This is a genomic window from Elusimicrobiota bacterium, from assembly GCA_016182905.1.
Classification (GTDB): Bacteria; Elusimicrobiota; Elusimicrobia; order UBA1565; family UBA9628; genus GWA2-66-18.
In genome coordinates, this window is record JACPFR010000021.1 from 56,312 (window position 1) to 113,531 (window position 57,220).

Genomic DNA, 57,220 nt, shown 5'->3' on the forward strand with positions numbered 1-57,220 from the left:
GCCTTGGCGGCCAAGGGCGTGGGCACGCTCGCGCTCGACCTTCGCGGCCACGCCGGAAGCCGCCGCGGGCCCCCGGGCTCGACGGACTTCACCGGCTTCGACGCCCGGCTCTCCTGGCCCGCCGCCGCCGAGGACCTGCGCGCCGCGGCCGCCTGGCTCAAGGCCCGGGGCGTGCCCGACGAGCGCATCGCCTTCGGCGGCGCCTCGATCGGCGCCAACCTCGCCTCGATCGTCGCCGCGGAACGCAAGTCCGCCCCGTTCCTGCTCCTGCTGTCCCCGGCGAGCCAGTATCGCGGGGTGACGCTGAGGACGCGCAAAGGGCTCAAGACCCTTGCCGCCGCGTCTCCGGCCGACGGCTACTCCCTCATCGGCGTCCGGGAGCTCGAGGCGGCCAAGGCCGCGGCCGCGCTCTACCCTCCGGCCGGCCACGGCGTGCAGATGTTCGAGGATCCCGAGACCTTCGAACACGTCGCGGCCTGGACGGCCGCCGCCGCCTCCCCGCGCTAACGGCTCGGGGGAGCAGAGGTCGACAGCAGGACCGCCGTCGTGTCGGCCGTCGGGGGCGGGTAGACGGTCTGCGCCGTGGCTCGTCCGGCGAGCAGCTCCCGGGCCGCGCGCGCGGCCTCCCGGCCGCATTCGCGGAAGGAGACGGTCAGGTCGCCGCGCACCTCGTCCATGACGAGGCCCGCCGCGGGGGCGAAGAACGGCAGCGAGCGCGCCCGGGAGAACTCCCGAACGACGCCGAAGTTCTCCGGGGTCACCGAGCCGGGGTCCGGCGCCAGCCACACCGCGTCCGCGAGCACCCCTTCCTTCCGCAGGAGATGCGGCAGGCCGTCGGGTTCCGCGAGCAGGCCTTCGTCGATGCGGATGCCGGCCCGCGCGCCCGCGGCGGACGCGCGCTGGAGGAACTCCGGCTCCCCGGCGACCGCGCGCACCGCGAGCAGGCGGCGCACGCCGGCCGCCGACAGCGCGCTGATGAAGCGCTCCGGCGAAGGGGTCATCGCCACGCGGACCGTCGCGGCCGCGCGGCCTTCGTCCCGGTAGCCCGGAGCGAGCGCGACGACCATCGGCGCCCCCGTCTTGCGCGCCCGCGACGCGGCGCGCCCGCCGAACGCGATGACCACGCCGGGCTGTCCCGGAGGCAAGGCCCGTCCGGCGGACGCGGTGTCGACCGACTGCCCCCATTCGGCGAGGAAGCCGTCGAGCGCCTCGCGAAAGGACGGCGAGAGCGGCTCGCTGAGCACGACCAGCGCCTCCGCGGCGCGGGCCGCCGCGGGGGCCAGGAGCAGCACGGCGAGCAGCGCGGCGCGCATCAGAACCTCACCGTCGCGCCGCCTTGGATGCGCCGCGGGACGAGCAGGCCGTCGACGTACTCGCGCCGATAGGCCTGCTCCAGGTTCTGCCCGGCGACGAACAGCTCGAGCCAGGACGCCGGGGACCAGGACACGCGCGCGTCCACGCGCCAGAAGGCGTGCACGTACTCCTGCGCCGCTCCCGAGGTCGAGTCGGCCTTGTAGGCGTCCTTCCAGCCGGCGTTCATGGACGCGCGCAGCTGGAACGGGAGAGCCCAGTCGAAGCCCAGGTTCACCTTGTGGCGCGGCGTCGTGTTCAGATAGATCGCGTGCCCGTCCTGGTCGGCGACGGTCTCCTGCGTGTAGTTGGAGTAGAAGGACCGCCCCGGTCCGGGGCGCCAGCGCAGCCCCGCCTCGAGCCCGCGCAGGGCCACCGTGTTGGTGTTGTCGTAGGTGAAGTTGACGGCGGCGGGACCGTTGGCCGCGTCGAGGTTGATGTGGTCCCGGATCTCGGTGTAGAAGCCGGTCAGCTCCAAAGTCAGGGCCCTGTCGAGGAACAGGCCGCGCCAGCCGGCCTCGTAGTTCGTCAGCGGAGACGGCTTCAGGTCCGGGTTGCCCGCGACGTGCACGAACCCGCCGTTCGAGAAGAAATCGGCGTAGCGATGCAGGATCTGCGGCTTGATGTTCGCGCGGGCGTAGGAGGCCCGGAAGGAGTGCTCCTCGACGGGGGCCCAGAGCAGGGCGCCCTGAAAATCCTTGTGGTAGCCGCCGACGTTGGCCGTCTCGTGGTTGAGGCCGCCCATGACGCTGACGGTGGGCAGGACCTGGATCGACTGGTGCAGGAAGCCGCGCATGGTGCGGTTGGCCTGCAGCGGGGTCGCGCCGTAAAGGTAGCTGGATCGCGAGGCGGCGTAGCGCCAGGCGGCGCCGTAGGTCGTGTGCAGGCGCCCGCCGCCCCATGCCACGGTGTGGAAGCCCTCGGCGTCGTACTGCCAGAAGCGCGTGCTCGTGTCGAGGCCGCTCCCGCCCGAGTATTCGCGGGAGATCGACTCGTTGCGGGAGACGCGCAGCTCCAAGGTCGAGTCGGGCCCCGTCGGGCTTTCCAGGCGGACGGTCTGATAATGCGACAGGTCGCCCTGCTGCGGCAGGTTGGCGCTGGTCTTCCCGAAGCTCTGAGCGGCGATGCCCGACAGCAGCTCGAGCCGGCCGTCGCCGAGGCGCGTCCAGCCGCGAAGATCGCCGGAGTGCTTATGGAGGAAGTCGTGGCCCTGCGTGTAGGGGTCCGCCACGGTCGGCGCGCCCCCCTCGGCGCGGGAGGTCGCGCTCAGGCGCAGCCCGCCGCGCTCGCCGGCCGCCTCGCCCGCGGCGGAAAGCTCGCCCGTGCGCTGGGTCCCTCCCTTGACCGTCGCCTGGCCCAGCCGCGGCGCGGCGGGACGGCGCGTGATGATGTTGATGACGCCCAGGCCCGCGTTCGAGCCGTACAGGGCGGCGTTGGGCCCGCGCACGATCTCGATGCGCTCGATGTCCTGGAGCTGCACGGGGATCCGTTCCCATAAGGTCGCGCCCCCCAGCGGGTCGTAGACGCTGCGTCCGTCGAGCAGCACCAGGAGCTCGTGGGTCCCGTCGCGGGGGATGCCGCGCACCGACACCACGGCCCGGTTGGAGCCGGCGCTCGAGCGCCCCTCGATCACGTCGAGCCCCACGCGGAAGCGCAGCAGGTCCCACAGGTGCAAGGCTCCGGAGGCGGCGATCTCCTCGGCCGTGATCACGTCCACCGGCACCGGAGACCCCTGCGTCGGCGAGACGCGCCGCAGCGCGGTCGAAGCGCGGCCTTCCTCGGCGAAGAAGCGGAACGCTTCCTTCGCCTTGTCGCTCTGGGCCGCCGCCGGCGGGGCGAGCAGGGCCAGGAGGAGGGCGAGCGTCGTCGGCGCGGGCCTACGCATGCAGCGCGCCCTCCGCCTCGCGGATGCGTCCCACCTCGTGCTCGGCCTGAGCCAGCAGCGACGCGACCTCGGCGCCCTGCCCCGCTTCCTCCGCGAGCTCGACGCGGCGGCACAGCTCGCGCAAGCCCCGCGCGCCCAGCGACGCCGCCGCGCCCTTGACCGCGTGGACCTGCGCGGACATCGCGGCGCGGTCGCCCGCCTCGGCCGCCGCGCGCGCCTGACGCAGGCGGGCGGAGGAGTCCTCGATGAACTCCCCGAGGAGGCCCCGGAAGGAGGCGTCGTCGGTCGCGGCCAGCGCCGCGTACGCCTTGGCCGCGGTCTCGTCGAACGGCCGGTCCCAGCGATCGAGGACCGCGGACAGGTCGTCGAGCGTCGCCGGCTTGGGCAGGTAATCGTCCATGCCCGCGGCCAGGCAGCGCGCGCGGTCGCTCTCGCCGGCGTGGGCGGTCAGGGCCACGACCGGCACCCGCCGCCGCCCGGACTCCGCCTCGCGCAGGAGGCGCGTCGCTTCGTACCCGTCGACGCCGGGCATCTGGCAGTCCATCAGGATCAGGCCGTACTCGTTCCGGCCGATCGCCTCGAGGGCGTCCTCTCCGTTGGCCGCCGCGTCCGCCGGGCGGCCCAGCTTGCCGATCTGCATGAGGAGCAGGCGGCGGTTGATCGCGTTGTCCTCCACGATCAGCACGCGCTGGCGGTCCCGGCGGGACACGGCGGACGGGCGGACGCCCCGCTCCTCGACGGGAGCGGCGCCCTCCGGGGAGGACGAAGCCCGCTCGAACGGCAGGCGCACCCAGAAGGTCGAGCCCTTGCCCGGCTCGCTGTCGGCCCCGATGGTCCCGCCGAGGAGCTCGACGAGGCTCTTGGAGATGGAAAGGCCGAGGCCCGTGCCGCCGAAGCGGCGCGCCGTCGAGCTGTCGGCCTGGGTGAAGGCGCCGAAGACGCGAGGAAGGACCTCGGGCTCGATCCCGATGCCCGTGTCCGCGATGACGATCTCCAGCGTCACGTCGTCGCCGCCGCGCGGAGTGATCCGGCAGTCCAGCCGCACCGATCCCCTCGGGGTGAACTTCACCGCGTTGTCGAGGAGGTTCAGCAGGATCTGGCGCAGGCGCGTCGGATCGCCGAGCAGGACATCCTCGCACGCCGCGCCGGACTCGCACGCCAGGTCCAGGCCTTTGTCGGCGGCCCGCGGCTGGGCGATCGACAGCGCGTCCTTCAGCACGCCCCCGAGGCGGAAGGGTATCTTCTCCATGGCGAGGCGTCCGGCCTCGATCTTGGAAAAATCGAGCACGTCGTTGACCATGCTCAGCAGCGCGGACGCGGCCTTATCCACGCCCTCCACGAGCGCTTTCTGGTCGGGCTGGAGGACGCCGTCGCGCAGCAGCTCCGCGGAGCCGACGAGGGCGTTGAGCGGAGTCCGCAGCTCGTGGCTCATGTTGGCGAGGAACTCCGACTTGACCCGGGCGGTCTGCACCGCCGTGTCGCGCGCCCGTTCCAGGGCCCGCTCGCTCTCGCGCAGCATCGTCAGGTCCTCGAAGGCGAGCACGCGGGCGAACACCTTCCCGTCGATGAACATGGGCCGCACCGATTTCCGGATGACGCGGCCGTTCTTGAGGCACAGCTCGTCGATCCGTTCGTGCTCGTTGTCGTGAACGGCCTCGTCCGCCTTCTTCTCGAACGAATCGGGGTCTTCCATGACCTGACGGACCCTCTGGACGATCGCCGGGCGGCCGAGGGCGAGGATCTCGGGCGTCAGGTCCCACATCTCCATCAAGCGCCGGTTGCAGGTCAAAACCTTCCCGTCCAGGTCGTAGACGAGGATGCCCTCGGACGAGGCCTCGATGGTCCCGCGGGCGACGACGAGCGCCTTCGCGAGCTCGTCGCGCGAGACCGTCGTGCGCGACAAGGTCGAGCTCATCTCGTTGAAGGCCGCGGCCAGTTCCCCGACCTCGTCCTTCGTCACGACGGGGACCTTGCTCGCGTAGTCTCCGGTCATGATGCGGGCCGTCGCCTCCGACAGCTGGCGCACCGGCCCCAGCAGCCACTGCATCAGGCCCAAGGCGGCCGCGAGGGCGATCAGGCAGAAGACGCCGACCAGGCCGGCGACGAAGTTCGCGATGCGGTTCGCCGACTCGAGGGAGCGCGCGATCGACAGGGAGAGCTGGAGCTCGCCCAGGCGCCGGTTCCCGGACCGGGCCGAGAGCAGGAAATCGGAGATCGGCTCGAACACCGGGATGGACAGGACGAGGAGGTCGCCGCCGGGGGCGGAGACGCGCTCCCAGCCCGGCCTCGTGGCGAGCTCGTGCAGGGAACCGGCCGCCGCGAGCTTGCCGGTCTGCAGCACGTTCGTGTGGGCGACCGTCCGGCCGGAGGCGTCGAACAGCGCGACGTACTCCGCTCCCGTCTGGGCCTGCGCCGCCTGCAGCCGGGGGAGGAGGACGGCCTCGCGTCCCGCGGCGACCAGCGGCGCCAGCCCGGCCGCGAGCTCGACGCCCTGGGGGCGGACTCGGCTGACCGCCTCCTGAAGGACGATCCCCTGGATGCCCCGCCGCGCGGCCAAGCTGACGACCAGGACGAAGACGGTCGCCAATGGCAGGAAAGCCACGGCGGCTTTCGCCCTCAGTCGCACATTTTTCTCCGCATCCGCCTATGATAACATTAGTGACACATCCCCTAAAAATCAGCCGCGGTTAAAAAGAGGGCGCTCGCTCTGCTATCCTATCCCCGGCGGTTTAATCTCGGATCCACGGAGTCCTCGATGGCGAACCTGAACAAAGTCATGCTGATCGGCCGTCTCACCCGCGACCCGGAGGTCAAGACCTTCAGCAACGGCGGCAAGGTCGCCAAGATCGGCTTCGCGGTCAACAACAGGAAGAAGAACGCGTCGACCGGCGCGTGGGAAGACGTCCCCGTCTGGATCGACCTGAAGGTGTTCAACCGCGAGACCGGCCGCAAGATGGCCGACCTCGTCGAGTCGAACCTCAAGAAGGGCCAGCAGATCTTCGTCGAAGGCCACCTCGTCCTCGAGGAGTGGACCGGCAAGGAAGACGGCAAGAAGGCCTCGAAGATGGTCGTCGTCGTCGACAACTTCGAGTTCCTCGACAAGAAGGAAGGCGGCTCCGGCGGCGGCATGGGCCGGCCCGCGGGCGGCGCCTCGAAGTCCTCCGACGTCGGCGACGACTCGATCGAGGAAGTCCCGTTCTAGCCGCAGCGTAAGTTCCGGCGTCCCCCGGGAGTAATCCCGACGGGGGACGCCAAATGGACACGACCGGAGCGCTGCGCCGCTGGTTTCAAGGACCGGGCGGCCAGCTCCGGTCGGCATCCGGGCTCCTCGCGCTGCTGCTGGTCCTCGTCGCGGTCCACGAGTGGGCGTCCTCGCGCCCGAAGCCGCGCCTCCTGTCGTGGAGCGCGTCCGGCCCGGGGCCGACGCCGTTGACGGACGGGGCGCGCCCCGATCCGGTCCGAATCTCGTTCTCCGATTCCGCCGCGAAGCTCGAGGACATCGGCAAGTCCGTGACTCGCGGGATATCCATCGCGCCGCGCGCGCGCGGGACCTGGTCGTGGGCGAGCGACCGCGAGATGATCTTCACCCCGGACGAGGACTGGCCCGCGGGCCAGGGCTACGCGGTCCGCTTCGAGCAGGGGTTCTTCCCGGGGCACGTCCGCCTGGAAAGCCTGGAGGGACGCTTCGTCACGGCGCCGTTCGCCGCGACGCTCGCCTCCTCCGAGTTCCACGTGGACCCGCGGGATCCGGCGCTGAAGCGCGTCGCCGCGACCTTCCGCTTCAGCCATCCCGTCGACACGGACGCGTTCGAGAAGCGCCTGTCCATGGTCATGAGCGGCCAGAAGCAGGGCCTGTTCGACCGGGACCGAGTTCCTCATAAGTTCACCGTCGCCTACGACAAATTCCACGGCGAAGCCTACGTCGCCTCCGAGCCGCTGCCCATACCGATCGAGGCGGCGATGATGGAAGTCGCCGCCGCCGCCGGCGTAGGCCCGGTGCGCGGAGGCCCGAAGACCCCCGCCCCGCTCTCCGCCGCGGTCCGAGTGCCGAGCATGTACGACTATTTCCGGATCGAGAGCGCCCGGGCCGAGCTCGTGCGCAACGACCGGCTCGAGCCCGAGCAGGTGCTCGTCGTCGAGGCCTCGGGCGGCGTGAGCGAGAAGGAATTCGCGGCCCGGATCAAGGCGTGGCTCCTTCCCGCCGACCGGCCCGCGGCGCCCGGACGCCCCGTCGAACGGAACCATCATTGGAGCGATCCGTCCGAGATCGGCCCGGAGACGCTCGCCCGCTCCACCGCCGCGGCTTTGACGCCGGTCGCCGCCGAGAGGGAATACCCGTCCGTCCACAGCTTCAAGCTCAGGGTTCCGCCGGGCGCCGCGGTGTACGTCAAGGCGCCGCGCGGCCTCGTCGCCTACGGGGGCTACGTGCAGGCGAAGGACTTCGACGCAGTCGTCCGCCTGCCGGGATTCCCGCGGGAGATCAAGATCCTCCACGAGGGCGCCCTGCTGCGGCTGTCGGGAGAGAAGAAGCTCTCCCTCTACTCCCTCGGCGAGCGCGCGGTACGCCTCGAGGCGGGCCGCGTGCGCTCGAGCCGGCTCAACGATCTCGCGAGCCAGACCGAAGGGGACTTCGCCAACCCCGCCTTTCGCGGCTGGTCGTTCGGGCAGGACAACATCACCGAGCGTTTCGAGGAGGTGCGGGAGTTCGGCCGCGTCGAGCCCGACCGGCTCCACTTCTTCGCGTTCGACTTCACGCCCCATCTGCAATCTCCGGCCTCCGGCGCCCGCAACGGGCTCTTCTTCCTCCGCGCCGAGGGCTGGGACCCGAGGCTCAATCGCGCGACGGGCCCCGCCGACACGCGCTTCATCCTCGTCACCGACCTCGGCGTGCTCGTCAAGGAGAACGCCGACGCGACCCGGGACGTGTTCGTGCAGTCGCTGGCGACCGGCGAGCCGGCCCCCGGGGCGCGCGTCGAGGTCGTCGGGGTCAACGGCCTCCCGATCGCGAGCGCGGGGACCGACGGGGCGGGGCGCGCGCGCCTTCCCGACCTGTCCGGCTTCAACCGGGAGCGCAAGCCGGCGGCCTTCGTCGTGCGCGCCGGCGAGGACCTCTCCTTCCTCCCGTTCGACCGTCAGGATCGGCGGCTCGACGTCTCGCGCTTCGACGTCGGGGGCGACTCGACGAAGGGCCGGGAGCGGGAGCTGTCCGCCTACCTGTTCAGCGACCGCGGGCTGTACCGTCCGGGTGAGGCGTTCCACGCGGGGGTCATCGTGCGGCCGACCGTGTGGGGCCAGGATCTCGCCGGGATGCCGATCGAGATCTCCGTCCTGGACCCGCGGGGGCTCGAGGTGAAGAAGGTCAAGCTGTCCCTGTCCGCCGCGGGCTTCGAGACGGTCGATTATCAGACGCAGGAGAACGGGCTGACCGGGAGCTTCATGGTCTGCGTCTACATCGTCAAGGACGGACGCCGCGGCGCGCTGCTCGGCTCGACGACGGTGCGCGTCGAGGAGTTCCTGCCGGACCGGCTTCGGATCACGGCGCGTTTCTCCCAAGAGAGGACCGAAGGCTGGGTCTCGCCCAAGGACCTGCGGGCGGAGATCGGCCTGCACAACCTGTTCGGCACGCCCGCGGAGGGGCGGCGCGTCGCCGCCCGCATCCGCCTCTCCCCCGCGGCCCCGTCCTTCAAGGCGTTCGCGGACTACGCGTTCTTCGACCCCTCGGAGGCGAGGAAGAGCTTCACGGAGGGCCTCGACGACGCGAAGACGGACGCCGAGGGCGCCGCGTCCTTCGACATGCCGCTCGAGCGCTTCGCCGAGGGCACCTACCGCCTCGAGCTGACGGCGGAGGGCTTCGAGGCCGAAGGCGGCCGCGGCGTCGCCGCGCAGGCGGCGGTGCTCGTGTCGCCCCGGCCCTACCTGATCGGTCTCAAGGCCGACGGCGACCTGCGCTATGTGCCGCGCGGGAGCACGCGCACGGTGACGGCGGCGGCCGTCGGCCCGGAAGGGCGGGCGGTCGCCGCGTCCTCCATCACGCTCCAGCTCATCGAGGAGCGCTGGGTATCCGCCCTCGTCAAGGGCGGCGACGGCCTCTACCGTTATCAATCGGTCAAGAAGGAGCTGTTCGTCTCGTCCCGGACCCTGCAGCTTCCGGCGGGCCCGCGCTCCCTGCGTCTCGACGCCTCGTCCCCGGGAGACTACGCCCTCGTGCTGCGCGACGCGGGCGGCTCCGAGCTCAATCGCCTGCGCTATTCGGTCGCCGGCCACGGCAACCTGTCGCGCAGCCTCGAGAAGAACGCCGAGCTGCAGCTGCGCCTGGAGAAGGCCGATTACGCGCCGGGCGAGCTCGTCGAGATGCAGATCAAGGCGCCTTACGCCGGAGCCGGCCTGATCTCCATCGAGCGCGACAAGGTGCACGCGCACAAGTGGTTCAGGGCCTCGGCCAGCGCCTCGACCCAGAGCATCCGGCTTCCCGACGGCGTCGAGGGCAACGCCTACATCGCGGTCACCTTCCTGCGCGCGCCGCATGAACGGGAGATCTTCATGAGCCCGCTCTCCCACGGCGTCGCCGCGTTCAGCGTGAGCCGCTCGCGCCGGGAGCTGCCGGTGACGCTCGCCGCTCCGGAGCATCTCAAGCCCGGGCGGAGGTGCTCGCTGCGCGTCAGCACGCCGCGCCGGTCGCGCGTCGCGGTGTTCGCCTCCGACGAGGGCATCCTGCAGGCCGCGGGCTGGAGGACGCCGGATCCGCTCGCGCATTTCCTGCGCAAGCGCGCCTTGGAGGTCCGGACCTATCAGCTGCTCGACCTTCTCCTCCCCGAATACCGCCTGTCCATGTCCGTGATGGCGCCGGGAGGAGACAAGGACGGCTGGGACGCGGCCGGAAAGAACCTCAACCCGTTCAAGCGCCGCCGCGACAAGCCCGCGGTGTTCTGGTCGGGAATCGTCGAGACGGGCCCGGAAGGCACGGAGGTCTCCTTCCTCGTGCCCGACTCGTTCAACGGGACGCTGCGCGTCACCGCCGTCGCGGCCGAGCCGTCGTCGATCGGCGTCGCGCAGAAGAAGGTCCTCGTGCGCCAGGCGATCGTGCTCTCCCCCAACGCTCCCCTCTTCGTCGCCCCCGGCGACGAGTTCGAGGCGAGCGTGGCCGTCGCCAACGGCGTGAAGGGCTCGGGGCCGGGCGCCGTCGGCCGCGTCGCGCTGAAGACCTCCGGGCACCTCGAGGTCGTCGGAGAGAGCGTCAAGCTCGTGCCCGTCGCGGAGGACCGCGAGGCCGTCGCGGTGTTCCGCCTCCGCTCCCGTCCCGCGCTGGGCGCGGCGCGGCTGACCTTCGAGGCGGCCTTCTCGTCGGAGACGGCCCGGCGGGAGCTGTCGCTGAGCGTCCGCCCGTCGATGCCTTATCAGGTGACGGTGGTGACCGGGCACTTGAAGACGGGCCGCCGGGAGTCCCCCGTCCCGCGCAAGCTGTACCCTTCGTACCGCGCCCTCGAGACCTCGGTCTCCCCCGTTCCCCTCGTCCTCGCAAAGGGCCTGCTCCAGTATCTGCAGAACTACCCGTACGGCTGCACCGAGCAGGTGCTCAGCCAGACGTTCCCCGCCTTGATCCTGCGCCGCCGCCCGGAGTTCGGCTACGCCCCGGAGACCGTCGAGACGAACCTCGCCCGGGCGGTCGACATCCTGCGTTCGCGCCAGAACGAGGACGGCGCGTTCGGCATGTGGGCGGCCAACTCGCATGTCTCGCCTTTCCAGGCGGTGTACGCGGCGCACTTCCTGACCGAGGTGAAGGAGAAGGGCTACGCCGCGCCGCCGGAGCTCCTGGAGCGCTCGCTCGTCTACCTGAACGCGGTCGCCGCGGGCGACCCGGGGACCGACGCGCCGCAGCGGGTGCGCGCCTACGCGGCCTACGTGCTGACCCGCAACGGCCGCGTCACCACCCCGCTGATCGACGCCCTGCGCGCCCGGTTCGACAAGGACGGCGACCGGGCCTGGAGGAAGGACCTGACCGCGGCCTATCTCTCCTCGTCCTATGCGATGCTGCATCTCGACGGACCGGCCGAGACCCTCATGAGCGGCGTGGCGACCGGCGAGCCGCGGACGCCGGATTGGGAGTGGTTCTACGACGACTCGATCCACGAGGCGCAGTACCTGTACCTTCTCGCCCGGCATTTCCCGGCGAGGCTGGCGAAGCTCGACGCGGACGCGGTGCTGCGCGTCGTCGCCCCTCTGCAGCGCGGAAGCTACAACTCGCTCTCGGCCGCGTACTCGATCCTGGCCCTCGACGCGTACGCGGCGGCGGCCGGGGAACTCAAGCCCGGCGAGGCCCGCGTCGAGGAGGTCCTCGAGGCCGGCGGCCGGCGCGCGCTCGCGCTGCCTCCGGGGCTGTTCGCGAAAGCGGAGTTCACGCCGGCGGCGAAGGCGATCTCGGTGGAGAACCTCTCGCCGCGCCGCCTGTTCCATCAGACGACGCAGTCGGGCTACGACCTCGCCGTCCCGGCGGAGCCCGTGCGCCGGAAGCTCGAGATCCTCCGCGAGATTCTTAATGACACGAATCACGTTGTGACGACGGCCGAGCTCGGCCGCGACTACACGGTGCGCCTGCGCGTGCGCTCGCTCGACGGCGCCCGCGTCCCGAACCTCGCGGTGGTCGATCTCGTGCCCGGAGGCTTCGAGCCGTCGTGGAAGGAGCGGGCGGACGAGCCCCCGGGCGTCGAGTATCAGGACATCCGCGAGGACCGCGTGCTGTTCTTCGGCTCGGCGGGCTCGAGCGTCCTCGAGTTGTCCTACCGCGTCAAGGCCGCCGGCCGCGGGACCTTCGTCGTGCCTCCCCCGTTCGCCGAATCCATGTACGACCGCTCGGTGTCCGCCCTCGGCTCCGCCGGCTCCATCGAGGTCCGATGAAACGGCGCCTGGCCGCGGGCCTCGTCCTCGCGCTGTCCGCGGCCGCGCTGAAGGCCGCGCTGCCGCGTCCCGCGCCGCTGCGCGAGGGCTTCGTCTTCTCGCGCGCGGTGTACGCGCGCGACGGCCGCCTGCTCCAGCTCACCTTGGCCGCGGACGGGCGCTACCGTCTCTGGGTGCCGCTGCGCGAGATGTCCCCCGTCCTCGTCGAGGCGACCTTGCTCCACGAGGACCGGCGCTTCCGGTACCACCCGGGGGTGGACCCCGCGTCCCTTCTCCGCTCGGCGTGGACGACCTATGGGGCGAAGACGCGCCGCCGCGGAGCCTCGACGATCACCATGCAGCTGGCCCGCCTCAAGTACGGCATCGACTCGAGCCGGCCCGCGGGGAAGGCGCTCCAGATCGCGCGCGCGCTGCAGCTCGAGCTGCTTCATCCGAAGGACCGCATACTCGAGGCCTACCTCAACCTGGTCCCCTACGGAGGGAACATCGAGGGGGCGGGCGCGGCGAGCTTCGCCTATTTCGGCAAGGACGTGTCCCGCCTCGACCTGAGCGAGGCGATCACGCTCGCCGTGATCCCCCAGAACCCGGTCCGCCGCACCATGACCCGGACGCAAAGAGCGGACCGGCGGACCCTGGAGGAGGCCCGCCGCCGCCTGTTCGCGCGCTGGCTCGCCCTGCATCCCGGAGACGCGCGCCGCGGCGCCGCGCTCGAGACGCCGTGGGAGGTGCGCGGGCCGCGGGACCTGCCGTTCGACGCGCCCCATTTCGCGCGCCGCGTACTCTCCCGGACCCGCGAGGAGAGAATCGTGACGACGTTGGACCTCGACGCGCAGAAGCTCCTCGAGAGGCTCATCTCCGGCTACGTCGAACGGCGCCGCGAGCACGGCATCCGCAACGCGGCGGCGCTGCTCGTCGACTTCACCTCGATGGAGGTCGTCGCCGCCGTCGGCTCGGCCGATCACCGGGACGCCTCCATCTCGGGACAGGTCAGCGCGCTGACCGCGCGGCGCTCCCCGGGATCGGCGCTCAAGCCCTTCGCCTACGCGCTGGCCTTCGACCAAGGGCTCATCCACCCGCAAAGCCTGCTCAAGGACGCGCCCGCCGCCTTCGGCGCCTACGACCCCGAGAATTTCGACGGAGATTTCGCGGGCCCCCTGCCCGCGCGGGAAGCGCTGGTGAAGAGCCGGAACATCCCCGCGGTCGCCTTGGCGTCGAGGCTCGCCCCGCCCGGCCTGCACGGGTTCTTGAGAGCCGCGGGCGTCGATCTGCCCCGGCCGGCGGAGCATTACGGCCTGGGCCTCGTCCTCGGCACGGGCGAGACGAGCATGGAGGACCTCGCGCGTCTCTACGCGATGCTCGGCAACGGCGGCGAGCTCAAGCCGCTGCGCCGCGCCGCCGCCGACCCGAAGCCGCCGGGCGCCCGGCTGCTGTCGCAGGACGCGGTATTCCTCACGATGGACGCCCTCCGGTCCAGCCCGCGGCCGCGCCAGGCGTTCCGCGAGGAGTGGCGCGCGGGCGTCCTGCCGGTCTACTGGAAAACCGGCACCTCCTGGGCCTTCCGGGACGCCTGGGCCGCCGGCGTCTTCGGCCGGTACGCGCTCGTCGTCTGGATCGGGGACTTCCGGGGCGAGAGCAACCCCGCCTTCGTCGGCGCGGAGGCCGCGGCGCCGCTGTTCTTCGACGTCTCCGACGCGCTGCAGGCGCGGGGCCCGATGCGCGACGAGTACGCCCTGAGCCGGAACGGCCTGACGGCCGTCTCCCTCGACGTCTGCGCCGTGTCCGGAGCGGCTCCCGGGCCGCATTGCCCGCGCCGGGCGAAGACCTGGTTCATCCCCGGCGTCTCCCCGATCGCGGCGTGCGACGTCCACCGCGAGATCCTCGTCGACGAGCGCTCCGGGCGGCGGGCCTGCGGTCATGCCGGCGCCCGCGCGGAGGTGTTCGAATTCTGGCCGTCCGACCTGCTGCGCATCTTCCGGCAGGCGGGGGTCCCGCGCCGAACGCCCCCCGCCTACGACCCGGCCTGCGGCCTGACCGACCGTTCCGGGCGCGGCACGCCGCCGCGCATCACCTCGCCCTTGTCGGGCGTGACCTACCACGCGGCCGCCGCCGAGCCCGGACCGATCCCGCTGTCCGCCGTGGCCGACGCGGACGCGCGCGAGCTGTACTGGTTCGCCGACGGGGCGCTGGTGGGCCGCGCGATCGCCGGCAAGCCCTTGTTCTGGACGCCCCGTCCGGGACGCAGCACCGTGCGCGTCGTCGACGATCAGGGGCGCGCGGACGCGCGGGAGGTGTCGGTCGCGTTCAGCGAGTAGGCTACGCGGGGACGGAGACGGGCGCCGTCCGGCGCGAGACGATGAGCATGTTGACGCGCACGGCGAAGCCCTCGTCCTGCTGGAGGACGCGGCGGAAGGCTTCTTGGGGTATCATCAGGATGACCGCGCCCTCGTCGGAGGCCTTGATCGTCGCGCCGGCCGTCCCCATCTCGACGACGGACATCTCGCCGAACACCTCGCCGGGGCCGAGCGCGGCGACGCGGACGAGGGCCTTCGTCGAGGCCTTCACGCAGACGTCGGCCTGGCCGGAGACGACGACATGGAGCCCGTCGACGGTCGCGCCCTTGAAGAGGATGGTCTGCCCGGCCTTGAACGACAGCAGCTCCGAGGACTGGGCGAGCGCGGTCAGGTTCTCCTCGTTCACGCCGGCGAACAGCGGCACGTGGCCGCGAAGATACGTCAGGGCATCCATGGTCCTATCATAGCCCGGGCCGCGCCGGCCGTACAGGGTCCTATGACCCGCCTCGGCTAGGCCCCGCTCTTGGGGCTTTCAGCCCTTGCGCCGCGCCGCCGCTCCGGCTAATCTGGGAGCGATGATCCGTTTCGCCTTCCGCATTTGTATTTTTCTGACCGCCTCGCCCTTTGCGCGCGCGGCCGTGCCGCGTCTCTCCGTCGAGGCCATGCCCGTCTCGGTCGTCGCCGCGCCGGCGGCGGTCGCGGCCTTCCCGGCCGCCCCGCTGCCGCTCACCGCCGCCGCGTCGGCGCCGAGCATCCTCGCCGCGCCGTCCCTGGAGGCGGCGCCCGCTCCCGTCACGGCCGCGCCCGCGCCGGCCGGGGCCGGACGTTCCGTCGCTCCGCGCGATCGGGACTTCTCGAGCTGGACCTTGCCGAAAGAGGACTCCGGAAACCTGACCTTCCGCGACTCCTGGTTCCGATCCGCGCGTCTATGGGACGGCGCGGATCCGGCGCGGCTGCTCGGAGAGGGAGCGATGGGCTCGGTCTTCGTTCATCCGTCGCGCCCCGACGCGATCGTGAAGGTCGCGCGCACGGGCTACGCCGAGGCGGCGGGGCAATACATGGCGCCGGACGACGAGGTGATCTTGGCCTACGAAGACTACGATCTGGATCGGCTCGCCGCGCTCGGCGCCGCGCCGCGGCCGCTGTCGCGTCTGACGATCTCCGGCCGCCCGGCAAGCGTCCGAGAGAGGATCTACGGGAGGACGGTGTCCGGACTCGCCCGACGCGGCCTCTTCGGGCCGCGGGAGCTCTCGCTGGTCCACGAACTCATCCGGCGCATCGCCGCCGGAGGCTTGACGGCCCGGGACATGAACCTGGGCAACATCATGATCGGCCGGCGCGGGGGCGACGCGGAGGAACGCGCGTGGCTCGTCGACACGCTGGGAGTGCACGCGCGAGAGGGAACCGACGCCCAGCGCCGCGAGGAGATGCTGGCCGAGCCGGTGCCGTGGCTGGCGATCAACGGTTTCGGCCTCGCGCGCCCGCTCGGACGGATGCTCGACGCGAACGCGGGACGTTAGCCCCCCGCGGCCTTGCGCGAGGCGATCAAGGCCTTCACGCGAGCCACGAACTCGGGGCTTTCGGCCAGCAGGACGCGGAAGGCGTCCTGCGGGATGTTCAGGACGTAGGTGCCGTCCTCGATGCACTTGATCGTGGCACCCGCGGTGCCGTTCTCGATGATCGAGGTCTCGCCGAACACGTCGCCCGACGAGAGCTCGGCGACCTGGACGACCGGCTGCGTCGGAGGCTTGATGAACACCCCGGCCTTGCCCACGGCCATGACGTGCAGCCCGTCGACGGTCGCGCCCTTGAACATGATGGTCTGGCCGTTCTTGTACGCGCTCAGCGTCGAGCCCACCGCCACCGCCGTCAGGTGCTCGTCGGAGACGCCCGCGAACAGCGCGACCCGCTCGCGCAGGAAAGTGAAAGCGTCCATTCTCATAGGTTAACAAAAGCGACGCGCCGCTTTGTTAAACTTCTAAGGTGAGCGATCCGGGACGTTTATTCATGTTCGGAGCGTACGGCCTCAAGCCGACGCGCCAGACGGTGTCCCTGTTCAAGTCCACGGGGGCCACCGGCCTCCTCCTGCTCGCGCGCAACATCGAGACCCCCGCCCAGACGAAGGCCTTCGTCGCCGAGCTCGAGCAGCGCCTCGGCCGGCCTCTGCTCGTGGCCATCGACCACGAGGGCGGCTGGGTCCTCAGGTTCAAGAGCGGGGTCACGCCCTTCCCGGGCAACGCGGCGCTGGGGCGCGCCCGAGACCCCAAGCTCGCCTACGCCGTCGGCCGCCAGATGGCGCGCGAGCTGGCCCCACTCGGGATCCGCATGAACCTGGCGCCCGTCCTCGACGTGGCGACCGAGGCCTACAACCCCGGCATCGGGATCAGGTCCTTCGGATCCGACGCTTCCTTGACCTCGCGGCTCGGCGCCGCGTTCATCAAGGGCATGCAGGACAGCGGCGTCTCCGCCTGTGCGAAGCATTTCCCCGGCAAGGGCGCCGCCACCGTGGACGCCCACGTCGACCTGCCGACGATCGGGCTGCCCCGCGCCGCGTTCTCGCGCACGCATCTGGCGCCCTTCCGCGCGGCCTGCGCGGCGGGCGTGGACGCGGTGATGACCTCCCACGTCCGATTCCCCGCCTTCGACAAGGAGGTCGCGACGTTCTCGACGAGGATCGTCCGGGACGTGCTCCGCGGCGAGCTCGCCTACGACGGCCTCGTCGTCAGCGACGACCTGTGCATGGGCGCGATCACCAAGCGCTGGCCGGTCGCGGAGGCCACGCTCAAGTGCCTCGACGCGGGCCACGACGTGCTGATGATCGCCCACGACCTGCAGGGCATGACCGACGCCGTCGAGCTGCTGCGCGAGGCCGGGGCCCCGGCCGGGCAGCTCGAGGCCGCCGACGCGCGCATCACCCGCCTGCTCCACCGCCGGAAGGCGCCCGCCGCCCGCCTCTCCGACGGCGCGAAGCTGTCCGCCCGGATCGCGGAGCGCGCCGTCATGGTCGTTCGCCGCGGGAAGACCGCCCTGCCCGTGCCCCTGTCCCGGGACACGCTCGTCGTGGTCCCCGATTTCAGGGAGGTGCGGGAGCGCTTCACCTTCGAGGGCGGCCCCGGCGGCCCCGAGGCCCTCGTGCGGCGCTTGGCTCCGGGCTGCGCGTTCGCCCGCGCGCCCGTCGTCGGCAAGGACCTCGGCCGGCTTCCCGAGCTCGCGAATCGGGCGAAGCGCGTGTTGTTCCTGTGTTTCGAGGCCGGCCGCTTTCCGGGCCAGGCCGCCGCCTTGCGGCTGCTCGCCGGGACGGCCGCGGCCAAAACCGCCGCCGTTCTGATCCGTTCCTCCTGGGACCTCGACCTTTGCCCCAAGACGATGACCGTCGTGGACGCCGCCGGCTACCGCCTCGTCAGTCTCGAGGCGGCGCTGTCGCGGACCCTGTCGCGGAGAAACTCATGATGACCTTCCTGCTCGCCGTTTGGATGCCGCTGTCTTCGCCGGCCCTCGCGGCCGAGCCCGCCCCCGCCCCGGCGTCGAGCGTGACCGTGCTGAAGGACCGCTTCATCGAGGCCGGAAGCTCCGAGGAGCGCACCAGGCTCCTCGACCAGATCGCCAAGACCGCGCCCGTGACGGGGCAGGACGTGGCCCATCTGTTCGACCTGTTCTCGCGCTTCACCGACGCCTACACGCGCGATTCGGTGATGGCCTCGCTGGCGCGCATCGCCCCGGGCAGCCCGCAACTCGAACCCCTGTTCATGACCTACCTGCGCCAGCCCGAGCCCGAGGCCCAGCTGTTCGGCGTCAACGGAGCCTTCCGCCTGCGCGCGCGCGCCGCCTTGCCCATCATCCGCTCCATCGCCGGGCGCAAGTTCGCCGCGAGCAGCGTCACCGAGAACAACATGATGACCGAGCGCAACGCCTGGTGGACGCAGTACGAGGCGCTCTCCGCCCTCGCCCAGTGGGAGCCGGAGAAATCGTATTCCCTGCTCGAGAGCAAGGGCCTGGAAAGCGCGAAGGTCGGGACCCTTCTCGGACGCTATTACTGGAAGAAGACCTTGCCCAAGCTGCGCTCCTGGAGCGAATCCGGCGATCTGATCGCCAGCGAACGGGCCGCCCTGGCGGTCTCCGCCCCGATCGACCTCGCCGACGCCCGCGCGACCCGGGACCAGATGTTCAAGCTGCTCCGCGACCCCAAGGTCGACCCCGAGATCCGCCGCCACATGGCCCTCAAGATCGGGGTCTCCTCGACCGACGACGAGGCCGCCGCGCTCGTGGCCGAGCACGACACCGTCAAGGACCCCGGAGAGCGCCTCTATTGGGTCACCGCGGCCTTCAGCACCCGCAGCCCCAAGGTCATCCCCCTGCTCGTCCGCTACGCCCAGACCGGCGACGAGGTGATGCGCAAGGGAGCGACCGCCCAGCTCGTCGACATGGTCGGAGAAGCCGAAGCCAGAAAGCTCATCGACGCCAAATAAGCGGGTGCCAGGCCTCCCATTATCCCATTACTCTGGAAGAGTCTCCCGATCGAGTAATGGGATAATGGGAGGCCTGGCACCAGTTTCCTAGACGCCGAAAAAAAGAAGTAAAATAAGCTTATGGTAGGCTTATTCTGGTGGGCCGCGGGCCTGTGCGTCGTCCTGCTCGCCGCCCTCGCGCTCACCCTTCGCCGGCTCTATTCCTTAGAAGCGTCCCAGCCCGCCCGCCTCCCCGCCCCCCCGCGCGCGCCCGAAGGCTGGAGCAAGCTCGACGAGCTGCTCAACATGCTGCTCGCCCTCCAGGAGAACGGGGTCTCCCACTCGGGCGCCATCTCCCGGGAGGAGTTCGGCCGGGCCGTCCTCGACTGCGCCTGCCAGCTCATGAAGTGCGACCGGGGCTCGGTCATGAACTGGGACGAGAGGGAGGGCTGCCTGAAGATCGTCGCCGCCCGCAGCCTGACGACGGAGAGCTCTCAGAAGCTCTTCCTGCGCCCCGGCGAGGGCGTCGCCGGCAAGGCCTTCGCCTCCGGCCAGCCCATCTTCGTGGCCGACCCGGCCAACGACCCGCGCTACCTCGCCCCCGCGTCCGGCGACGTCGAGCCCTTCGTCTCGATCCCGCTCCTGGTCAAGGGCAAGCCCATCGGCGTGCTCAACCTCCACGCCAAGGTCGGCGCCGAGCCCTTCAGCGACTACAACGTCAAGTTCCTCAGCATACTCGCGGGCGAGGCCGCCGTCATGCTCCACAACATGGACATGTTCGACAACCTCCAGATCTTCTATCTGGAGATGGTCCAGACCTTGGCCCGCGCCGTGGACTCCAAGGACGCCTACACCGCCGAGCACAGCGACCGCGCGCGCGTGAAGGCCCGCCGCGTCGCCCAGGAGATGGGCCTGCCCGACCCGATGGTGCGCCACGTCGAGTACGCCGCGCTCCTCCACGACATCGGCAAGATCGGCATCGACGAGGCCATCCTCCTCAAGCCCGGCAAGCTCACGCCCGAGGAGTACGAGGAGATGAAGAAGCACCCGATCATCGGCCACCAGATCCTCGCCCCCGTCAAATACCTCGGCCCCGTCGCCCAGATGGTCCTCTACCACCAGGAGTGGTTCGACGGGAGAGGCTATCCCGAAGGGCTGAAGGGCGAGCAGATCCCGCTCGGCGCACGGATCGTCGCCTGTCTCGACGCCTGGGACGCCATGATGAGCGACCGCCCCTACCGCAAGGCCCTCGGCCGCGACATCGCGCTGGCCGAGCTCAAGAAGGGCGCCGGCACCCAGTTCGATCCCAAGGTCGTGGAGACCTTCATGCGTCTGGAGCTCACCGAATGGTCGCGCGAGCCGGCGGCGCATTGATGCTTTATGTGGTGCCGACGCCGCTGGGTAATTTAGAGGACATGACGGCGCGAGCGTTGCGTACGCTCAAGGAATCGAAGGTGGTGTTCTGCGAGGACACTCGCCGCACCCGCAATCTGATGAGCCATTTTGGTTTGGGCGTGCCCCTCGAGCGTTATGACGAGAACGACCCCCGTTCTGTCGACAAACTTCTCGAACGAGTCCGCCGAGGCGACGCGGTCAGTCTGGTTTCGGACGGCGGATTGCCCGGCGTGTCGGATCCCGGAAGAAAAGCCGTTGCGGCAGCGCGAAGGGAAGGTTTGCCCGTCATCGCGCTGCCCGGTCCCTGCGCCGTCGCGACAGCGGTCGCCGGCTCGGGTTTGCCCGGCGATTCTTTTATCTTTTTAGGTTTCCTACCACGCACTCCGTCCAAGCGCCGCAAGGCGCTTGAAGCTTCAAAGCCGTTAAACCGCACGATCGTTCTCTATGAGTCCCCGTTTCGAGTCGTTGAACTGCTCGAGGACGTCATAATGTCCGTCGGAGCGAGCGCCCAAGTCGTTGCCGTTCGCGAATTGTCCAAGATCCACGAGGAATGGATCCGTGGAACCGCGACGTCCGTCCGCGACGCCCTCGCCGCGAAGCCCGAGATCCTCGGCGAGTTCGTCATCGTTTTACATCCGGACCCGGAGCCCTCCAATGCCTGATTCGATTTCCCTGACCCCGGACGGGACGCTCTCGCCGGAAAACGCGGCCCGCGCCGGAACCGCCGGCAAGAGCACCAAGCTCGTCGTCTTCCCCACGGAGTCCTCCTACGCCGTCGGCTCCACCGGCTTGATCAAGGCCGCCACGCGCCGGGTGCTCCAGGTCAAAGAACGCTCGACGTTGAAGCCCCTCGCCGTCCTCGTGCACTCGACGGACGCCGCCAAGACCTGGGTGGAGTGGACCCCGCTCGCCGAGTCCCTCGCCGCCAAGTTCTGGCCCGGTCCGTTATTGCTCCTCCTCAAACCCACCGCCCAGGGCCGCCTTCTGACGTTCCCCGAGTACCCGACCGTCGCCATCCGCGTCCCCGCGCACCCGGCCGCCCGCGCGATGATCGCCGCCTCCGGCGTGCCCTGGGTCTACACCAGCGCCAACAAGTCCGGCCGGCCGCCGAGGCTCGACGCCGCCTCCGTCCTCGCCGAGCTGGGCGCGGACATCGACCTCCTCGTCGACGGCGGCTCCGTCCCGGCGGGCGACCCGACCATCGTCGACGCCACCGGAGACAAGCCCCGCGTGACCAAGGTCGGCCTGATCCCCGCCGAGGCGATCATGGGGGCCCCTGCCGCATGATGAATCGCGTTCTGTTCGTTTGCACCGGCAACACGTGCCGTTCGCCGCTGGCCGAACGGCTGTTCCTCGAGCTGTCCCGTGAAGCCGGCCTCTCCATGACCGCCGCCTCCGCCGGCACGCAGGCGGCCTACGGCATGCCGCTGTCGCGCGGCGCCGCCGGCGTCTTAGCCGAGCACGGAATCGGCCCCGTCACGCACCTCGCCCGCCGCGTCGACAAGGCGCTCCTCGACGCCGCCGACGCCGTTTACTGCCTGGAGCGCGATCACCGCGACGAGCTCCTCGTGAAGTTCCCGGACGCCAAGGCCAAGCTCCTCGTCCTGCGCGAGGCCGCCGGCCTCTCGCCCGCGGACGTCGAAGACCCCGTCGGCGCCGACGCCGGGGAATACCGGGCCTGCGCCGCCTCGATCGAGGAGGCCCTCAAAATCATCGTTCGTAGGGAGAGTGAATCTTATGCCCAAAACCCTCGCTGACCTGGACCCCGAGCTGTACGCCGCGATCGCGCGCGAAGCGCGCCGCCAGTCCGACAACCTCGAGCTCATCGCCTCGGAGAACTACACCTCCGAGGCCGTGCTCGAGGCCCAGGGCTCCCTGCTCACGAACAAGTACGCCGAGGGCTACCCGGGCAAGCGCTACTACGGCGGCTGCGAGTTCGTCGACCAGGCCGAGACGCTCGCCATCGAGCGCGCCAAGAAGCTGTTCGGCGCCGAGCACGTCAACGTCCAGCCCCACTCGGGCTCCCAGGCCAACATGGCCATGTATCTCTCCGTCCTCAAGCCCGGCGACGGCGTGATGGGCCTCAACCTCGCCCACGGCGGGCACCTGTCGCACGGCCACCCGATGAACTTCTCCGGCAAGTACTACAAGATCATCCCCATAAACGTCCGCAAAGAAGATGAATTGATCGATTACGATCAGGCCGAGAAGGACGCGCGCGAACAGAAGCCGCGCATCCTCTTCGTGGGCGCCTCGAACTACTCGCGCGTCATCGACTGGGCCCGCCTCAAGAAGATCGCCGACGATGTCGGCGCCCTCTTCTCCGCCGACATCGCCCACTACGCGGGCATGGTCGCCGCCGGCGTCTACCCGTCCCCCGTCGGCCTGGCCGATTTCACGACCACGACCACGCACAAGACTTTGCGCGGCCCCCGCGGCGGCATGGTGATGTGCAAGGCGGTCCACGCCAAGGCCCTCGATTCGAGCGTGTTCCCCGGCGAGCAGGGCGGCCCTTTGATGCACGTGATCGCCGCGAAGGCCGTCTGCTTCGGCGAGGCCCTCAAGCCCGAGTTCAAGGCCTATCAGCTGCAGACCCTCGCCAACGCGCGGCGCCTTTCGAAGGGCCTTCAGGACCGGGGCTTCCGCATCGTGGCCGGCGGCACCGACTGCCACCTGTTCTCCGTGGACCTGCGCCCGAAGAACGCGACGGGCAAGGAGGCCGAGGAGGCGCTCGACAAGGCCGGCATCACGGTCAACAAGAACGCGATCCCCTACGACCCGCAGAAGCCGTTCATCGCCTCCGGAGTGCGTATCGGCACGCCCGCGATCACGACGCGCGGGATGGGCGAGAAGGAGATGGACGAGGTCGCCGAGCTCATCGACTCGGCCCTCAAGGTCCGGACCGACGACGCGGCGCTGGCGCGCGTCAAGCAGGGCGTCACCGCGCTTTGCCGGCGCTTCCCCATCTACCCGTCGATGATGGAAAAGCTCCTCGCCGCCAAATGATCGCGCAGATCCTCGTCGCCGACGACAATCCGGACATCACCGGGCTCCTGGACGACTATCTCTCGAGCAAGGGCAACCGCGTGATCGTCGTCAACGACGGCTATCAGCTCGCGCAGAAAGCCGGCGAGCACCGGCCGCACCTGATCCTCACCGACATCCAGATGCCCGGCGCCTACGGCTCGTCGGCGTACCAGGTCCTGCAGAAGGACGAGGCCACGAAGCACATCCCCGTGATCTTTATGTCGGCGCATCCGCTCGCGAAGCTCGCCAAGCTCCTGCCCAACGACCCGAAGACCCGCTTCGTCCAGAAGCCGGTGAACCTCGAGACGCTTTACGAGCTCATCAAGGAGCTGCTGCCCCTGGGAGGGTATTGCCCGTGAAGAAGACGAAGAACTCCGCGAAAGTCGGCGTCATCGGGGGCAGCGGCCTCTACTCCTCCGACGCCATCAAGAGCCCGCGGGAGCTGCGCCTCAAGACCCCTTTCGGCGCCCACTCCGGACCCATCACCCTGGGCGACCTCGACGGCATACCCTGCGCCTTCCTCCCCCGCCACGGCAAGGGCCACGTCGTCACCCCGACCGAGATCAACCAGCGCGCCAACATGTGGGCGCTGAAATCCCTCGGCGTCGAGCGCGTGCTCGCGTTCAGCGCGGTCGGCTCGCTCAAGGAAGAGCTTCCGCCCCGCACCTTCGTGTTCCCCGACCAGCTGGTGGACCGGACCAAGGACCGGGTCCAGACGTTCTTCGGCAACGGATTGGTCGCCCACATCGCGCTGAACCCGCCCTTCGCGCCCGAGCAGAACCGCATCGTCTTCGACTGCGCCAAGGAGCTCGGCATCAAGTCCGTGCTCGGCGGCACCTACTGCTGCATGGAGGGCCCGGCGTTCTCCACGAAGGCCGAGAGCGAGATGCACCGCTCCTTCGGCTGGTCCCTCATCGGGATGACCGCCGCCACCGAGGCCAAGCTCGCGCGCGAGGCCGAGCTCGTCTACTCTCAGGTCGCGATGGTCACCGATTACGACTGCTGGAAGGAGGGCGAGGAGGTCCACACCGAGATGGTCGTGGCCAACCTCCACGCGAACTCGGCCAACGCCCAGAAGCTGATGCGCCTGGCCGTGCCCCGCATCGCCGCGGCTCCGCTCGAGCCCGCTTTCTCGCAGGCGCTGAAGGGGGCGCTGTTCACCGCCCCCGAGGCGCGGAACAAGGCCACCCTCAAGAAGCTCGACCTCCTGGTCAGGAAGTACCTCTGATGGCGAAGAACCCGAAGCGCTCCGTCGAACGCCTCATCGAGACGGCCGTGCAGGCGCAGAAGCGCGCCTACTGCCCCTACTCGCGCTATCCCGTCGGCGCCGCCGTCATGACCGCCGGCGGCCGGGTGTTCCCCGGCTGCAACGTCGAGAACGCGAGCTACGGCCTGGCCATGTGCGCCGAGCGCGCCGCGATCTACCACGCGGTGGCGAGTGGCTTCGACTCCATCGTCGCCGTGGCCGTCGTCGGCGCCGCCGCCAAGCCCTGCGGCGCCTGCCGCCAGGTCATGCACGAGTTCAGCGACAAGGACACCGCGATCCACCTCGTCGACCTGAACCCCACCACCGGCCGCCGCAAGATCGTCAAGACGACCGTCTACAAGCTGCTGCCGCTCGCCTTCGACCCGCTCGCCTCGGGGCTGCTGCCCAAGAATCCGCGCAACCTGCTGCGGCGCAAGACGGCGAAGACCAAGAAAAGGAAATAACCATGGACGCCTCTCCTATAAAAGTAATTGCTGACTGGATGAAGACCGCCGACCTCGCCGAGGTCGTCTACCGCAAGAACGGGACGGGCTTCTCCCTGACCGCCCTCGGCGCGGGCGATCATCCGGCCATCGCCGCCCCCGCGATGCCCGCCGGCCGCTTCGTCTCCGTCGCGAGCGACGGCGTCGGCGTCTTCCAGTGGAACGAGCCGGGCAAGGCGCGCAAGACCGAGGAAGGGTCCGAGGTCGCCGCCGGCGACGCCGTCGGCGTGATCGTGACCGGCTCCGGCGCGTTCAAGCCCGTCGTCTCCACGCACGCCGGCCGCGTGGCCAAGATCTTCATCGACGCGGGCCAGGCCGTGGAGTACGGCCAGCCGCTGCTCCTCCTCGAGATCCGCTAGATGCCGCAAGCCGCGATCTTGTGCGCTCAGTGCGGGGCCGCCTCGGCGGCCCCGCACTCGCAGTGTGCCAAGTGCGGCGGCAAGAACGTGCGCGTCTGCGGAGGCTGCGGCCTCCAGAACTCGCTCACCAAGAACTACTGCGACAAGTGCGGCAACCCGATCTCGGAGCTCGGTCCGGCCGTGGCACCCCCGCCCCCGACGGCCGTTCCGGGCGCGCCGAAGAGCGACATCCCGGCGACGGTCGTCAAGCACATCGTCCCGAAGGACGCGCCCCCCAAGGAGGCCCCCAAGGGGCCCGCCAAGAAGGAGCCTCCGCCCGCGGCGCTCCCCCCCGCCAAGACGAAGGCGGTCGAGCCCGGCGCCCCGAACGCCGCCCCGGCGAACGCGCCGCTGCCCGTCGCCGGCCGCAAGGTCGCCGACCCCTTCGCCGCGAACGAGGTCTCCAACGATCCCTGGGCCCCCGTCGCCCCGCCGCAGCCGGAGTTCATCCCCGGCCCGCCGCGCTGGATCGGGACGCTGCGCCGCGTCGTCACCACGACCTTCGCCACCTTCGCCGTCGTCGCCGCGCTCGTCGCCGTCTGGTACTGGACCGAGAACAACAAGCCCGAGAACGCCTCGCGCCGGGCCGCCATCCAATACCTCGACGTCCTGAAGGCGAAGGACTACCCCGCGGCGTATTCCATGTTCTCGGACTCCGCCCGCAAATACTGCACGCTCGAGGAGTTCATCGCCTCCCGCGACACCTCGACCTGGACCTGGTCCAACCTGCGCATCGACCACATCGAGCCGGGCGCCGTGCTCTACGCCTACGAGCTCGAGGTCGCGGGCGCGCCCCCGCGCACCGACCGCGTCCTGTTCTTCGAGGAGAACAAGAGGTGGGTGCGCCCCTACAGCTGGGTGCTGATGCAGAAGGTCGAGGAGGCCTTCGAGAAGAACAACGCGGACCTGAGCCTCGTGCTCGCCCAGGCCGCGGCGACGGTCAATCCCCGCGACCCGATGGCCCGCGGCTACCTCTGCGAGGCCGCCTACTACCGCAAGGCGCCGGCGGACACCGAGCGTCAGTGCCTGACGGCCATCGAGCTCTCCCACGTGTATCCCTCGAACCTCTCGCTGAAGAGCCTCTACCACCTGCACGCGATCCTCGCCGACACCTACAAGAACGCGCTCCATAAGCCGGACCTCGCCCTCGACCAGTTCGCGCAGATGCTGGCGTTCCCCAGCATCTCGCCCGCCGACCAGTGCGAGATCCTGCTCGCGCGCTCCGAGGCATACATCACTCTCAGCCGGCCCGGCGAGGCCCTGGCCGACGCCAACCGCGCCGCCCAGCTCTGCGTGCGTCCCCAGGACCTCGCCTACATCGAGGACATCCGCCGCAAGCTCAACGCGCCCAGTCAATGAGGAAGACGACATGTTCAAGAAGATCCTGATCGCCAACCGCTCCGAGATCGCCGTGCGCGTGATCCGCGCCGCGCGAGAGCTCGGGGTCAAGACCGTCGCCGTCTATTCCGAGGCCGACCGCGAGTCGCGCCACATCGCGATGGCCGACGAGGCCGTCTGCATCGGGCCCGGCCCCTCGAAGCTCTCCTACCTCGACCAGGAGGCCGTGCTGTCGGCGGCCAAGAACACCGGCGCCGACGCCATTCATCCGGGGTACGGATTCCTTTCTGAAAACGCCGACTTCTCCGAGCTGTGCGCCAAGCGCGGCATCACCTTCATCGGTCCGCCGCCCTCCGCGAGCCGCAAGCTCGGCTTCAAGAGCGCGGGCAAGGCCGTCGCGGCCCTGGCCAACGTCCCGGTCGTGCCCGGCACCGAGGGCGACATCACCACCGACGTCTCCAAGGAAGTAGAGGCGATCGGCTACCCCGTCCTCATCAAGGCGTCCGCCGGCGGCGGCGGCAAGGGGATGCGCATCGTCCGCTCCGCCGCCGAGCTCAAGCCCCAGCTCGAGGCGGCCGCGACCGAGGCCAAGGCGGCCTTCGGCGACGGCTCGGTGTTCATCGAGAAGCTGCTGGAGCGCCCTCGACACGTCGAGATACAGATCATCGCGGACAACCACGGCAACGTGGTGGCCTTCCCCGAGCGCGACTGCACCGTCCAGCGCCGCCACCAGAAGCTCGTCGAGGAATCCCCCTCCCCCGCGCTGACGCCGGCCGTCCGCAAGGACATGCAGGCGGCGGCCATCCGCCTCGCCAAGGCCGCGGGCTACCAGAACGTCGGCACCGTCGAGTTCCTCTTCCAGGACGGCAAGTTCTACTTCATCGAGGTCAACGCGCGCCTGCAGGTCGAGCACCCGGTGACCGAGGCCGTCGCGGGCGTCGACCTGATGGAGCTGATGATCCGCGTCGCCGCCGGCGAGAAGCTCCCCTTCGGCCAGGAGCGCGCCAGCGAGATCCGCTGCCACGCCATCGAGCACCGCATCAACGCCGAGGATCCCGACAACAACTTCATGCCCTGCCCGGGGAAGATCGAGAGCATCGAATTTCCAGGCGGCGCCGGGGTACGGGTCGACACTTACGTCTACGCCGGCTACACGATCCCGAGCTACTACGACAGCATGATCGCCAAACTCATCATCTCGGCGGGCGACCGGCCCGCCGCGCTGAGGCGCTCCCTGCGGGCGCTCGGCGAGCTCAAGATCACCGGCGTCAAGACGACCGCCGGCATGCACGCGAAGGTCGTCGCCCATCCCGTGTTCATGAGCGGCGACTTCGACACGCACTTCATCGACAAGACCGGCCTGCTCGACACAAAGGAGCCCGCCCATGTCTGAGTTCAAGAAGACCATCGAGTCTCAGCTCAAGGACTCCGCCAAGGTCCTGACAGCGACGAGCAAGCTTTCACCCATCATCAATGCAGCCGCCGAAGATCTTCTCCGCGCCTACCGGAACGGCGGCAAGCTGCTCTCCTTCGGCAACGGCGGCTCCTCGTGCGACGCCATCAATTTCGCCGACGAGCTCACCGGGCGCTACCGGCGCAACCGCCCGGGCCTGCCCGCGGTCGCCCTCTCGGCCAACACGAGCGACCTGACCTCGATCGCCAACGACTTCGGCTTCGAATACGTCTTCGAGCGGCCTCTGCGCGCGCTCGGCCGCCCCGGAGACGTCGCCGTCGCGATCTCGACGTCGGGCAACTCCAAGAACGTGCTGAAGGCCGCCGCCGCCGCGCGCGAGCTCGGAATGACGGTCATCGGCCTCACCGGCCGCTCCGGCGGCAAGCTCAAGGACCTGTGCGACCACTGCGTGCGCGTGCCGTCCGACTCGACGGCTCGCATCCAGGAGGCGCACATCACGGTCATCCAGATCTGGTGCGGGATCCTCGAGGACGAGCTGTTCCCGAACGCTCCCCTCGCCCACGGCTGATGGCCTCCTCCTCGAAGATCATCCCGCTCAAGAAGCTCGCGACCTTGCGCGAGCTTTGGCGCTGGGAAGGCCGCGCCGTCGTCTTCACCAACGGGGTCTTCGACATCCTGCACGCCGGCCACGTGAAGGTCCTCGAGAAGGCGAAGGCGCAGGGCGACCTGCTCGTCGTCGGCGTCAACTCCGACTCCTCCGTACGGCGGCTGGAAAAAGCCCCGGGGCGTCCCTTCAATAAATGGCGCGACCGCGCCGAGGTCATCGCCGCCCTCGGCTGCGTCGACGCCGTCGTCAAGTTCGACGAGCCGACCCCCGAGAAGCTCATGGCCCGCCTCAAGCCCGACGTCCAGGTGAAGGGCGGCGACTACAAGCCCTCCGACCTGCCCGAGGCCAGACACGCCGGCAAGGTCGTGATCGTGGCCCTGAAGAGGGGCTACTCGACCACGGGCCTCATCAAGCGGCTTCAAGGCAGGCGCTAGCTCCCCCTCCGAGAATATCCCAGCCGCGCTGGAGCAGGGCGTCGTCCGGATGCAGCCCGCGCGCCTTGCGAACGACCTCGGCGGCGGTCCGCCGCATGCCTTTGAGGTCCAGGGTCATGGCCAGGTTGTAGTACGCGAGCGGGTTGCGCGGATTGAGGCGCAGCGCGGCCATGAAGCGGGCGACGGCCTCGTCCAGGCGTCCCGCCCCGCACAGCGCGGTACCGAGGTCGTTCTCGAGCGCGAAGGAGCGTCCGAGCTCCATGGCCCGCCGCAGCGAGTCGTCGGCCAAGTCGTAGCCGGCGGCGCGCCAGGCCTGATGCCACGCCTCGCCGTCCTTCGGATCGATGGCGACGGCGAGGAACGCCTCCCGCTTCGCCCGTTCGCGGTCGGGCTCGGCGCCGCGCCCGATCGCGAGCGACATCGCGCGATGTCCGTCGGCGCGCTCCGGCCCGTAGCGCAGCGCCGAGGCCGCGGACGCGCGGGCCAGATCGTAATAGCTCCGGCATTCCAGCCCGGCGGCCTCGCGGCGGAAGCCCCAATAGGCGTAGGTCTCCGACAGACCGGCGAGAGCGGGGGCCGAGCGCGGCTCGGCCTTCAGGATGACCCGGTAGCGCGCGGCGGCGCCCGCGTAGCCTTCGACGTCGAAACGCCGCATGAGCCGGCCGGCATGGCGGAGAGATTCGTCGAGGCGGAGCGGCGGGGCGCCCGGGGCCGCTCTCGGCGGGAGGACGGTCGGCATGGTCATTCCGATAGGACGATCTTGAGGGCTTCGCTCAGGGAGGTCTCCCCGGAGGCGGCCATCTTCAGCGCGGATCGGCGCAGGCTCGACATCCCTTCCTGCGCGGCGAGCTCGGCCATCGCCTCGCCGTCGTTCGACGACAGGATCAGGTGGCGCATGGCGGAGGTGCCGATGGGCATGACCTCGAAGATGGGCCGGCGTCCCGCGTAGCCGGTCTGCCCGCAGTCGGCGCAGCCGACGCCGCGGTAGATCTCCGTCATGGACGCGAGCTCCGCCTCGGCGAGGATCCGTTTCTCCGCGTCGGAGAGAGGCACCTGGAGCTTGCATCTCGGGCACAGCAGCTTGAGCAGCCGAAGGGCGATCACCATCCGGAGGCTCGCCGCCGCCAGATACGGCTTGATCCCCATCTGCGTCAGGCGCATGATGGCCGAGGGGGCGCTGTTGGTGTGCAGGGTGGAGAGGACGAGGTGCCCCGTGATCGAGGCCTTCACGGCGATCTCCGCGGTCTCCAGGTCCCGGATCTCCCCGATGAGCATGATGTCGGGATCCTGGCGGAGGAGGGAGCGCAGCACCGCCTCGAAGGTCAGCCCGATCGCCGGCTTGACGTGGACCTGGGTGATCCCCGGAACCAGATACTCGACCGGGTCCTCGGCGGTCATGATGTTGACGTCCGGCTTGTTCAGCATGGCGATCATGGAGTAGAGCGTGGTCGTCTTACCGCTGCCCGTCGGTCCGGTGACCAGGATCAGGCCGTTCTGGGACTGGACGGCCTTCTCGACGCACTCCAAGTCCCGTGGATTGAAGCCGATCTCCGACAGGGCGGTCTTCTGGCCGGTGCCCAGGACGCGCATCACGATCTTCTCGCCGTGCATGCTGGGCAGGATGCTGACCCGGAACTCGATCTTCCGTCCCTGCGCCGTCATCCGGAACTGGCCGTCCTGCGGCCGGCGCCGCTCCGTGATGACCAGATTCGAGATGATCTTGATGCGCGCGGTCAGCCGCGCGCCGAGCGAAGAGGGAAAAGAGCAGAGGGGGTTGAGCGAGCCGTTGAGGCGCACGCGCACGGCGATCTCGTTCTCCTGCGGCTCGATGTGGATGTCGCTGGCGCCGAGATCGACGGCCCGCAGCAGGAGCCGGTTCACGTGATCGATCAACGACGAGTCCTGGGCCTGGATCTCCGGGCTGGACTCAGGATCCGCGTCGTCCGCATTCGCATCCTCGACGAGGACGCCTCCCGCCGCCTCCGGCTCTTCCTGGGCATCCCCGGCCGGACGGACCGCGGCCCCCGGTCTCGGGCCCAGGACGATCTCGTGCCGGCCGGCCTCCCCGGCGGGGGAGCGGCCCAGCAATCCCTGGACGGCCTCGAGCAGGCGATGGCTGGACACCGGCTTCTCCAGGAAGGCGGAGACGTACAGCGGAAGCTCCTTCATGAGGCCCCGTCTGCCCTTTCCAGCGAGCATGACGACCGGCACCTTCCTCAGATCGAAATCGCCGCGCAGCTGCAGAAGGAGCTCGTAGCCGTTCAACAAGGGCAGGTCGAAGTCGAGCACCACGAGGTCGGGCTGCTCCGCGAGCGCCAGCCGCAGGCCCTCGGCGCCGTCGAGGGCTTCGATGACCTCGTGGCCGTTCTTCTCGAGCAGACGGCACACGACGCCCCGGTAATCCTTGTTGTCGTCGACCACCAGCACCTTCGGGAGTCTCGTCGCGGCGCCCTCGATGACGGGCGGAGCGTCCTCGGCGATCATGGAGTCGAGCTCCGCGAGCAGGAATTCCGCGCGGACCGGGCGGGCGCTGGGCATCGGGGGTTGAGGGGGCATATGTTCGTGGCGGCGCGACGGATCCGCGACGACAGTATAACCTCGGGCCTGCCGGCGTCAAATAGAGGGGCCGCAACTGATTTATGGCGGTACCGTGACGGAAAGGAAAAAGGGCCCCCGCCTCTCGGCGGGGGCCCTCCGTCGGACGGCGGAGCGTCTACTGCTGCGCGGCCGGCGCCGCGGCCTGCTCGGCGATCATGGCCTTCGCGCCCTCGATGGCCTTGTCCACGTCCGCGGCCCGGTGCTTCGGATGCGAGGCCTTGAACTTCTCGAGCGCCTTGAGGCCGTCCTCGGCCTTGCCGCCGGCGACCTGGTCGACGGCGGCCTCGAGCTCAAGGTCGTAGGCCATCTCCTTCTTGACCTTGGCGCTCTTCGCGTCGCCCATCAGGCCGGGCTCGTTCGGGTCGGCGATGTTCTTCTTGCCCTGGCCCGCGCCGCGGACGGCGGCCACGCCCCGGGCGCCCCGACCCCTCTTGCGCTCCCCGCCGACGGCCGACTCGGCGAGGGTGCTCTTGAGGTTCTTGAAGAAGTCCGCCCAGCCCGACTTGGCGGGCGCCGGCGCGGCCTTCTCGTCGGCGCGCGCGGGGATCACGAGCATCGCGGCGATGACGGCGGTGATGATCGTCTTCATGTCGTCCTCCTTAGATCAGCTTCCCTTGATGAGACTGTCCACGGCCGGCTTGTAGGCCGGGGCGAGAGCCACGGCCTTCTCGCCCATCGCCTTCGCCTTGTCCGCCTTGTTCAGGCGCAGCGAGGTCTTGACGAGGTTGAGCCAGATCGTCGGATCGTTCGGCTCGGCGTCCGCCGCCTGCGTGAAGCGCCGCTCCGCCTCGACGTTGTCGCCCTCGAGGAAGGCCACGCTGCCGAGGTTGTTGAGCGCCGCCGCGTTCGCCGGATCGAGCGCGAGCACCTTGTTGAACTCCGTCAGCGCCGCCTCGCGGTTGCCGAACTGGTACTCGATGATCCCGAGCTGGAGCTGGGCGTCGACGTCCTTGCCGTTGCGGCGGATGTCCTCCTCGTACAGCTTCTTGAGGAACGCGTAGCGGTCCTTGGCGAGAACGTTGACCTGGTCGTCGTAGCGGCGCTCGAGCCCGGAGGACTCCGGGAACTTCGGGGAGAAGTCGGTCGGCGGCATCGTCACCGGCTCGTACGTGCCCCAGGCCGCGTGCAGGGAGTAGACCTTCACCCGGCCCTTCTCCGCCTCGGTCTTGTACGCGTACGCGGCCTTGGAGACCGCGTCGATGAACGGCTTGCCGATATAGGTGACCTCGACCGGGACCCACATCGTGCCCTCGTGCTCGACGAGCAGGTCGGCGGGCATGCCCGCCTCCGCGGCGTCCTCGGCCTCGGCGTCGAACATCATCGTCATGTGGCCGGGGTAGTCGAGGACGGCCACGCGGACCTCGCTGTCCTCGAGCATGGCCCCGTACAGGGACGTCAGGTCGGAGCACTGCCCGGCCTTGCTGCGCAGGGTCTCGCGCGGGAACTGCGTGTAGTCCACCGGGAAGTTCGGGTCGTCGTGGGCGGTCTCGAACGGGTTCGCCGCGTTCGCGACGAACTTGATCCCGAACTCCGACAGGGCGTTCCACAGGCGCATCGCCTTGACGACGGGCTCGTTGAGCGCGGCCGCCTTGCGGTTCTTGAACTCGAGGGTGGAGACGCCGCGCACGAAGTCGCGCACCGGCGGGTCCTTGCGCGTCACGAAGTTCGCGATGCGCTGCGGGTCCTGCCAGGTGATCGCGTTGCGCGAGTACAGGCGCAGGGGCTTCGTGATCGACACCGTCTGCTGCTTGCCGCTCTCGAAGTACGTCATCGTGAACTCCGCCTGGATCGGCGTGTCCTCGCTGACGTCGAGCACCTTGTTGTTGAGCGTCGCGATCAGGGGAATCTCGACGGTCTGCTTCGGCTCGAGCTTCTTGATCTCGGTGTCGAAGCCGAAGTCCATGTAGTCCTTGAGCTTGAAGGTCAGCTTGACGTTCTGGAAGGCCACGTTCACGTTGTTCGTGAGCACGGCCGAGCCCATCGGGTTGCGCAGGTACCACTTGTAGTTCGCCGCGAAGATGTCGCCGAGGGTGATCGTCGAGATCTCGACGGGCGACCGGTTGAAGGAACCCGCGACGAACACCTCGACGGGACGGCCGGCCGGGCCCACGTCCGAGGTCTTGGACTTGGTCGCGACGCGGTACCAGTACTTCTCGTACGGGGTGACCTCCGAGTCCTCGAATTTCTCGGCCTTGGTCTCCCCCGCCCGCGCCCACGGGCCGAACGCCCCGGTCGAACGCGTGACGACGTAGCCGCCCGTCCACGGGTCGGCGACGGGCTCCCAGGAGATCGAGACGATTCCGTCCCTGGTCGACGTGGAGAGCGCCGCGGGCGCGGTGAGCATCGGGTGCAGGTCGTAGCTGACGAGGCGGCTCTTGCCCTTGTCGGCGATGACGAGCTTGTCGCCCTGGACGGAGACGGCGATCGGCTCGAGCAGCTCGCGCTCCTGCTTGCCGCCCGCGAAGAAGTCGGCGAGCCACTTGCCGTCCTTGGTGTGGACGCTGACGCGGCGCAGCGCCGAGTCGAGAGTGTAGAGGTAGTTCTGGCCGTCGAAGGCGATCGAGACGGGCGACTTGAACTCGCCGGGCCCGTCGCCGTCCTCGCCCCAGGAGTTGATGTAGGCGCCGGACGGCTCGCACTTGAAGACGCGCTTGAGGCCCTTGTCCACGAAGTAGATGAAGCCGGCCTTGTCCCAGGCGACCGCGACCGGCTCGAGCAGCATGTAGGATCCGACCTTCGGTCCGAAGCCGAACAGGAAGACGCCCTCGGGGCTGAAGGCGTCGATGCGCTGGTTGCCGGTGTCGGCCACGTACACGACGCCCTCGCCGTTGATCGCCACGCCGTTGGGGTTCTTCATGCGGCCCTCGCGGCGCTTGCTGTCGAAGAAGCCCTGGGCCTCGCCGACGTTGGACTTCCATTTCCCGTCGAGAGCGAACTGCTGGAGGCGGTGGTTGGGGTTGTCCGTGACGTAGAGGCCCTCGACCTTCGCCGACTTCACGGCGGCCATGCCGCCGACGCCGCGGGTGACCTCGCCGCCCTTGCCCTTCGAGACGCCGAAGCGCTGCTTCTCCTTGCCCTTCTCGTCGATGAGGACGAACTGCATCTCCTTCGGCAGCCAGGCGTACAGGTCGTCGCCGTACGGCGCGAGGATCGAGGCCGAGTAGGGCCAGGTCCGGGAAGGTCCGGACACCGACATCTTGGTCTGCAGATTGACCGGCAGCGGCTTGACCTTCAGCTTGTTGGTCAGCTCCACGCGGTGGATGCGGTTGTTGCCGGTGTCGAGCACGATCAGGATCCCGTCGGGCGTGATCGCGATGCCCTCGGCCTTGCGCATCTGGCCGACGCCGGAGCCGAGGGAGCCGAACTTGCCCATGATGAAGCCCTCGCCGGACTGCTCGATGACCTTGCCGTTCTTGCCGTCGACGACGTACAGGAAGCCGTACTGGTCCGCCGTGAAGTCGTTGCCGAGGAGCGCGTACTCCTTGACGAACTTCGCGGAGGAGTCGAACTTCTGCACGCGCTCGTTGTTGCGGTCGAGGACGAAGACATTGTCGGAGGGGTCCACCGCGATGCGCGTCGGGTTGTTGAGCAGACCCGGCTCCTTCCCATAGCGCCCAAAAAGGAAAAGCAGGATGCCCTCCTCGGTGAAGACCTGCACGCGGTTGTTGCCCGTGTCGGAGACGTAGATGCGCCCGTCGGCGCCGACGGCCACGGACTCCGGGTTCTTGAGCTTGCCCGGCTCGGACCCTTTCTCCCCGAACGCGTAGACGAAGTTGCCGTCCCGGTCGAATATCTCGACGCGGCTGTTGCCGGTGTCGGCGACGTAGACGCTGCCCTTCGGCCCGACCGCGACGCCGCGCGGCCCGCTGAAGGCGCCCTGCTGGCTGCCGGAGCGGCCGACGGTCTTGATCAGCTTGCCCGCCAGGTCGTAGAGGAAAAGGGAGTTCTTCTTCTCGTCGACGACGTAGAGGCGGTCGGCCGAGGCCGCCGCCGCGACGGGCTTGGCCATCTCGTCGCCCTTGATGGGCTCGAGGAAGCGGATCGTGTCGTAGGCGCGCGCGGGGGCGGACAGCAGCAGCGCGAGAGCGAGAAGCGGGATGCTGTTCATGCTTTGACGGCCTCCTTGATGAGCTTGTTGACGAGGGCTGGGTTCGCCTTCCCCTTGGAGAGCTTCATGACGCCGCCGACGATCGAGCCGATGGCGGCGTCCTTGCCCCCCTTCAGGTCGGCGGCGGCCTTGGGATTGGCCGCGAGCGCCTGAAGCACCCACTCCATGACCTGCTTGTCGTCGGACACTTGAGAAAGACCGAGCTCGTCCACGAGCGCCTTCGGCCCCTTGCCGGTCTCCCACATCTTCGCGAACACGTCCTTGGCCCCCTTGGAGGACAAGGTCCCGCCGGCGACGAGGCCGGCCAGCTCGCCCAGGTGCGCGGCCGCGACCGGCGACTGCGGCGCGGCCTTGCCTTCGGCGTTGAGGCGGCCGAGCATCTCGGTGGTCAATAGGTTGGACACGGTTTTAGCGGACCCGGAGGGAGCGGCCGCGACGGCCTTCTCGAAGTACTCGGAGAGGACCCTGTCGCCCGTCAGAACCTCGGCGTCGTACGAGGATAGCCCCAATTGCCCGGTAAAGCGAGCCCTTTTTTTCGCGGGAAGCTCGGGTAATTCCGACCGCAGTTTTTCGACCCATTTCGGGTCCGCGACGAGGGGCACGAGGTCGGGGTCGGGGAAATAGCGGTAGTCGTGAGCGTCTTCCTTCGTGCGCATCGAGCGCCCGGCCTGCAGGGCGGCGTCCCAGAGGCGGGTCTCCTGGACGATCTTCCCCCCGCTCTCGATGACCGACACCTGGCGCCGGAACTCGGCGTCGATCGCGTCCTTCACGTTCTTGAACGAGTTGAGGTTCTTCGTCTCCGTGCGGGTGCCGAACTCCTTCTGCCCGACGGGGCGCACGGACACGTTCGCGTCGCAGCGCATCTCGCCTTTCTCCATGTCGCAGCGCGAGGAGCCCGTGAACTGGATGACCTCCTTGAGGGCGGTCAGGTAGGCGTAGGCCTCCTCCGAGGTGCGCATGTCGGGCTCGCTGACGATCTCGATGAGGGGCACGCCCGAGCGGTTGAGGTCCACGAGCGAGCCGTCGAGCTTGGAGCCGGCCAGGTCGTGGACGAGCTTGCCCGCGTCCTCCTCGAGGTGGATGCGGGTGATGCCGATCGTCTTGACCGCGCCGCCGACCGTGATCGCGAGCTTCCCGTGCTGGGAGAAGGGCTGGTCGTACTGGGAGATCTGGTAGGCCTTCGGCAGGTCGGGGTAGAAGTAGTTCTTGCGGGCGAAGATGGACTGCGGCGCCAGCTCGCACTCGAGCGCCATGGCCGCCTGAAAGGCAAGCTCGACCGCGCGCCGGTTGAGGACGGGCAGGACGCCCGGCTGGGCGGTGCACAGGGGGCAGACGCGGCTGTTCGGCGCCTGGCCGAAGCCGTCGGTGCCGCAGCCGCAGAACAGCTTGGTCTTCGTGGCCAGCTGGCAGTGGACTTCGAGTCCGATGATCAGTTCGTATTCTTTCACGCGGTTCCCATTGTGAGTGGATTATCCCAAAATTGCCAGGCCGGAGCGGTCCCGGACCATGGGACTACGGTCACGAAGCTATTAGACGAAATTCATCCATTCGAGCGAATATTGGTCTTTGCGCCGCCGTTCATCGCCTATTTCTCGGGGTTCTCATATCGGATCGTGCTCAAATCGGGGATGCCAAGCCAGATCTGGTCAAAAGTCAGCGTCCCGCGCACCTCGAAATCGCCAGGTGTGTACAGGATAACTTCCATACCCTCTTTCAGCTTGGAGCGATGTCTTTCGATATCTTTACGAGACCCCACAGTGCTGAGCCGCACGCGGCCCTGTTCATCTTGGCTGTTGAAGTCGGCGTATATTCGGATCATCTTATATCGAAATCTGTCGATCATTCTAAGCTGGAATTGACACCAGCCTTGGGACTACAGTCACGCTCGATCCTCAACGGATGCCTAAGATTTCCGTTTCTGGGCGCGCGCTCTTTTGGGAGACCGCGGAGGTGTTACGTACTTCGATTCGACACGGATGTCATTAAATTTACTTCCCAGCACAGTGTCGACATCCGAGCTGACATCCAAAACAAGCAACCCATTTGGGTCAATTTCGACGATTGAATACGCTTTATATAGGCACACTTTGAAAGCGAGCCGGCTTTCAGCCGGGAGAGTCTGAACCCACTCCGGAATTTTCGCCAACACAACTCTGTCGCCAATTTTGTATTTCATGATTTCCCGCAATCGCAACGACAGTGTCTGGGGTAGCATCCTCGCGGCGTCGATTGAGTCGCGTTTCTCTTCGCTTCACGGCATGCGGATTCTTCGGAACTACTCCCCCCACGGCCATACACCCTTTCGGGACACTTTGTTTTTCCTATCACCTGCACATTGCAGATTGCTTTGCATTGCCATTTGCCAGAGGTAATTACTGGTGAATCGGGTTCGGGAATCCCTTCACCATGTGACTCCGGCTCTAAAATGCTCGCCTTGGAATCCTGGTCGTACTGTTTCAATCCTCTTTGTATCTCGGAGATTTTCCCTTCGGCGACGGTGCCGATGGCCCACCCAATCTCGAACGTCTGCTTGACCGTGATCACCACTATGGCCGCGCCGACGACGGTGGCCGCGGTACCCGAAAGGGTGAAGGTCGCAATCACGCGCAAGACCTTGCCGTTCCCGCCGAGCTTAAAAATTCCTCCAGCCCGTACCGCGTTCGCGATCCGCGCCGTCCTCGCGGCCGCCATCGACGCGGCGATAGCCTCTTCGGCCTCGGCAGCCGCGGTCGCCGCCGTCGTGGTCTTCGCGATCGTCACGGTGTCCGAGGCCGTGATCAGGCCGTTATCTTGGCTCGTCACGGACGGGGCCGGAGCGGATTCGTCCTCCTTCGGCTCCGCGGGCTCCTCCGGATCCCTCTGTTCGGGATCGTAATGGTCCAATTCGTCGTGGCTCCGCTGGGACACATTGCGGACCTTCTCGACCTTGGTCTCGTCATTCGATACCTGCATGACGAGGGGCGCGAGACCGCTCTCGTCGGTGATTACCGTCACCGTTTGCGTGGACAGATTCCCGTCCCATTCGAACGTAAACTTCACCGAGTGTCCGGACAACGGGACCTTGCCGCCCTTACAAGAAACCGCGACCGCCACCTCGAACGGCTCCACGCCCGCCTTCTTAGGGGCGCCGATCTTCATTAGCTCGCAGGTCGGCTTCGGCGGCGGCGGCGGGGGCGGGGGAGACGTGGATTCTGTTTTGGGGGCCGGAGCGGCCTTGGCGATCGCCGGAGCCTTGGGGGTCGATACCCCGTTCTTCTTGAACAGCTTCCCGATCCCCCGGAAAAGCGCGGGAATGCCTTTGAGGATAAGGACCGCGCCCAACTCTCCAAGGGCCTTGCCCAACTCCGCGCTGCCGTTGTCCGCGTAACTCCCTGAATAGGACGACCCCGAAGAACTCCCCCCGCCGCAATTTTGCACGCACACGCCCCTGGGCACCGACGGTGGAGGCGGAAGGTTCGGGATATTCCACGCGCCAAGTCCGGCCTCGGTCAGAGGGCTGGAGAGCGCGCGGGTCAGGATGGCGGCGGTACCGGCGTCCTCGATGACTTCGGGAGTCGTGGCCGATGATAACGAGGACGCGGGATCATCGAGCCAGCGGACGAGGATGGGCGCCGGGATGGCGACGGGCCAGCGGCCTTCTTCCGTATCGGCGGGTCGCTGCACGAGAAGGCCCGCGACCTCCCCCGCCTCGTTGAGAACGGGGCCGCCGCTCAACTCGGGCGAAATGGCGGCGTCGGTCTGGAAACTCGCTTCCCCGATCTTGGTCACGAGACCGGAGGTCTTCGTCCACAGACCCGAGACCGAGGTGTGCCCGACGGCGGCGACAAGATCGTCTTTCGCGGGAGTCTCGCCCGATAGGGCGAGCGCGGGCCGGGCAAGGTCCTCGGCATAGGAGAGCACGGCCACGCCGAGCTCGGGATGGCGGCGAACGACCGTTGCCGTAAGGGATAGCGGCTTCGCGTTCCCCGCATAGGCGAAAAGATAGGGATGGTCGGTGTCGGCGACGACGGCGGCGTCAGTGACGAGCACTGCGCCGCTCTTCGTCCTTAATAGGGTGGCGGCGGCGCGCTGATCCTTCCACACGACGACGAACACGGATTCCTCCGGATTATGGGAGACGGCACGGCCCGCCGAGATGAGCGTCGCGTCCTTCGCGCGGTGAGCGGCGGCGAGGCCCTCAAAGGCCGCGGCACGGGAGCAGTAGAGCTTGGAGCGGGCGGCGCCGACGGCTTTGTCGGAGGCGAGCGCCATGGTCAGCTTCCGGACCCTGGCGCGAAGCTTCTCGTAATCAGCGCCGGTCAACTTCGCCTGGGACGAGGCCTGATCGAGGGCCTGTTCCGCGGATTTCCCCTCCGCTTGGGGACCGAGCAGCGCCACGAGCCACGGCGACGCTTCGCCTTTCTCGTTTTGGAATAGGCCGTCGCGGGCGGCCAGGAGTTTGCGGCGGGCGGCGAGAGGATCGCAGGGCGGTTCGGGAAAGCGTTGGGCCCAGGTGTAGTCGGTAACGGCGAGCGTGCGATAGATCACGTCGAGGCTCGAGCCGCGGTTCTCGAAGAACGGCCTGAGTTCGGGAGACATTCGCGGCTTGAGCCGCTCAAGCGCTTCCTTGACCTGCGCCTCGTTGCGGAATCCCTCGAAGCCGTCGGTCAAAACCGAAAGGTCGGCCTGGAGGGCGGCCAATCCCTTTTCGTCGGCGGGGCCGTCGTTCGGGGCCTCGACGGCCCGAGCGTCCGGGGCCAACACATAAGTCGAGAGCAGGTACCAAAGAGGGTCGGTCGTGGTCTCGGCACGAACGGGGATGGCGACAGCAAGAAGAAGCGCGAGCGCCGCCCTGGCTCTTTTCACGGCCGGCTGGAGCGCTTCTTCAGGATCTTCAAATCACTCGGGTACGAGAGGATTTTGGCCGCTTTGGCGGGCGAAACCCACTTCGTCTTCATGATCTCGACTTCGTCCGGACGCCCGGTCTTCTCGACCGGCTCCATCCGGTACCAGCGCACCTTCTTCGCCACGGGACGCCCGTTGCGGTTGAAGCGATAGCGGACGAGGGCCAGCGGCCCGACGCTGCGGCACTTCCAGCCCGTCTCTTCCTCGACCTCGCGCAAGGCGGCCTTGAGCGGAGTCTCCTTCTTCTCGAGATGGCCTTTCGGGAAGGTCCACACGACCTTCCCCTCGAGATTGGCCACCTTCACGAGCAGGACCTTCCCGTTCCTCTCGACGATCCCGCCGGCCGCGTACTCCTTGGCTTCCTTCATCCCTTCAAAACCGCGAACGGCTTGACGGCCTCGAGGGCCTTCGCCGCGGAGAGAAGCTTCTTTTCCTGGAAAACGTCGCCGATGAGCTGGAGCCCGATCGGCAGGCCTTTCGACGAGAGCCCGCACGGGACCGAGACGCTGGCGTTGCCGGCCATGTTCGACGGGATGGTGAAGATGTCCGACAGGTACATCGCGATCGGGTCGTTCGTCTTCTCGCCGAAGCGGAAGGGCGGCGTCGGCGTCGTGGGACCGGCGATGAGGTCCACCTGCTTGAACGCCTCCTTGAAATCGTTGGCCATCAAGGTGCGCACCTTCTGGGCCTTCGCGTAGTAGGCGTCGTAGTAGCCGGAGGAGAGCGCGTAGGTGCCGAGCATGATGCGGCGCTTGACCTCGGAGCCGAAGCCGGCGCCGCGGGTCATCTCGTAGACCTCCTGCAAGCTGGTCGCGCCCTTGTCGATGAAGCCGTAGCGGATGCCGTCGAAGCGCGCGAGGTTCGAGGACGCCTCGGACGGGGCGATGATGTAGTAGGCCGCGACCGCGTACTTCGTGTGCGGAAGGCTGACCTCCTTGATCTCGGCGCCGAGGGACTCCAGCGCAGCGACGGCGGCGCGCACCGACTTCTCGATCTCGGGGTCGAGGCCCTCGATGAGGTACTCCTTGGGCAGGCCGACGCGAAGGCCCTTCAGGTCCTTGGGCGCGGGCGACGGCGCGGCGGGCGCGTTGGGCGCGGAGGTCGTGTCCTTCGGGTCGTGGCCGCCGATCACGGACAGCGCGAGCTCCGCGTCGCCGACGGTGCGGGCGAAGGGGCCGATCTGATCGAGGGAGGAGGCGAAGGCGACGAGGCCGAAGCGCGAGACGAGGCCGTAGGTGGGCTTGAGCCCCACGACGCCGCAGAACGCCGCGGGCTGACGGATCGAGCCGCCGGTGTCGGAGCCCAGCGAGAAGGCGCACATCCGCGCCGCCGCGGCCGCCGCGGACCCGCCCGAGGAGCCGCCGGGGACGCAGGCGTGATCCCACGGGTTCGCGGTCTTCTGGAAGGCCGAGTTCTCGGTGGACGAGCCCATGGCGAACTCGTCGAGATTCGTCTTACCGACGATCACCGCGTCCGCGTGCAGCAGCCGTTCGGTGACCGTCGCGTCGTAAGCGGCGATGTGACCCTTCAATATCTTCGATGCGCACGTGGTCTCGACGCCCTTGAGCTGGATGTTGTCCTTCAACGCCACGGGGACTCCCGCCAGGACGCCGAGCTTCTCCCCCTTCTTGCGCTTCAGGTCGACGGCGCGCGCCTGCTCGAGCGCCCGGTCCTTCGTCACCGCGAGGAACGCCTTGATCGAGCCGTCGAGCTTGGAGATGCGCTCGAAGTGCGCGGCGGCGACGGCCTCGGCCGAGACCTCCCCGCCGCGGACGGCGTCGGAGATCTGGGCGGCTGTTTTTTCAGTGATATCCATTTTTTCGATTACTTATCGATGAACAACGACTCTTCTTCGCCGTTGTGACGCTCTTCGGCCGTCCCTTTGCGCGGGCGGCGGGCGGGCGGCGGGTCGGCCTTTTCCGGCTTGGCGGCAGGAAGATCGTCGAGGTCGGACTCCGGCGCCTTGATCCTTTTGGGCGCGACATCCTTGCCCGACTTCTCGATGCTCACGGCGGGGCCGTCGTCGCCGAAGGACGGGGCGTCGCGGTCCTCGGCCCGGGGACGGCGAGGCGCGGCCTTCTCCGGAGCGGGGGCCGCGGGCTCAGGCTCGGGCTCGGGTTCGGGCGCGGCGTCGGATTCGATGGCGGCGATGGCGGCGGTGATCTTGTCGCGGCGCTGCGGGTCGAGCTCGAGGGCCTTGCGCAGGTCGGCGACGGCGCCGGGCTTGTCGCCGAGCAAGGCGCGGGTCTGGCCGCGGTTGGAGTAGGCGAGGCCTTTGCGCGGGTTGAGGGCGATCACCTTGGTCAGGTCGGCGACGGCGCCGCGGTAGTCGCCGAGGAGAAAGCGCACGTTCGAGCGCAGGTAGAAGGAATCCTCGTGCTCCTCGTTCGTCTCGAGGAACGCGGAGAATTCGGCGTCGGCGCCGCGGTAATCCTTGAGCTCGCGCAGGGCCTTGCCCCGGTAGTAGCGGGCCCAGGCGAACCTCGGGTTGATCTCGAGGATGGCGCCGTAGTCGTCGGCGGCGCCGCGGTAATCGCGCAGGCGGTCCTTGACGGAGCCGCGCATCAGCAGGGCGGCCGCGGAGCCGGGGTCGCGCTTGAGCGCGGCGTTGAGGGCGGCCAGGGCCTCGCGGGACTTGCCGAGTGCCGACAAAGTGCTGCCCTCGCCGAGCGGGCCCTCGACCGAGCGGCCGTCGGCGGCGGAAGAGGCGCGGAAGTCGGACAGCGCGCCGGCGTAGTCCTTGAGCACGAGCCGGGCCTTGCCGCGCGCGGCGTGGGACTGCGCGTCGTTGGGCTTGAGCTTCGCCGCGAGCTTGGCGTCCTCGGCCGCCCCGGAGAGGTCGCCGAGCGTCCAGCGGCACGAGGCGCGGAAGCCCGCCGCCGTCTTCCAGCCCGGCACGGACTCGAGCGTCTCGTCGAAGCGCGCGGAGGCCTCGGCGAGGTCGAGCTTGTGGTAAAGGCGGTTGGCCGCCGACAGGGCGCGCTTGGCCTTCGCGTCGGGCGAGGCGGCCGAAACGAGACCGGGGACGACGAGGATGACGGCCGCCAGCAGGGCCTTCATTCGATCACCTTCCGCACCTTGAAGTAGGGGCCGTCGCGCTCCGGCGCGTTGGCGAGAAGCGTCTCCGTGTCCTCGAACGGCGACGGCGCGTCGTCGCGCATCACGTTGACGGCGCCGAGGACCGAGGTCGTGGGCGCCACGCCGCCGGTGTCGGCCTTGGAGAGCTCCGCCATCGAGTCGAGGATCTTCGACAGCTGGCCGCCGTACAGCGCGACTTCGGCGTCGGTCAGGCGCAGGCGCGCGAGCTTGGCGATCTTCCTCACTTCGTCGTCGGACACGCTCATTTAAGCGGGCTCCAGAGGCGCGTAGCGGGTGAGCAGCTTGGCCACGCGTCCGTCGTCGAATCGCACGGTCACCTTCATCGTGTCGCCGGCGCCGGAGATCTCGGCGACGATCCCGCGCCCGAACTGCGGGTGCTTCACGCGCTGGCCGTTCTTGAAGCCGGCGGCGCGCGCGGACGTCGGCGCCGCCGCAGCGGGACGGACAAACGCCGGAGCGCCCCCGGGGGCTGCTTCGCGGGCCGCCGAACCGAACAATTTCGCCTCGATGATGAAGCGCGAGGGCAGGCTCGCGTAGACCTGGCCGAACAGGCGGCGCGTGGCGGCGTAGGTCATGTACAGGCGCTCGCGCGCCCGAGTGATGCCGACGTAGCACAGCCGGCGCTCTTCTTCCAGGTCTTCCGGGGTCGCGTTGCCGCCACCGATCGGGAACAGCCCCTCCTCGAGCCCGGTCAGGAACACGACGGGGTACTCGAGCCCCTTGGCGAGGTGGATCGTCATCAAGGTCACCGCGGGCGTGTTCTCGTCGTAGTCGTCGAGGCCGGTCTGCAGGGCGACCTCCTCGAGGTAGGTGGCCAAGGTGCTGGTCCGGCCGGCCTGCTTCTCCTTGTCGTCGTACTCCTTGACGGCGTTGAGGAGCTCCTGGAGGTTGGCCAGGCGCCCCGCGGCCTCGGGGTCGGTGTCCATCTCGGACTCGATCCAGGCCCAGTAGCCGGTCGCCTCGAAGATGAGCGCCATGGCGCCGCCGGCGGGCAGCTTCTCCGTCGTCTCGCGCAGCTTCTCGAGGGTCTGCGTGAAGTCGCTGAAGGCGGAGTGGGCCTTCGCGCCGAGGCCGTCGATCTGGCCGTGAGCCCAGAATGCGTCCCAGAGAGAGAGATTGTGCGCGGCGGCGTAGTTCTCGGCGAGCTCGAGGCTCTTCGCGCCGAGGCCGCGCGGCGGGCAGTTGACGACCCGGTCGAGGGACACCGAATCGCGCTTGTTGACCACGATGCGCGCGTAGGCCATCGCGTCCTTGATCTCCTTGCGCTCGTAGAAGCGCATCGCGCCGACGATCTTGTAGGGCATGCGCGCGCGGCGCATCGCCTCCTCGAAGGAGCGCGACTGGGCGTTCGTGCGGTAGAACACGGCGACTTCCTTGAGAGAGCGCCCCGCCGAGACCTCGTCCTGGATCCGGCGCACGACGTAGGTCGCCTCCTCGTGCTCGTTGGGCAGCTCCTGCACGCGGACCTCGTCGCCGGCAGGCGCCTGCGTCCACAGTTTCTTCGGCTTGCGCGTTTTATTATGGTGGATGACGAGCGCTGCGGCGTCCAGGATGCGGCTCGTCGATCGGTAGTTCTGCTCGAGCGTGACGACCATCGTGTTCGGGAAATCCCGCTCGAACTCGAGGATGTTCCGGATGTTGGCGCCGCGCCAGGAGTAGATGGACTGGTCGTCGTCGCCGACGACGCAGACGTTCTTGTGCTTCGCCGCGAGGGTTTTGGTGAGGATGTACTGGGCGTGGTTGGTGTCCTGGTACTCGTCGACCAGAAGATGAGTGAAGTGCTCCTGCCACTTGGCCCGGACCTCGGGGTGGTCGCGCAGCAGCTGGCAGGTCTTGAGCAGCAGGTCGCCGAAGTCGAGCGCCCCCGCCTTGCTGAGCTTGTTCTCGTAGACCTTGTAGATCTTCGCCGCCGTCTGCCGACTCTGATCGATCGAGGACATCGCGTGGATCTCGTAGGAGCCCGCGTCGAGCAGGTCGTCCTTGGCGCGCGAGATGATGTTGACGAACAGGCCCGCCTTCGACTTCTGGTCCTCGAGGCCGAGCTCCTTCATCGACTCGGTCACGAGCTTCTTCTGGTCGCCCTGGTCGTAGATCGTGAAGTGACGCGGCAGTCCCAGCTCCTGGTGATGCATGCGCACCAGCTTCGCGCAGAAGGAGTGGAAGGTGAAGGCCCAGACGAGCGCGCCCTTGCCGGGCGCCAGCTCCTCGAGGCGCTTGCGCATCTCGCCGGCCGCCTTGTTCGTGAAGGTGACGGCGAGGATGCGGTCCGGGGGCGTGCCCGTCTCGATCAGGCGCGCGATGCGGTAGGTGATGACGCGGGTCTTGCCCGTGCCCGCGCCGGCGAGCACGAGCAAGGCGCCGTCCAGGTGCGTCGCCCCGGCCCTTTGCTCAGGGTTGAGCTTGTCGAGATCGACGCCCATGGGTACGCTCAATGAGAGCCGACGGCCTCCCGCTTCGGGGCGTACAGCATGTTGCAGTAATCCTTGACCATGCGGTCGGCCCCGTACTCGGAGGCGACCGAGCGGATGGACTCCTTCATGACCTTGACCCAGCCGCGGGGGATGCCGTGCTCGTCGCGGTCATAGTACAGGGGCACGATCTTCTCCTCGAGCGTGCGGTAGATGTCCTCGGCGTCGGCCTTGTCGGCCTCGGGCCCGGCGCCGCGGCCGCCGGCCTGGCCGATGGGCCAGCCGTTGCCGTTGTTGAAGCCCTCTTCCCACCAGCCGTCGAGCACCGAGAAGTTGGGCACGCCGTTGGCCCCGGCCTTCTCTCCGGAGGTGCCGCAGGCCTCGAGGGGCGCCAGCGGGTTGTTGAGCCACATGTCGACGCCCTGGACCAGGTAGCGGGCGACGTGCATGTCGTAGTCCTCGATGAAGGCGATGCGGCCGCCGAACTCGGGGTTCTTGGCCAGTTGATAGACCTGCTGGATCAGCGCCTTGCCGCCGTCGTCGGCCGGGTGAGCCTTGCCGGCGAACACGAGCTGGACGGGACGCCACGGGTCGAACAGCATCTTCTTGAGGCGCGGCAGGTCGCTCAGGATCAAGGTCGCGCGCTTATAGCTCGCGAAGCGCCGGGCGAAGCCGATGACGAGCGCGGGATGGTCGAGCAGCGCGCCGCTGGCCAGCACCTGGGCCGGGTCGTGCTTCTCCTTCATCCAGCGGGCTCGCGCCCTCGCGCGGGCCAACTGCAGCAGAGCGCTCTTGTTGCGGTTGTGCTGGAGCCAGAGCACCTCGTCGGGGATCGACGCGACCTTGGACCAGACCGCCTGGTCGTCCTGGCGCACGCGCCAGTCGGCTCCGAGGTAGCGGTCGTAGAGCTCGCCGAGCTCCTGGTTGACCCAGGTCGGCAGGTGCACGCCGTTGGTGACGTGCGCGATCGGGACCTCGTTCTCCGGCAGGGAGGGCCACAGGATCTTCCACATCTCGCGGGAGACCTGTCCGTGGCGGCGGCTGACGGCGTTGCGCCGTCCCGCGATCTTCAGCGACAGCGCGGTCATGTTCCAGCCGGTGTGGCCGGGGACGCGCGCGAAGTCCATGAAGCGCTCGCGGTCCACGCCGAGCTGGGGCCAATACGACGAGAAGTACTCCGCGATCATCTCCTCGGCGAACACGTCGTGGCCGGCCTCGACGGGGGTGTGCGTCGTGAACACGGCGTTCTCGCCGACCTGGCGCAGGGCCTCGTCGAGGGAGGTCCCGCCGGCGACCTTCTCCCGGGCGAGCTCGAGGAACAAGAAAGAGGAATGGCCCTCGTTGGCGTGGAACACCGCCGGGTGCACGCCGAGCGCGCGCAGCACGCGCACGCCGCCGATGCCCAGGATGATCTCCTGGCGCAGGCGCATCGTCCGGTCGCCGCCGTACAGGCGGCCGGAGATCTCGCGGTCGAGCGGCGAGTTGCCGTCGACGTTGGTGTCCATCAGGAACAGGGGCACGCGGCCGACCTGCACCTTCCACACGGCGACCTTGATGGTCCCGCGGCCAAGGGGAATATCGAGCAGCATGCGCCCGCCCGAGGGGCCGAACACGGGGCGGACCGGGGAGACGTCCCAGTTGACCGACTCATACACGTTCTGCTGCCAGCCGTCGGAGGACATCTTCTGGACGACGTAGCCTTCGGGGTACATGAAGCCGACGCCGACGAGGGGCACGCCCAGGTCCGAGGCGGACTTGCAGTGGTCGCCGGCGAGGATGCCGAGGCCGCCGGAGTAGATCTTCAGCGAGTTGTGGACGCCGAACTCGGCCGAGAAATAGCCGATGTTCTTGCCCTTCATCTCGGGGTGGTTCTTGGCGAACCAGGTCTGGTCCGTGGTCATGTAGCGGTCGAAGGCGGCGATGACCGCGTCGAGGCGGGACAGGAACCCGGGATCAGCCGCCAGCTGCTCCAAGCGGGTCGGGGGGACGCTGCGCATCAGGGAGACGGGGTTATGGTGCGTCTCCGCCCAAAGAGTGAGGTCGATCTCTTTGAACAGGGCGCGGGCTTCGGGGTGCCAGCTCCACCAGAGGTTGTACGCCAGGTCCTTGAGGCGGGAGAGCCGGGGAGGGAGCTGCCAGTCGTTGTAGGAGTCGGTGATAACCATAACAAGGATTCTACACTTTATCGACGGGGCGTCCAAGGCCTTGACGCCGCCCGCGGGGACGACTATCCTGTCGTCGTGCTCCCCTTCGCTTTGGCCCTGCTGCTCGCCTCCCCCGCCCCTGCCCAGGACGCGGAGGCCGGCCTGCGCGCCCAGCAGGCCCGGGAGCTGGTGGACGCCCTGCCGGCCGAGGCGCGCGTGGAGCTCAAGAAGATGTACCGCCGCTACCGGGACGTCGTCGCCCGCAAGCTCGAGGCGGGCTGGCGCACGGGGGTGCTGAGCGAGGCCGTCATCGAGGACGTCGACGAGCCCTTCCAGCCCGCCCGCCTCGTGGAAGGCATGATCGCGCTGCGCAAGAAGGAGATCGCCGGCCTCCAGGAGTCGCTGGCCGCCCTCGCCGGGGACGACCCCTACAAGGACAAGCGCCTGCGCTCCGCCCTCGAGGCCAAGCGGGACGAGCTCTCCCGCCTCGTCTCCAAGAACAAGCGGGAGAAAGGCCTGTGCCGGGACTGGTCGGACCTGATCTGGTCGGAGTTGACGGCCATGGACCTCGAGCATTGGGGCGCCCGGGACGAGCGCCGCGCGACCCGGCCGTACCACACCGCCGCCGTCGTCTGCTCCCCGTCGGACTCGCCCGCGGTCTGCCTCGCCTTCGACCCCTGGGAGGACGGGCGCCCGAACGTGTACGCCTACGGGGCCTGGGACGAGTCGGCGCCCGGAGGCCGCTTCCCGGCCGAGTACTTCCTCCACGGCCTGCCGGACCGGGTCGAGAGGAAGCCGTGACCGCCACCGCGCTGCCCCTCCTCGCCCGCCTGGGAGAGGCCGCCAGCTTCCCCCAAGCCGTGCGCCATTACGAGACCGACCCCTGGAGCTACCTGCGCCGCAAGCTGCAGGAGTGCGCGGGGCCGCTGCGCGAGTACAAGCGGACCCTCTACGAGGAAGCCTGCGCCCGCCTCTACGCGGATATGCGCGACTCCTTCCTCAAGCCGGGCGCGCTGCTGGACCACAAGGAGACCTTCGAGAAGCTCCTGGCGCCCGGCGATTACGCCGACCTCTCGTTCAACCTCGAGCCCGGCGCCGAGCCGGCGGCCCGCCGCGAGGCGGTCAAGCAGGTCCTGTCCCAGGCGGCGATCAGGACGCTCTTCGAGACCGAGGCCCTTCCCCCCGAGCGCCGGGGCAAGCCGTGGCAGGCCCTGGTCGCCGAGGCCGGCAGCCGGCTGGAGCTCGACTCGCTCAAGGAGCTGCTCGACCGCGCCCCCCGGACCGAGCGGCGCCGCGCGTACATCGTCCGCCGCGCGCGGCGCAACCTCGCCGAGTTCCTCACGGTCACGCGGGGCGAGGCCGGGATGCGCGACGAGATCACCTTGTTCGTCCTGACCCGGGTCGAGGCCGCGATCGCGGCCATGCTGCGCTTCCTGAACGCCCCTTAGAGCCTAATCGACGGCGTACGGCGAGCGGGCCTTGCAGACAAGGGCGTCGACGAGGCCCGACGCGGCCATCACGCCCATCTTCTTGCGGGTCTCGAGCGTCGCCGAGGCCAGGTGCGGCGCCAGCACCGCGTTCCGGCAGGACGCGAGGCCGGGCGCCGTCTTCGGCTCCCGTTCGTACACGTCGAGCCCCGCGCCGCGGATCCGGCCCGACTTCAGCGCGCGCACCAGCGCATCCTCGTCGACGATCGGGCCGCGGGCCGCGTTGATGAGGTACGCGGACCTCTTCATCAGGCGGAACGCCTTATCGTCGAGGAGATGCCGCGTGCTCTCGTCGAGGACGGTGTGGACCGAGACGAAATCGGACTCGCGCAGCAGCTCCTTGATCGGGACGAACTTCGCGCCGAGCGCCTTCTCCGCCTCCGGCGCGGCGCGGCGCGTGTCGTAGTAGAGCACGCGCATGGAGAAGCCCCCCGCCCGCTTGGCCACGGCCTGCCCGATGCGCCCGAAGCCGATCACGCCCAAGGTCTTGCCGAACACGTCGGTACCGAGGAGCATCAGCGGGTCCCAGCCCTTGAACCGGCCGCCGCGCACGCAGGCGTCGCCCTCGACGACGCGGCGCGCCGCGGCCATCAGGAGCGCCCAGGTGAAGTCCGCCGTGGACTCGGTCAGCACGCCGGGAGTGTTGGTCACGGCGACGCCGCGGGCCTTGCAGGCGGGCACGTCGATGTGGTCGTAGCCGACGGAGAACGTCGACACCGCCCTCAGCTTCGGCCCGGCCGCGAGCAGCTCCGCGTCGATCCGGTCGGTGAGCAGGCACAGCAGGCCGTCCTTGTCCCTCACGCTCTTGAGCAGGCGCCCGCGCGGGATCGCCGTCCCATGGTCGTAGTGCTCGACGTCGAAATGCTTCCTCAGGAGGTCGAGGCACTCGCGGGGGACGCGGCGCGTGACGAGGACTTTGGGTTTGGCCATTCCGTTGATTATAGCTTAGACCGGGCTTTTCACGGTTTTTCCCCGGGTAACGGAATGAATAACTCCGCATGGACGACGGATGAACCGTTTCCCTCGACGGGGAAGTGCTAAAATCTCCTCATGTCCTTGCGGATAGGCGGCCTCGAGCTCGCCTCGAATATCATCCAATCCCCCCTCGCCGCCTGCTCCGACCTCCCGTTCCGGCTGATCGCGCGCGAGAAGGGGCTGGGCTTCTGCTACCTGGAGATGGTCTCGGCCCAGTCGCTGACGCGCGAGAACGCCAAGACGCGGCGCATGCTCGACACCACGCCCGAGGACAAGCCGCTCGGCGCGCAGCTTCTCGGCTGCGATCCGGGGATGATGGCCGAAGCCGCGTCGATACTCGAGGAGATGGGCTTCGACCTCATCGACATGAACCTCGGCTGCCCGGTCAAGAAGGTCGTCGGCAACGGCGAGGGCTCCGCGCTGCTGACGAACCCGGCCGGCGCCGAAAAGGTGTTCCGCGCCGTGCGCGGCGCGGTCAAGATCCCGGTCACGATGAAGACCCGCAAGGGCTTCAAGGACCCCTCCGGCGACGAGGCCGTCGAGCTCGCCAAGCGCGCCGAGGGCGCCGGCCTCTGCGCCGTCACCGTCCACGGCCGCACCCAGGCCCAGGGCTACGCCGGCAAGTCGGACTGGGAGGCCATCGGCAAGGTCAAGCGCGCCGTGAAGATCCCCGTCATCGGCAACGGCGACGTGCTGACGCCCGAGGACGCCCGGCGCCTGCTGGAGGTCTCCGGCTGCGACGGCATCATGATCGGCCGCGGCGGCATCGGCAACCCCTGGATCTACCGCAACCTCGACGACGTGATGAACGGCCGCCGGGAGTCGGCCTACGTGCCGGGCGTGCCGGAAAGGAAGGAGACCTTGCTCAAGCATTTCGCGCTCCAGCGTCGGCTCCTCGGCGACCGGCAGGCCGCGCTGAACATGCGCCGCATCACGGTCTGGTATTCGCAGGGCCTGCCGCACAACAAGGTCATGCGCGTCGGCGTCTGCTCGACGATGGACTGCGACGAGATCGCCCGCCTGATCTCGGAGTTCTTCGACCGGCTCCCGGCGGACGCTCCGCCCCCGACGGTGCCGCTGCTTCTCGCCGAGTAGCGTCTAGAGGTTCGGCGCGGCGGCGAAGAGCTCCTCGGGGGTGTCGCCCATCTTGTAGCGCGTCTCGAGCCAGACCCGGCGGGCGATGTAGGCGAGCGGCCCGATCGAGTGGACGTGGCGGGCGGCGGGGCGCAGGCGCTCGGGCAGCAGCGCGATGCGGCCGCGCGCGGCCAGGCGCCGGGAGAACTCCAGGTCCTCGAGGACCGGGAACGCGGGGAAGCCGCCGACGGCCTTATAGATCTCCGGCGTCGTGCACAGGCCGTGGTCGGAGGAGGCCAGGCCCGAGCGCACGCGCGCGTTGGACCACATCGACAGGAGGGAGAGGCCCATCCCCGCCCCGTAGGAGACGGAGAACGCCGTGGCGGCCAGGCCGCCCGTCGGAGTGGCCAGCCAGAAATGCTCGAGCGCCTGCTGCCAACTCCCCGGCGGCTGGGCGTCGGCGCGCAGGAAGAAGAGCAGGTCGCCCGTCGCCTTCTCCGCGCCCGCGTGCCACTGCGCGCCGCGGTTCGGCTTGTCGAGCTCGAGGACCTCGTCGGCCCACTCGCGCGCGGCGGCCACCGTGCCGTCGTCGGAGCCGCCGTCGACGACGATGACCTCCATCGGGCTGGTGTGGGAGATCTGGCGCAGGCGCTTGAGCGAGGAGCCGATCTGCGGGCCCTCGTTGTAGGCCGCGACGATGACGGAGAACTTCATTCGGCGTCCAGCGGACGGAAGGCGAGGCCGGTCGCGATCTTCGGGAAGAAGTAGGTGGATTTCTGGGGCAGGAGGCCGACGGCCTTGGCGGCGCGCCGCACCTGCGCCACGGAGAACGGCTTGACGAGCACCGCGGCGCCGCCGATCGCCTTCGCCTTCTTGGCGGCGAGCGCGGCGTCGGGGGTGTAGCTCATCTCGTCGGGCTTGACGCCCGCGAGGAGCCGGGAGCCGAGCCACTCGACCGCGAGTCCGCTGCGGCAGCCGTACGGCTTCGGCTCGCCGAAATGGAAGCCGTCCTCGACGAGGCCGAACGCGTACGGGTTCCGGGACGCGGCGACGAGCTTCTCGAGCTCCTTCAAGTTCCGGGCTCTTTTAAGGGAAGAGAGGGCGGCGGCGCGCTCGAGCAGGCTCTTCTTGGCGATCCGGTGGGTGGGCAGGACGACCAGCCCCGCGTCCTCGTCGGGCACCAGGTAGGTCAGCACCGCGTCGGTGCCCGGGCCCCTCGTCCTCGCGTGGTGGTCGCGGCTCACGGAGTAGCGATGATGGCCGTCGGCGATGAGGATGGGGCGCGGCGCCAGCGCCTTGCGGATCGCGGAAACGATCTTCGGCTCGTCGACGACCCACAGCTTGTAGTCGACGCCCGCGTGCGAGCGGCCCGCCGCGTCGGGGCGGCCCTTCATGCCGGCGCGGATCGACCGGCGCGCGGCGCCGGAGGGATCGGCGAAGACGCCGAAGATCGGGGAGATGTTGACGCCGACGGCGTCGAGCATCTTAAGACGATCGACCTTCGGTTTGGCCAAGGTGCGCTCGTGCGGGATGATCGCCTTCGCGGCTTTCGGGGTCGCGCCAAGGGCGGCAAGGATCCCTCGCCGCGTATATTTCCGGCCGTTGAGCGCGTAGCGCTCTTCGATGGCGTAGAACGCGGCCTTCGGGTCCCTGGAGAGGGTCCCATCCACGGTCCACCGGCGCCAAAGAGCCGCCGCCCGGCCGTACTTCGCGGGCGGCTCACCCTGCGGCAATTCCAGATGTACGGCATTCGCCGTACGCCGCCGCAAAGCGGCGGCAAGCTCCGGTCCTATCACATCGTACGGAGGACACAGCGCGGAGTCCAGCGAAGGGGCGGAATAACGAACTCCTCGAAAAGGTCGGACATCAGCCATGAATCATCATCCCGTTTACACGCGCTCATTGTCAAGCCGCTCCGAGGACGGTAGAATGACGGTTCCCATGAGAGTCCTCGTCTACGGCGGCAGCTTCGATCCTCCGCATCTCGGCCATGCCGCGCTCCTTCTCGCCGCCGCGAAAAAAATAAATCCGGATCGGATCGTCGTCGTTCCCGCCTTCAAGGCTCCTTTGAAGGACGCGCCGCAGGCAAGCTCCAAAGACCGTCTCGTCATGGCCCGTCTGGGCATCCTCGATCCGCTGCCGTTGAAATATCGCCGCGTCTGCCGTATCGACGCGCGCGAAGCGCGCGCGCGCCGTCAGGTCTTCACCGTCGAGACGCTCGGCGCGCTCAAAGACGCCGAGCTCCATTTCCTCTGCGGCCAGGACTCCGCCGCTTCTTTCCCTAGGTGGAAAAACCCCTCCCGCCTGAAGTCGTTGGCGACGTGGTGGTACGGCGCCCGACCCGGCGCCGAGGACCGTCCTCCCGCGCACTTCCGTCAGGTCCCTGGAAGGTTCCCCTCCATTTCTTCGTCGGAGATCCGCTCCCGTCTGGCCCTCGACCAGGACTGCTCGCAGGATCTCCTCCCCGCCGTCCGATCGTACATCGAGAAACGGAATTTGTACGGCAAAAGGATGGCGACTCGACTCAGAACGACCCTGTCCCCCAGCCGTTACGCCCACACCCTCAACGTCGCCTCCTTGGCCGAAGCCCTGGCCCGGCGCTGGGGAGCCGACCCCGTCAAAGCTCGATCGGCCGGACTCCTCCACGACGCCGGACGGAGATATCCCCCGCACGAATTGGCGCGCTACGCGCGCCAACGGCGTCTGGCGGTCCCTGAACGGGCCATCATCCTTGACCTGGCACCGATGCTATTGCACGCTTACGTTTCGGCCGACTTGGCGCGGCGCGAATTCGGCGTGACCGACCCCGAGACCCTGAACGCCATTCGCCGCCACACCCTCGGCGACCGCCGCCTGGGCCTTCTCGACAAGATCCTCTACGTCGCCGACGCCTGTGCGATCGACCGCACCCACGCGACCTCGGCCGCGACCCGGTCCCTCGCCTTCGACGACCTCGACGCGGCCCTCAAGCGCTGCATCGCGGAGAAGATCGCCCACGCCGTCTCGCGCGAAGCCTGGCTCCACCCGCTCACCGTCGACCTATGGAACTCCCTCGCGCTGCCCTGAACGCCCAGAGAGCCCTCGCCCTCGTCCTGCTCGCCGCCGTCCTCGGCGTCGCGGCGGTCGAGAGCCGCTCGCCCTTCGCCGCGCGGCTCCGGGCCGACGCCCCCTGGCCGTTCTGGCTCGCCGTCCGCGAGCCGGGGCGGACCTCCCCGCCGGCCCTGCATCTCGGGGTCTTCCACCCCGTCCGCGGCGTGCTCGTGCTGATCCACGTGCCGGAAGCGACCCGGCTGCAGGGCAAGCTCACCGCCGCCCGCGCCTACCTGGACGCGCTGCGCGCCACCGGCGACGCGGCGGCGGCGGCGCGCGCCGTCGAGGACCTGGCGCAGATCCGGTTCTCCGAGCTGTCGCTCGAGCCCGTCCGGTGGGACGGGGCCGGCCGCCTGAGCCTGGAGCTCGCGCCCGGCGACGAGGAGGAGGAGCCCGCCGTCGCCGCCGCCCGCGCCCTCAAGGCCCGCGGGCGCTCGCCGCGCGCCCTGTGGCCGCTGGCGCGCCGGGCCCTGGACGGCCTCCTGAAGGGGGACAAGGCCGCGGCCGACGCCCTTCTCCTGACCCTCGAGCTTCGCCGCGTCCCGCTCGAGAGGCTGCAGCCCGCCTCGCTCCCGGACGACGCCGCCGCCCCCGGCTTCCTGGCCCGCGCCTTCGCCTCCCGGCTCGAGCCGCGCGACGAGGAGAAGACGGTCGTCGTCGAGGTGCTCAACGGCACCGACGTGCCGGGCCTGGCGGCTCAGGCGGCTAAAGTTCTAAGATTAAGCGAGATGGACGCGATGGTCATGGGACAGACCCCGCGTCCGCGTTCTCGGACGGTCGTCTATGACCGGATCGGCGATTTTGAGCGCGCCGCGCGGGTTCGCGCGGCGCTCGGCTGTCCGACGGCGATCGCGGCGACCCGCATCGACCCGCTGCGCGGGGTCGATGCCAGCGTCGAGCTCGGCGGAGACTGCAGTTACTAGGAGAGACCATGGAACTCGTCGAAGTGCTGAAAACCGCCGTGCAGATGGGCTCCAGCGACATCCACCTCGTCATCGGCAAGCCGCCGCTGATGCGCGTCAACGGCGAGATGGCCGAGATCCCGGGCTTCACGAAGATCACCGCCGACGAGTCCAAGCGCCTCATTTACTCTATTTTGTACGAGGAGCAGCGCGCCAAGTTCGAGGAGACCTGGGAGCTCGACTGCTCCTTCGCGGTGACCGGGCTCTCCCGCTTCCGCGTCAACGTGTTCCTGCAGAAGAACGGCGTCGAGGCCGTCATGCGCGTCATCAGCTCCAAGATCCCGACCGCCGAGCAGCTGCGCCTGCCCAAGTCCATCACCGACCTCGCCGACCTCCCGCGCGGCCTCGTGCTCGTCACCGGCCCCACGGGCTCGGGGAAGTCGACGACGCTGGCCGTGATCATGGAGATGATCAACAACAAGTACTCCGACAACATCCTGACGGTGGAAGACCCCATCGAGTTCGTCTATGAGTCGAAAAAGTCGGTGTTCCGCCAGCGCGAGATCGGCCAGAACACGAAGTCCTTCGGCGCCGCGCTGAAGTCGGCCCTGCGCCAGGACCCCGACGTCATCCTCATCGGCGAGCTCCGCGACCTCGAGACGATGCAGCTCGCGATCACCGCCGCCGAGACGGGCCACCTGTGCTTCGGCACGCTCCACACGCAGGACGCCCCGTCGACGATCGACCGCATCATCGACGTGTTCCCGCCGCACCAGCAGGCCCAGATCCGCGTCCAGCTCGCCGTCGTGCTCGCGGCCGTCGTCTGCCAGCAGCTGGTGGCGAAGAAGGACGGCGAGGGCCGCGTCGCCGCGCGCGAGATCATGATCATGACGCCCGCGATCTCCAACATGATCCGCGAGGGCAAGACGCACATGATCTACGGCGCGCTCGACACCGGGGCCAAGCACGGCATGATCCCGATGGACAAGTCTCTCGCCGAGCTGGTGCGCACCGGCCTCGTCGCCCCCGACGAGGCCCTCCAGCGCGCCAACAACCAGGACACGTTCAAGCAGCTCGCCGGCATCACGGGCCGCTCCGGCGCGTCGCTGATGTAAGGATGGCGGAAACCGACCGCGTCGCCCTGCTCCGTTCCCTGGAGCTCTTCGATCAGTATCCCGAGGAGCGCCTGCGCGCGCTGTCCGCCTACCTGGAGCCGCTCTCGTTCC

Annotated in this window: 48 protein-coding genes (2 of these 48 cut by a window edge); 27 read left to right on the plus strand and 21 right to left on the minus strand. The window is 68.9% G+C overall.

Features of this window, described 5'->3' with window-relative positions; translation table 11 throughout:
* On the plus strand, positions 1-507 hold the 3' portion of the coding sequence (locus HYV14_08455) for an alpha/beta fold hydrolase (protein ID MBI2386031.1). 177 nt of this gene lie to the left of the window's left edge; 507 of the gene's 684 nt are visible here — the last part of the coding sequence; its start codon lies beyond the left edge, outside the window; its stop codon occupies positions 505-507.
* On the opposite strand, the gene HYV14_08460 is transcribed toward HYV14_08455, so the two are convergent.
* The 3 genes from HYV14_08460 to HYV14_08470 are packed head-to-tail and all read right to left on the minus strand — an operon-like array spanning position 504 to position 5,837.
* Positions 504-1,313: a hypothetical protein gene (locus HYV14_08460; GenBank protein ID MBI2386032.1), complete on the minus strand. Its 810-nt coding sequence runs from the start codon at positions 1,311-1,313 to the stop codon at positions 504-506. The two genes, HYV14_08455 and HYV14_08460, sit on opposite strands and share 4 nt — an antisense overlap.
* The gene (locus HYV14_08465) at positions 1,313-3,235 is read right to left on the minus strand and encodes a TonB-dependent receptor (GenBank protein ID MBI2386033.1); all 1,923 of its coding nucleotides are present in this window, start codon (positions 3,233-3,235) and stop codon (positions 1,313-1,315) included. The genes HYV14_08460 and HYV14_08465 overlap by 1 nt, the downstream gene beginning before the upstream one ends.
* Complete coding sequence (locus HYV14_08470; GenBank protein ID MBI2386034.1) at positions 3,228-5,837, minus strand: response regulator; 2,610 nt, start codon at positions 5,835-5,837, stop codon at positions 3,228-3,230. The genes HYV14_08465 and HYV14_08470 overlap by 8 nt, the downstream gene beginning before the upstream one ends.
* 153 nt (positions 5,838-5,990) lie before the next feature.
* Between HYV14_08470 and ssb the strand changes: the two genes are divergently transcribed.
* Genes ssb through pbpC form a run of 3 tightly spaced genes read left to right on the plus strand, consistent with a single transcriptional unit; the run spans position 5,991 to position 14,439 of the window.
* Positions 5,991-6,437, plus strand: a complete 447-nt coding sequence (gene ssb / locus HYV14_08475) for a single-stranded DNA-binding protein (protein ID MBI2386035.1) — start codon at positions 5,991-5,993, stop codon at positions 6,435-6,437.
* A gap of 53 nt (positions 6,438-6,490) precedes the next feature.
* The gene (locus HYV14_08480; protein MBI2386036.1) at positions 6,491-12,127 is read left to right on the plus strand and encodes an alpha-2-macroglobulin family protein; all 5,637 of its coding nucleotides are present in this window, start codon (positions 6,491-6,493) and stop codon (positions 12,125-12,127) included.
* Positions 12,124-14,439, plus strand: a complete 2,316-nt coding sequence (pbpC, locus tag HYV14_08485; protein ID MBI2386037.1) for a penicillin-binding protein 1C — start codon at positions 12,124-12,126, stop codon at positions 14,437-14,439. Before HYV14_08480 ends, pbpC begins: the two co-directional genes overlap by 4 nt.
* Before the next feature lies 1 nt (position 14,440).
* Here the strand turns inward: pbpC and HYV14_08490 are convergent, their stop codons facing one another.
* Positions 14,441-14,872 carry a cyclic nucleotide-binding domain-containing protein gene (locus tag HYV14_08490; protein MBI2386038.1) on the minus strand — a complete coding sequence of 144 codons (432 nt, stop codon included), beginning with the start codon at positions 14,870-14,872 and terminating at the stop codon, positions 14,441-14,443.
* Positions 14,873-14,993: 121 nt separating this feature from the next.
* Here HYV14_08490 and HYV14_08495 point away from each other — a divergent pair, with 121 nt between their 5' ends.
* Positions 14,994-15,938, plus strand: coding sequence for a hypothetical protein (locus tag HYV14_08495; protein MBI2386039.1), 945 nt, complete (start codon positions 14,994-14,996; stop codon positions 15,936-15,938).
* Here the strand turns inward: HYV14_08495 and HYV14_08500 are convergent.
* Positions 15,935-16,354 carry a cyclic nucleotide-binding domain-containing protein gene (locus HYV14_08500; GenBank protein ID MBI2386040.1) on the minus strand — a complete coding sequence of 140 codons (420 nt, stop codon included), beginning with the start codon at positions 16,352-16,354 and terminating at the stop codon, positions 15,935-15,937. The genes HYV14_08495 and HYV14_08500 overlap by 4 nt on opposite strands.
* Before the next feature lie 47 nt (positions 16,355-16,401).
* Between HYV14_08500 and nagZ the strand changes: the two genes are divergently transcribed.
* From nagZ to HYV14_08575, 15 genes are all read left to right on the plus strand, one after another.
* The gene (gene nagZ / locus HYV14_08505) at positions 16,402-17,868 is read left to right on the plus strand and encodes a beta-N-acetylhexosaminidase (protein ID MBI2386041.1); all 1,467 of its coding nucleotides are present in this window, start codon (positions 16,402-16,404) and stop codon (positions 17,866-17,868) included.
* Positions 17,865-18,884, plus strand: coding sequence for a hypothetical protein (locus tag HYV14_08510; GenBank protein MBI2386042.1), 1,020 nt, complete (start codon positions 17,865-17,867; stop codon positions 18,882-18,884). Before nagZ ends, HYV14_08510 begins: the two co-directional genes overlap by 4 nt.
* Positions 18,885-19,004: 120 nt before the next feature.
* Entirely contained in the window at positions 19,005-20,237 is a 1,233-nt protein-coding gene (locus HYV14_08515) for a GAF domain-containing protein (GenBank protein ID MBI2386043.1), read from the plus strand.
* The gene (rsmI, locus tag HYV14_08520) at positions 20,210-20,920 is read left to right on the plus strand and encodes a 16S rRNA (cytidine(1402)-2'-O)-methyltransferase (GenBank protein MBI2386044.1); all 711 of its coding nucleotides are present in this window, start codon (positions 20,210-20,212) and stop codon (positions 20,918-20,920) included. The genes HYV14_08515 and rsmI overlap by 28 nt, the downstream gene beginning before the upstream one ends.
* Positions 20,913-21,545 (plus strand): threonylcarbamoyl-AMP synthase, encoded by a 633-nt coding sequence (locus tag HYV14_08525; protein ID MBI2386045.1) that lies wholly within the window; start codon positions 20,913-20,915, stop codon positions 21,543-21,545. Before rsmI ends, HYV14_08525 begins: the two co-directional genes overlap by 8 nt.
* Positions 21,542-22,015 carry a low molecular weight protein arginine phosphatase gene (locus HYV14_08530; protein MBI2386046.1) on the plus strand — a complete coding sequence of 158 codons (474 nt, stop codon included), beginning with the start codon at positions 21,542-21,544 and terminating at the stop codon, positions 22,013-22,015. The genes HYV14_08525 and HYV14_08530 overlap by 4 nt, the downstream gene beginning before the upstream one ends.
* Positions 21,996-23,264, plus strand: coding sequence for a serine hydroxymethyltransferase (locus HYV14_08535; GenBank protein MBI2386047.1), 1,269 nt, complete (start codon positions 21,996-21,998; stop codon positions 23,262-23,264). The genes HYV14_08530 and HYV14_08535 overlap by 20 nt, the downstream gene beginning before the upstream one ends.
* Positions 23,261-23,644, plus strand: coding sequence for a response regulator (locus tag HYV14_08540; GenBank protein MBI2386048.1), 384 nt, complete (start codon positions 23,261-23,263; stop codon positions 23,642-23,644). The genes HYV14_08535 and HYV14_08540 overlap by 4 nt, the downstream gene beginning before the upstream one ends.
* Positions 23,641-24,513: an S-methyl-5'-thioadenosine phosphorylase gene (gene mtnP / locus HYV14_08545; GenBank protein MBI2386049.1), complete on the plus strand. Its 873-nt coding sequence runs from the start codon at positions 23,641-23,643 to the stop codon at positions 24,511-24,513. The genes HYV14_08540 and mtnP overlap by 4 nt, the downstream gene beginning before the upstream one ends.
* Entirely contained in the window at positions 24,513-24,995 is a 483-nt protein-coding gene (locus HYV14_08550; GenBank protein MBI2386050.1) for a cytidine deaminase, read from the plus strand. The genes mtnP and HYV14_08550 overlap by 1 nt, the downstream gene beginning before the upstream one ends.
* Before the next feature lie 38 nt (positions 24,996-25,033).
* Positions 25,034-25,393, plus strand: coding sequence for a hypothetical protein (locus HYV14_08555; protein MBI2386051.1), 360 nt, complete (start codon positions 25,034-25,036; stop codon positions 25,391-25,393).
* Complete coding sequence (locus tag HYV14_08560) at positions 25,394-26,791, plus strand: zinc ribbon domain-containing protein (GenBank protein ID MBI2386052.1); 1,398 nt, start codon at positions 25,394-25,396, stop codon at positions 26,789-26,791.
* A gap of 10 nt (positions 26,792-26,801) precedes the next feature.
* Positions 26,802-28,163 (plus strand): acetyl-CoA carboxylase biotin carboxylase subunit, encoded by a 1,362-nt coding sequence (locus HYV14_08565; GenBank protein ID MBI2386053.1) that lies wholly within the window; start codon positions 26,802-26,804, stop codon positions 28,161-28,163.
* On the plus strand, positions 28,156-28,752 hold the full coding sequence (locus HYV14_08570) for a D-sedoheptulose 7-phosphate isomerase (GenBank protein ID MBI2386054.1): 597 nt from the start codon (positions 28,156-28,158) through the stop codon (positions 28,750-28,752). The genes HYV14_08565 and HYV14_08570 overlap by 8 nt, the downstream gene beginning before the upstream one ends.
* The gene (locus HYV14_08575) at positions 28,752-29,225 is read left to right on the plus strand and encodes an adenylyltransferase/cytidyltransferase family protein (GenBank protein ID MBI2386055.1); all 474 of its coding nucleotides are present in this window, start codon (positions 28,752-28,754) and stop codon (positions 29,223-29,225) included. The genes HYV14_08570 and HYV14_08575 overlap by 1 nt, the downstream gene beginning before the upstream one ends.
* On the opposite strand, the gene HYV14_08580 is transcribed toward HYV14_08575, so the two are convergent.
* The 13 genes from HYV14_08580 to glgP form a co-directional block, all read right to left on the minus strand.
* A complete protein-coding gene (locus HYV14_08580; protein ID MBI2386056.1) occupies positions 29,200-29,964 on the minus strand; it encodes a tetratricopeptide repeat protein in 765 nt (254 codons plus the stop codon). The genes HYV14_08575 and HYV14_08580 overlap by 26 nt on opposite strands.
* 2 nt (positions 29,965-29,966) lie before the next feature.
* Entirely contained in the window at positions 29,967-31,763 is a 1,797-nt protein-coding gene (tadA, locus tag HYV14_08585) for a Flp pilus assembly complex ATPase component TadA (GenBank protein MBI2386057.1), read from the minus strand.
* A 175-nt stretch (positions 31,764-31,938) separates the two neighbouring features.
* Positions 31,939-32,412, minus strand: a complete 474-nt coding sequence (locus tag HYV14_08590) for a hypothetical protein (protein MBI2386058.1) — start codon at positions 32,410-32,412, stop codon at positions 31,939-31,941.
* 15 nt (positions 32,413-32,427) lie between these two features.
* On the minus strand, positions 32,428-35,931 hold the full coding sequence (locus tag HYV14_08595) for a tetratricopeptide repeat protein (GenBank protein MBI2386059.1): 3,504 nt from the start codon (positions 35,929-35,931) through the stop codon (positions 32,428-32,430).
* Positions 35,928-37,379, minus strand: coding sequence for an Asp-tRNA(Asn)/Glu-tRNA(Gln) amidotransferase subunit GatB (gene gatB / locus HYV14_08600; protein ID MBI2386060.1), 1,452 nt, complete (start codon positions 37,377-37,379; stop codon positions 35,928-35,930). Before gatB ends, HYV14_08595 begins: the two co-directional genes overlap by 4 nt.
* 137 nt (positions 37,380-37,516) lie before the next feature.
* A complete protein-coding gene (locus HYV14_08605) occupies positions 37,517-37,750 on the minus strand; it encodes a hypothetical protein (GenBank protein MBI2386061.1) in 234 nt (77 codons plus the stop codon).
* Between the two features lie 353 nt (positions 37,751-38,103).
* Positions 38,104-40,776 (minus strand): trypsin-like peptidase domain-containing protein, encoded by a 2,673-nt coding sequence (locus tag HYV14_08610; GenBank protein MBI2386062.1) that lies wholly within the window; start codon positions 40,774-40,776, stop codon positions 38,104-38,106.
* A complete protein-coding gene (locus tag HYV14_08615; protein ID MBI2386063.1) occupies positions 40,773-41,183 on the minus strand; it encodes an NUDIX domain-containing protein in 411 nt (136 codons plus the stop codon). Before HYV14_08615 ends, HYV14_08610 begins: the two co-directional genes overlap by 4 nt.
* Entirely contained in the window at positions 41,180-42,631 is a 1,452-nt protein-coding gene (gene gatA / locus HYV14_08620; protein MBI2386064.1) for an Asp-tRNA(Asn)/Glu-tRNA(Gln) amidotransferase subunit GatA, read from the minus strand. Before gatA ends, HYV14_08615 begins: the two co-directional genes overlap by 4 nt.
* An 8-nt stretch (positions 42,632-42,639) precedes the next feature.
* The gene (locus tag HYV14_08625) at positions 42,640-43,875 is read right to left on the minus strand and encodes a tetratricopeptide repeat protein (protein MBI2386065.1); all 1,236 of its coding nucleotides are present in this window, start codon (positions 43,873-43,875) and stop codon (positions 42,640-42,642) included.
* Positions 43,872-44,159 (minus strand): Asp-tRNA(Asn)/Glu-tRNA(Gln) amidotransferase subunit GatC, encoded by a 288-nt coding sequence (gatC, locus tag HYV14_08630; protein MBI2386066.1) that lies wholly within the window; start codon positions 44,157-44,159, stop codon positions 43,872-43,874. Before gatC ends, HYV14_08625 begins: the two co-directional genes overlap by 4 nt.
* Positions 44,160-46,334: a UvrD-helicase domain-containing protein gene (locus HYV14_08635; GenBank protein MBI2386067.1), complete on the minus strand. Its 2,175-nt coding sequence runs from the start codon at positions 46,332-46,334 to the stop codon at positions 44,160-44,162.
* Between the two features lie 8 nt (positions 46,335-46,342).
* The gene (gene glgP, locus HYV14_08640) at positions 46,343-48,487 is read right to left on the minus strand and encodes an alpha-glucan family phosphorylase (protein ID MBI2386068.1); all 2,145 of its coding nucleotides are present in this window, start codon (positions 48,485-48,487) and stop codon (positions 46,343-46,345) included.
* A 75-nt stretch (positions 48,488-48,562) separates the two neighbouring features.
* Here glgP and HYV14_08645 point away from each other — a divergent pair, with 75 nt between their 5' ends.
* Together HYV14_08645 and HYV14_08650 are read left to right on the plus strand one after the other, a co-directional pair.
* On the plus strand, positions 48,563-49,267 hold the full coding sequence (locus HYV14_08645) for a hypothetical protein (GenBank protein ID MBI2386069.1): 705 nt from the start codon (positions 48,563-48,565) through the stop codon (positions 49,265-49,267).
* A complete protein-coding gene (locus HYV14_08650) occupies positions 49,264-49,914 on the plus strand; it encodes a hypothetical protein (GenBank protein MBI2386070.1) in 651 nt (216 codons plus the stop codon). The genes HYV14_08645 and HYV14_08650 overlap by 4 nt, the downstream gene beginning before the upstream one ends.
* Positions 49,915-49,917: 3 nt before the next feature.
* On the opposite strand, the gene HYV14_08655 is transcribed toward HYV14_08650, so the two are convergent.
* The gene (locus HYV14_08655) at positions 49,918-50,883 is read right to left on the minus strand and encodes a D-glycerate dehydrogenase (GenBank protein ID MBI2386071.1); all 966 of its coding nucleotides are present in this window, start codon (positions 50,881-50,883) and stop codon (positions 49,918-49,920) included.
* A gap of 120 nt (positions 50,884-51,003) precedes the next feature.
* Between HYV14_08655 and dusB the strand changes: the two genes are divergently transcribed.
* On the plus strand, positions 51,004-52,023 hold the full coding sequence (dusB, locus tag HYV14_08660; GenBank protein MBI2386072.1) for a tRNA dihydrouridine synthase DusB: 1,020 nt from the start codon (positions 51,004-51,006) through the stop codon (positions 52,021-52,023).
* Between the two features lie 3 nt (positions 52,024-52,026).
* On the opposite strand, the gene HYV14_08665 is transcribed toward dusB, so the two are convergent.
* Both HYV14_08665 and HYV14_08670 read right to left on the minus strand, forming a co-directional pair.
* Positions 52,027-52,716 (minus strand): glycosyltransferase, encoded by a 690-nt coding sequence (locus HYV14_08665; GenBank protein ID MBI2386073.1) that lies wholly within the window; start codon positions 52,714-52,716, stop codon positions 52,027-52,029.
* Positions 52,713-53,876, minus strand: coding sequence for a DUF1015 domain-containing protein (locus HYV14_08670; GenBank protein ID MBI2386074.1), 1,164 nt, complete (start codon positions 53,874-53,876; stop codon positions 52,713-52,715). The genes HYV14_08665 and HYV14_08670 overlap by 4 nt, the downstream gene beginning before the upstream one ends.
* Before the next feature lie 67 nt (positions 53,877-53,943).
* Between HYV14_08670 and yqeK the strand changes: the two genes are divergently transcribed.
* The 4 genes in view from yqeK to HYV14_08690 are tightly spaced (at most 8 nt apart) and all read left to right on the plus strand, a layout consistent with a single transcriptional unit that may run on beyond the window.
* Entirely contained in the window at positions 53,944-55,068 is a 1,125-nt protein-coding gene (gene yqeK / locus HYV14_08675; GenBank protein ID MBI2386075.1) for a bis(5'-nucleosyl)-tetraphosphatase (symmetrical) YqeK, read from the plus strand.
* Positions 55,044-56,015 (plus strand): LytR C-terminal domain-containing protein, encoded by a 972-nt coding sequence (locus tag HYV14_08680; protein MBI2386076.1) that lies wholly within the window; start codon positions 55,044-55,046, stop codon positions 56,013-56,015. Before yqeK ends, HYV14_08680 begins: the two co-directional genes overlap by 25 nt.
* Positions 56,016-56,023: 8 nt before the next feature.
* On the plus strand, positions 56,024-57,109 hold the full coding sequence (locus tag HYV14_08685; GenBank protein ID MBI2386077.1) for a type IV pilus twitching motility protein PilT: 1,086 nt from the start codon (positions 56,024-56,026) through the stop codon (positions 57,107-57,109).
* 2 nt (positions 57,110-57,111) lie between these two features.
* Positions 57,112-57,220, plus strand: partial view of a cyclic nucleotide-binding domain-containing protein gene (locus tag HYV14_08690; protein MBI2386078.1) — the 5' end (the start) only. It continues 794 nt past the right edge of the window; the window shows 109 of its 903 coding nt (coding positions 1-109); its start codon is at positions 57,112-57,114; its stop codon lies off the right edge, out of view.

Excerpts from the sequence above, each read along its gene's own strand:
- HYV14_08460 (MBI2386032.1), bottom strand. The coding sequence starts at position 1,313 with ATGCGCGCCGCGCTGCTCGCCGTGCTGCTCCTGGCCCCCGCGGCGGCC.
- HYV14_08465 (MBI2386033.1), bottom strand. The coding sequence starts at position 3,235 with ATGCGTAGGCCCGCGCCGACGACGCTCGCCCTCCTCCTGGCCCTGCTC.
- ssb (MBI2386035.1), top strand. The coding sequence starts at position 5,991 with ATGGCGAACCTGAACAAAGTCATGCTGATCGGCCGTCTCACCCGCGAC.
- HYV14_08480 (MBI2386036.1), top strand. The coding sequence starts at position 6,491 with ATGGACACGACCGGAGCGCTGCGCCGCTGGTTTCAAGGACCGGGCGGC.
- pbpC (MBI2386037.1), top strand. The coding sequence starts at position 12,124 with ATGAAACGGCGCCTGGCCGCGGGCCTCGTCCTCGCGCTGTCCGCGGCC.
- HYV14_08490 (MBI2386038.1), bottom strand. The coding sequence starts at position 14,872 with ATGGATGCCCTGACGTATCTTCGCGGCCACGTGCCGCTGTTCGCCGGC.
- HYV14_08495 (MBI2386039.1), top strand. The coding sequence starts at position 14,994 with ATGATCCGTTTCGCCTTCCGCATTTGTATTTTTCTGACCGCCTCGCCC.
- HYV14_08500 (MBI2386040.1), bottom strand. The coding sequence starts at position 16,354 with ATGGACGCTTTCACTTTCCTGCGCGAGCGGGTCGCGCTGTTCGCGGGC.
- HYV14_08510 (MBI2386042.1), top strand. The coding sequence starts at position 17,865 with ATGATGACCTTCCTGCTCGCCGTTTGGATGCCGCTGTCTTCGCCGGCC.
- HYV14_08515 (MBI2386043.1), top strand. The coding sequence starts at position 19,005 with ATGGTAGGCTTATTCTGGTGGGCCGCGGGCCTGTGCGTCGTCCTGCTC.
- rsmI (MBI2386044.1), top strand. The coding sequence starts at position 20,210 with ATGGTCGCGCGAGCCGGCGGCGCATTGATGCTTTATGTGGTGCCGACG.
- HYV14_08525 (MBI2386045.1), top strand. The coding sequence starts at position 20,913 with ATGCCTGATTCGATTTCCCTGACCCCGGACGGGACGCTCTCGCCGGAA.
- HYV14_08530 (MBI2386046.1), top strand. The coding sequence starts at position 21,542 with ATGATGAATCGCGTTCTGTTCGTTTGCACCGGCAACACGTGCCGTTCG.
- HYV14_08535 (MBI2386047.1), top strand. The coding sequence starts at position 21,996 with ATGCCCAAAACCCTCGCTGACCTGGACCCCGAGCTGTACGCCGCGATC.
- HYV14_08540 (MBI2386048.1), top strand. The coding sequence starts at position 23,261 with ATGATCGCGCAGATCCTCGTCGCCGACGACAATCCGGACATCACCGGG.
- HYV14_08550 (MBI2386050.1), top strand. The coding sequence starts at position 24,513 with ATGGCGAAGAACCCGAAGCGCTCCGTCGAACGCCTCATCGAGACGGCC.
- HYV14_08555 (MBI2386051.1), top strand. The coding sequence starts at position 25,034 with ATGAAGACCGCCGACCTCGCCGAGGTCGTCTACCGCAAGAACGGGACG.
- HYV14_08560 (MBI2386052.1), top strand. The coding sequence starts at position 25,394 with ATGCCGCAAGCCGCGATCTTGTGCGCTCAGTGCGGGGCCGCCTCGGCG.
- HYV14_08565 (MBI2386053.1), top strand. The coding sequence starts at position 26,802 with ATGTTCAAGAAGATCCTGATCGCCAACCGCTCCGAGATCGCCGTGCGC.
- HYV14_08570 (MBI2386054.1), top strand. The coding sequence starts at position 28,156 with ATGTCTGAGTTCAAGAAGACCATCGAGTCTCAGCTCAAGGACTCCGCC.
- HYV14_08575 (MBI2386055.1), top strand. The coding sequence starts at position 28,752 with ATGGCCTCCTCCTCGAAGATCATCCCGCTCAAGAAGCTCGCGACCTTG.
- HYV14_08580 (MBI2386056.1), bottom strand. The coding sequence starts at position 29,964 with ATGCCGACCGTCCTCCCGCCGAGAGCGGCCCCGGGCGCCCCGCCGCTC.
- tadA (MBI2386057.1), bottom strand. The coding sequence starts at position 31,763 with ATGCCCAGCGCCCGCCCGGTCCGCGCGGAATTCCTGCTCGCGGAGCTC.
- HYV14_08590 (MBI2386058.1), bottom strand. The coding sequence starts at position 32,412 with ATGAAGACGATCATCACCGCCGTCATCGCCGCGATGCTCGTGATCCCC.
- HYV14_08595 (MBI2386059.1), bottom strand. The coding sequence starts at position 35,931 with ATGAACAGCATCCCGCTTCTCGCTCTCGCGCTGCTGCTGTCCGCCCCC.
- HYV14_08605 (MBI2386061.1), bottom strand. The coding sequence starts at position 37,750 with ATGATCCGAATATACGCCGACTTCAACAGCCAAGATGAACAGGGCCGC.
- HYV14_08615 (MBI2386063.1), bottom strand. The coding sequence starts at position 41,183 with ATGAAGGAAGCCAAGGAGTACGCGGCCGGCGGGATCGTCGAGAGGAAC.
- gatA (MBI2386064.1), bottom strand. The coding sequence starts at position 42,631 with ATGGATATCACTGAAAAAACAGCCGCCCAGATCTCCGACGCCGTCCGC.
- HYV14_08625 (MBI2386065.1), bottom strand. The coding sequence starts at position 43,875 with ATGAAGGCCCTGCTGGCGGCCGTCATCCTCGTCGTCCCCGGTCTCGTT.
- gatC (MBI2386066.1), bottom strand. The coding sequence starts at position 44,159 with ATGAGCGTGTCCGACGACGAAGTGAGGAAGATCGCCAAGCTCGCGCGC.
- HYV14_08635 (MBI2386067.1), bottom strand. The coding sequence starts at position 46,334 with ATGGGCGTCGATCTCGACAAGCTCAACCCTGAGCAAAGGGCCGGGGCG.
- glgP (MBI2386068.1), bottom strand. The coding sequence starts at position 48,487 with ATGGTTATCACCGACTCCTACAACGACTGGCAGCTCCCTCCCCGGCTC.
- HYV14_08655 (MBI2386071.1), bottom strand. The coding sequence starts at position 50,883 with ATGGCCAAACCCAAAGTCCTCGTCACGCGCCGCGTCCCCCGCGAGTGC.
- dusB (MBI2386072.1), top strand. The coding sequence starts at position 51,004 with ATGTCCTTGCGGATAGGCGGCCTCGAGCTCGCCTCGAATATCATCCAA.
- HYV14_08665 (MBI2386073.1), bottom strand. The coding sequence starts at position 52,716 with ATGAAGTTCTCCGTCATCGTCGCGGCCTACAACGAGGGCCCGCAGATC.
- HYV14_08670 (MBI2386074.1), bottom strand. The coding sequence starts at position 53,876 with ATGGCTGATGTCCGACCTTTTCGAGGAGTTCGTTATTCCGCCCCTTCG.
- yqeK (MBI2386075.1), top strand. The coding sequence starts at position 53,944 with ATGAGAGTCCTCGTCTACGGCGGCAGCTTCGATCCTCCGCATCTCGGC.
- HYV14_08680 (MBI2386076.1), top strand. The coding sequence starts at position 55,044 with ATGGAACTCCCTCGCGCTGCCCTGAACGCCCAGAGAGCCCTCGCCCTC.
- HYV14_08685 (MBI2386077.1), top strand. The coding sequence starts at position 56,024 with ATGGAACTCGTCGAAGTGCTGAAAACCGCCGTGCAGATGGGCTCCAGC.